This is a genomic window from Streptomyces sp. NRRL F-5630, from assembly GCF_000719475.1.
In the GTDB taxonomy this organism is placed as follows: Bacteria; Actinomycetota; Actinomycetes; order Streptomycetales; family Streptomycetaceae; genus Streptomyces.
Window position 1 is genome coordinate 1 of record NZ_JOGO01000025.1, and the last position, 56667, is coordinate 56667.

At 73.6% G+C, this 56667-nt stretch carries 49 protein-coding genes, 2 pseudogenes and 1 riboswitch; of the genes and pseudogenes, 30 read left to right on the top strand and 21 right to left on the bottom strand.

Annotated elements, in window-relative coordinates; translation table 11 throughout:
- Positions 1-489 precede the first annotated feature (489 nt).
- Positions 490-988 (top strand): annotated as a pseudogene (locus IF99_RS34910) (IS5/IS1182 family transposase); the annotation flags it as partial.
- A 191-nt stretch (positions 989-1179) separates the two neighbouring features.
- Here IF99_RS34910 and IF99_RS34915 read toward each other — a convergent pair.
- The 6 genes and pseudogenes from IF99_RS34915 to IF99_RS0114275 all read right to left on the bottom strand — a co-directional run bounded on the left by IF99_RS34915 (position 1180) and on the right by IF99_RS0114275 (position 7019).
- Positions 1180-1574: pseudogene (locus IF99_RS34915) on the bottom strand ((2Fe-2S) ferredoxin domain-containing protein).
- Positions 1555-2376, bottom strand: a complete 822-nt coding sequence (locus IF99_RS0114255; RefSeq protein WP_030996833.1) for an ABC transporter ATP-binding protein — start codon at positions 2374-2376, stop codon at positions 1555-1557. The pseudogene IF99_RS34915 and the gene IF99_RS0114255 overlap by 20 nt, the downstream one beginning before the upstream one ends.
- The gene (locus tag IF99_RS0114260; RefSeq protein ID WP_030996834.1) at positions 2373-3386 is read right to left on the bottom strand and encodes a FecCD family ABC transporter permease; all 1014 of its coding nucleotides are present in this window, start codon (positions 3384-3386) and stop codon (positions 2373-2375) included. Before IF99_RS0114260 ends, IF99_RS0114255 begins: the two co-directional genes overlap by 4 nt.
- The gene (locus IF99_RS0114265; RefSeq protein WP_030996835.1) at positions 3383-4432 is read right to left on the bottom strand and encodes an ABC transporter substrate-binding protein; all 1050 of its coding nucleotides are present in this window, start codon (positions 4430-4432) and stop codon (positions 3383-3385) included. The genes IF99_RS0114260 and IF99_RS0114265 overlap by 4 nt, the downstream gene beginning before the upstream one ends.
- 51 nt (positions 4433-4483) lie before the next feature.
- Positions 4484-4660: riboswitch (cobalamin riboswitch) on the bottom strand.
- 162 nt (positions 4661-4822) lie between these two features.
- Positions 4823-5722, bottom strand: a complete 900-nt coding sequence (locus tag IF99_RS0114270; protein ID WP_030996836.1) for an MBL fold metallo-hydrolase — start codon at positions 5720-5722, stop codon at positions 4823-4825.
- A gap of 22 nt (positions 5723-5744) precedes the next feature.
- Positions 5745-7019 carry an MFS transporter gene (locus tag IF99_RS0114275; protein ID WP_078655090.1) on the bottom strand — a complete coding sequence of 425 codons (1275 nt, stop codon included), beginning with the start codon at positions 7017-7019 and terminating at the stop codon, positions 5745-5747.
- Between the two features lie 125 nt (positions 7020-7144).
- Here IF99_RS0114275 and IF99_RS30790 point away from each other — a divergent pair, with 125 nt between their 5' ends.
- The 4 genes from IF99_RS30790 (at position 7145) to IF99_RS0114295 (ending at position 10147) form a co-directional block, all read left to right on the top strand.
- The gene (locus IF99_RS30790) at positions 7145-7405 is read left to right on the top strand and encodes a hypothetical protein (RefSeq protein ID WP_051703494.1); all 261 of its coding nucleotides are present in this window, start codon (positions 7145-7147) and stop codon (positions 7403-7405) included.
- On the top strand, positions 7392-8783 hold the full coding sequence (locus IF99_RS0114285; RefSeq protein WP_030996839.1) for an Asp-tRNA(Asn)/Glu-tRNA(Gln) amidotransferase GatCAB subunit A: 1392 nt from the start codon (positions 7392-7394) through the stop codon (positions 8781-8783). The genes IF99_RS30790 and IF99_RS0114285 overlap by 14 nt, the downstream gene beginning before the upstream one ends.
- 412 nt (positions 8784-9195) lie before the next feature.
- Positions 9196-9786, top strand: a complete 591-nt coding sequence (locus IF99_RS0114290) for a TetR/AcrR family transcriptional regulator (RefSeq protein ID WP_051703495.1) — start codon at positions 9196-9198, stop codon at positions 9784-9786.
- Positions 9787-9940: 154 nt separating this feature from the next.
- Entirely contained in the window at positions 9941-10147 is a 207-nt protein-coding gene (locus tag IF99_RS0114295; protein ID WP_030996841.1) for a hypothetical protein, read from the top strand.
- 346 nt (positions 10148-10493) lie between these two features.
- Here IF99_RS0114295 and IF99_RS0114305 read toward each other — a convergent pair whose 3' ends face one another.
- From IF99_RS0114305 to IF99_RS0114320, 4 genes are all read right to left on the bottom strand, one after another.
- Complete coding sequence (locus IF99_RS0114305; RefSeq protein ID WP_030996843.1) at positions 10494-11369, bottom strand: LysR family transcriptional regulator; 876 nt, start codon at positions 11367-11369, stop codon at positions 10494-10496.
- A 1-nt stretch (position 11370) separates the two neighbouring features.
- Positions 11371-12570, bottom strand: coding sequence for a low temperature requirement protein A (locus tag IF99_RS0114310; protein ID WP_037826924.1), 1200 nt, complete (start codon positions 12568-12570; stop codon positions 11371-11373).
- A gap of 264 nt (positions 12571-12834) precedes the next feature.
- Positions 12835-13149, bottom strand: a complete 315-nt coding sequence (locus tag IF99_RS0114315) for a nuclear transport factor 2 family protein (RefSeq protein ID WP_030996845.1) — start codon at positions 13147-13149, stop codon at positions 12835-12837.
- A gap of 91 nt (positions 13150-13240) precedes the next feature.
- Complete coding sequence (locus IF99_RS0114320) at positions 13241-13990, bottom strand: SDR family oxidoreductase (protein ID WP_030996846.1); 750 nt, start codon at positions 13988-13990, stop codon at positions 13241-13243.
- A 983-nt stretch (positions 13991-14973) separates the two neighbouring features.
- Between IF99_RS0114320 and IF99_RS0114325 the strand changes: the two genes are divergently transcribed.
- Together IF99_RS0114325 and IF99_RS0114330 are read left to right on the top strand one after the other, a co-directional pair.
- Positions 14974-16428: a glycoside hydrolase family 76 protein gene (locus tag IF99_RS0114325; RefSeq protein WP_030996847.1), complete on the top strand. Its 1455-nt coding sequence runs from the start codon at positions 14974-14976 to the stop codon at positions 16426-16428.
- A 125-nt stretch (positions 16429-16553) separates the two neighbouring features.
- Positions 16554-18611 carry a prolyl oligopeptidase family serine peptidase gene (locus IF99_RS0114330; RefSeq protein ID WP_030996848.1) on the top strand — a complete coding sequence of 686 codons (2058 nt, stop codon included), beginning with the start codon at positions 16554-16556 and terminating at the stop codon, positions 18609-18611.
- 211 nt (positions 18612-18822) lie between these two features.
- Here IF99_RS0114330 and yicI read toward each other — a convergent pair whose 3' ends face one another.
- The 6 genes from yicI to IF99_RS0114360 all read right to left on the bottom strand — a co-directional run bounded on the left by yicI (position 18823) and on the right by IF99_RS0114360 (position 27391).
- The gene (yicI, locus tag IF99_RS0114335) at positions 18823-21153 is read right to left on the bottom strand and encodes an alpha-xylosidase (protein WP_030996849.1); all 2331 of its coding nucleotides are present in this window, start codon (positions 21151-21153) and stop codon (positions 18823-18825) included.
- Positions 21150-22592 (bottom strand): GH1 family beta-glucosidase, encoded by a 1443-nt coding sequence (locus IF99_RS0114340; RefSeq protein ID WP_051703496.1) that lies wholly within the window; start codon positions 22590-22592, stop codon positions 21150-21152. Before IF99_RS0114340 ends, yicI begins: the two co-directional genes overlap by 4 nt.
- 106 nt (positions 22593-22698) lie before the next feature.
- Positions 22699-23610 carry a carbohydrate ABC transporter permease gene (locus IF99_RS0114345; protein ID WP_078655092.1) on the bottom strand — a complete coding sequence of 304 codons (912 nt, stop codon included), beginning with the start codon at positions 23608-23610 and terminating at the stop codon, positions 22699-22701.
- A 5-nt stretch (positions 23611-23615) separates the two neighbouring features.
- Positions 23616-24575, bottom strand: a complete 960-nt coding sequence (locus tag IF99_RS0114350; RefSeq protein ID WP_030996852.1) for a carbohydrate ABC transporter permease — start codon at positions 24573-24575, stop codon at positions 23616-23618.
- 7 nt (positions 24576-24582) lie between these two features.
- Positions 24583-25818 carry an extracellular solute-binding protein gene (locus IF99_RS0114355; RefSeq protein ID WP_030996853.1) on the bottom strand — a complete coding sequence of 412 codons (1236 nt, stop codon included), beginning with the start codon at positions 25816-25818 and terminating at the stop codon, positions 24583-24585.
- A gap of 559 nt (positions 25819-26377) precedes the next feature.
- Positions 26378-27391 carry a LacI family DNA-binding transcriptional regulator gene (locus IF99_RS0114360; RefSeq protein WP_030996854.1) on the bottom strand — a complete coding sequence of 338 codons (1014 nt, stop codon included), beginning with the start codon at positions 27389-27391 and terminating at the stop codon, positions 26378-26380.
- 186 nt (positions 27392-27577) lie between these two features.
- Between IF99_RS0114360 and IF99_RS0114365 the strand changes: the two genes are divergently transcribed.
- From IF99_RS0114365 to IF99_RS0114400, 7 genes are all read left to right on the top strand, one after another.
- Positions 27578-28885, top strand: coding sequence for an ATP-grasp domain-containing protein (locus tag IF99_RS0114365; protein ID WP_030996855.1), 1308 nt, complete (start codon positions 27578-27580; stop codon positions 28883-28885).
- A gap of 91 nt (positions 28886-28976) precedes the next feature.
- On the top strand, positions 28977-30998 hold the full coding sequence (locus tag IF99_RS0114370; RefSeq protein WP_030996856.1) for a CocE/NonD family hydrolase: 2022 nt from the start codon (positions 28977-28979) through the stop codon (positions 30996-30998).
- A 277-nt stretch (positions 30999-31275) separates the two neighbouring features.
- Positions 31276-32433: an FUSC family protein gene (locus IF99_RS0114375; RefSeq protein ID WP_030996857.1), complete on the top strand. Its 1158-nt coding sequence runs from the start codon at positions 31276-31278 to the stop codon at positions 32431-32433.
- Positions 32434-32640: 207 nt separating this feature from the next.
- On the top strand, positions 32641-33843 hold the full coding sequence (locus IF99_RS30795) for an acyl-CoA dehydrogenase (RefSeq protein WP_037826925.1): 1203 nt from the start codon (positions 32641-32643) through the stop codon (positions 33841-33843).
- Entirely contained in the window at positions 33840-34583 is a 744-nt protein-coding gene (locus IF99_RS0114390; RefSeq protein WP_030996858.1) for a PIG-L deacetylase family protein, read from the top strand. Before IF99_RS30795 ends, IF99_RS0114390 begins: the two co-directional genes overlap by 4 nt.
- Entirely contained in the window at positions 34580-35197 is a 618-nt protein-coding gene (locus IF99_RS0114395) for an SAM-dependent methyltransferase (RefSeq protein WP_030996859.1), read from the top strand. Before IF99_RS0114390 ends, IF99_RS0114395 begins: the two co-directional genes overlap by 4 nt.
- Positions 35194-36111, top strand: a complete 918-nt coding sequence (locus IF99_RS0114400) for a glycosyltransferase (protein ID WP_234340695.1) — start codon at positions 35194-35196, stop codon at positions 36109-36111. Before IF99_RS0114395 ends, IF99_RS0114400 begins: the two co-directional genes overlap by 4 nt.
- Before the next feature lie 18 nt (positions 36112-36129).
- On the opposite strand, the gene IF99_RS0114405 is transcribed toward IF99_RS0114400, so the two are convergent.
- Positions 36130-37605 (bottom strand): aminotransferase class I/II-fold pyridoxal phosphate-dependent enzyme, encoded by a 1476-nt coding sequence (locus IF99_RS0114405; RefSeq protein WP_030996861.1) that lies wholly within the window; start codon positions 37603-37605, stop codon positions 36130-36132.
- A 191-nt stretch (positions 37606-37796) separates the two neighbouring features.
- Between IF99_RS0114405 and IF99_RS0114410 the strand changes: the two genes are divergently transcribed.
- The 3 genes from IF99_RS0114410 (at position 37797) to IF99_RS0114420 (ending at position 39720) form a co-directional block, all read left to right on the top strand.
- Positions 37797-38438: a DUF6328 family protein gene (locus IF99_RS0114410; RefSeq protein ID WP_234340696.1), complete on the top strand. Its 642-nt coding sequence runs from the start codon at positions 37797-37799 to the stop codon at positions 38436-38438.
- A 90-nt stretch (positions 38439-38528) separates the two neighbouring features.
- On the top strand, positions 38529-39011 hold the full coding sequence (locus IF99_RS30800) for a hypothetical protein (protein ID WP_051703497.1): 483 nt from the start codon (positions 38529-38531) through the stop codon (positions 39009-39011).
- Positions 39012-39045: 34 nt separating this feature from the next.
- The gene (locus tag IF99_RS0114420) at positions 39046-39720 is read left to right on the top strand and encodes an HAD family hydrolase (protein WP_030996864.1); all 675 of its coding nucleotides are present in this window, start codon (positions 39046-39048) and stop codon (positions 39718-39720) included.
- 57 nt (positions 39721-39777) lie between these two features.
- On the opposite strand, the gene IF99_RS0114425 is transcribed toward IF99_RS0114420, so the two are convergent.
- Positions 39778-40404 (bottom strand): cupin domain-containing protein, encoded by a 627-nt coding sequence (locus tag IF99_RS0114425; protein WP_234340697.1) that lies wholly within the window; start codon positions 40402-40404, stop codon positions 39778-39780.
- A 138-nt stretch (positions 40405-40542) separates the two neighbouring features.
- On the opposite strand from IF99_RS0114425, the gene IF99_RS0114430 reads away from it, so the two are divergent.
- From IF99_RS0114430 to IF99_RS0114480, 11 genes are all read left to right on the top strand, one after another.
- Entirely contained in the window at positions 40543-40998 is a 456-nt protein-coding gene (locus IF99_RS0114430) for an RrF2 family transcriptional regulator (protein WP_030996866.1), read from the top strand.
- On the top strand, positions 40995-41699 hold the full coding sequence (locus IF99_RS0114435; protein ID WP_030996867.1) for a DsbA family protein: 705 nt from the start codon (positions 40995-40997) through the stop codon (positions 41697-41699). The genes IF99_RS0114430 and IF99_RS0114435 overlap by 4 nt, the downstream gene beginning before the upstream one ends.
- Positions 41700-42201: 502 nt before the next feature.
- Positions 42202-43767 carry an ABC transporter substrate-binding protein gene (locus IF99_RS0114440; RefSeq protein WP_030996868.1) on the top strand — a complete coding sequence of 522 codons (1566 nt, stop codon included), beginning with the start codon at positions 42202-42204 and terminating at the stop codon, positions 43765-43767.
- 28 nt (positions 43768-43795) lie between these two features.
- Positions 43796-44842 carry an ABC transporter permease gene (locus IF99_RS0114445; protein ID WP_030996869.1) on the top strand — a complete coding sequence of 349 codons (1047 nt, stop codon included), beginning with the start codon at positions 43796-43798 and terminating at the stop codon, positions 44840-44842.
- Between the two features lie 2 nt (positions 44843-44844).
- On the top strand, positions 44845-45708 hold the full coding sequence (locus tag IF99_RS0114450; RefSeq protein ID WP_037826956.1) for an ABC transporter permease: 864 nt from the start codon (positions 44845-44847) through the stop codon (positions 45706-45708).
- The gene (locus IF99_RS0114455; RefSeq protein ID WP_030996871.1) at positions 45705-46577 is read left to right on the top strand and encodes an ABC transporter ATP-binding protein; all 873 of its coding nucleotides are present in this window, start codon (positions 45705-45707) and stop codon (positions 46575-46577) included. Before IF99_RS0114450 ends, IF99_RS0114455 begins: the two co-directional genes overlap by 4 nt.
- Complete coding sequence (locus IF99_RS0114460; protein WP_030996872.1) at positions 46574-47401, top strand: ABC transporter ATP-binding protein; 828 nt, start codon at positions 46574-46576, stop codon at positions 47399-47401. The genes IF99_RS0114455 and IF99_RS0114460 overlap by 4 nt, the downstream gene beginning before the upstream one ends.
- 43 nt (positions 47402-47444) lie before the next feature.
- Positions 47445-48782, top strand: coding sequence for an LLM class flavin-dependent oxidoreductase (locus tag IF99_RS0114465; protein ID WP_030996873.1), 1338 nt, complete (start codon positions 47445-47447; stop codon positions 48780-48782).
- 22 nt (positions 48783-48804) lie between these two features.
- Positions 48805-49542, top strand: coding sequence for an alpha/beta hydrolase (locus IF99_RS0114470; protein ID WP_030996874.1), 738 nt, complete (start codon positions 48805-48807; stop codon positions 49540-49542).
- A gap of 31 nt (positions 49543-49573) precedes the next feature.
- Complete coding sequence (gene ssuE, locus IF99_RS0114475) at positions 49574-50131, top strand: NADPH-dependent FMN reductase (RefSeq protein WP_030996875.1); 558 nt, start codon at positions 49574-49576, stop codon at positions 50129-50131.
- 239 nt (positions 50132-50370) lie between these two features.
- A complete protein-coding gene (locus IF99_RS0114480; protein ID WP_234340698.1) occupies positions 50371-51375 on the top strand; it encodes a trypsin-like serine peptidase in 1005 nt (334 codons plus the stop codon).
- 263 nt (positions 51376-51638) lie between these two features.
- Here IF99_RS0114480 and pspAB read toward each other — a convergent pair whose 3' ends face one another.
- The 3 genes from pspAB to IF99_RS0114495 all read right to left on the bottom strand — a co-directional run bounded on the left by pspAB (position 51639) and on the right by IF99_RS0114495 (position 53610).
- On the bottom strand, positions 51639-52223 hold the full coding sequence (gene pspAB, locus IF99_RS0114485; protein ID WP_030996877.1) for a PspA-associated protein PspAB: 585 nt from the start codon (positions 52221-52223) through the stop codon (positions 51639-51641).
- Positions 52224-52257: 34 nt separating this feature from the next.
- Positions 52258-53166 (bottom strand): zinc metalloprotease HtpX, encoded by a 909-nt coding sequence (htpX, locus tag IF99_RS0114490; protein ID WP_030996878.1) that lies wholly within the window; start codon positions 53164-53166, stop codon positions 52258-52260.
- Positions 53167-53376: 210 nt separating this feature from the next.
- Entirely contained in the window at positions 53377-53610 is a 234-nt protein-coding gene (locus tag IF99_RS0114495; RefSeq protein WP_030996879.1) for a hypothetical protein, read from the bottom strand.
- Positions 53611-53958: 348 nt separating this feature from the next.
- Here IF99_RS0114495 and IF99_RS0114500 point away from each other — a divergent pair, with 348 nt between their 5' ends.
- On the top strand, positions 53959-55299 hold the full coding sequence (locus IF99_RS0114500; protein ID WP_030996880.1) for a ParB/Srx family N-terminal domain-containing protein: 1341 nt from the start codon (positions 53959-53961) through the stop codon (positions 55297-55299).
- Positions 55300-55594: 295 nt separating this feature from the next.
- Complete coding sequence (locus IF99_RS0114505; RefSeq protein ID WP_030996881.1) at positions 55595-56599, top strand: glycoside hydrolase family 64 protein; 1005 nt, start codon at positions 55595-55597, stop codon at positions 56597-56599.
- Positions 56600-56667: the final 68 nt, after the last annotated feature.

Genomic DNA, 56667 nt, shown 5'->3' on the forward strand with positions numbered 1-56667 from the left:
CACCGCAGCCCCATCGCCTACGAGAACGCCTTCCGAACGACATCAACTACGCTGACGCAAGCCGCATAACCCGTGTCCAGGAACCGGGGTCAAGGCCCGACGGGCTCTCGACGGGTGTCCTGGTCGATGGCAGCTTGGCTGGGGCCTGCAGTGCGTGCAGGTCCCAGAAACGTCCAGGCGCTGAAGAAAGACTGTCAGGTCTGGATCGCCGACTGGAACGACCAAGCCGTGGTCTTTTTCTGAACCGAAGACCGCCGACGAGGTATTCGAGGGCCTCGCCGGATATCTGGACCGAAGCAAAGACTCAGCACACTGGACGACGTCCACAGCCGTGTCGGTGTGCTCTTGAACGGCCCGAGCAAGCGCTTGGAGGCGCTGTCCGGAACCTCACCAACGACGACATGCCCGACGCGCCGGTGGGGAGCGCGGGCCCACTGCGCCGCCGCGAGACGGCTGGCCCTCTTCCTTCCGTCCCCGTTGCGGTGAGGGGGCAGGCCGTCGTCGACTCCAGGTGGGGACCATGCGGTCGAGACGCGTCGGGAGCGCCAACTGGCGCCGCTGCTCCGGGTATCCAAGTCCGCGGCCGACCGCATCATCGGCCACCTCGGACCGGCGCTCGCGCTCCAGCAGCACAAGTGGTACCGCAAGGACACCGTGCTCATCGGCGCAGGCACCCCGGTCCCGGCCCGCGACCACCAGGTGGCCGAGCAGTCCAAGCACTACCGGTACTCCACCGACGATCACATCGTCATCGACGCCGACCCCCGGCTCTCGCCGCCGTCGGGCGGTCACTGCCGAGCCACCGCGACGATCGCGGGGGATGGGAACCGTCCGGCGCGAAGAACACCGTCGGCCGGACCACGGAGATGGTGGACAGCCGCTACCGCGCACCGGCCTGGTCATCCCTCACCGCCGCGAACGCGGCCAGGCCGGTCTCCCGGACCGGAAAGAGGACCACAGCCGCTCGCGCCGCAAGGCCCGCGCGCGATGAGCGCGCCTTCGCCCGCGATCTGGTCAGCCGTCGGCGGAACACTTTCGGCGTCTCTCTTGGGACCTCGGAGCGTCAAAGTCGGGCAGCGGGGGTCGTCCAGAACAGCTCCGCAGCGGTCGGGCCCGTTGCGGTCGCGTCCAACACACCTCCCCCGCATCGCGGAATGGAAGCCGCCACCAGTCTGGCCTTCACCCTCCTTTCGTCCTGCGGGGCGGGGTGAAGGCATACAGGTCGAGGATGGCGGGGCAGGGGGCGGTGCCGGGGCCGCCGGCCGTACCCAGGCGATGACGTCCTCGGTGGCGTCGGGGTCGTTGACGAGGCCGAGCCAGACCGGTCGGGCGCCTTCGGCGCGGGCGGTGGCGGAGGGCTGGACGACGATGACGTTGGCGTGTTCGCACACGTCGAGGCAGTCGGACACGCGGACCGGGACCTGCTCGGTCAGGCGCGCCAGCTGCCGGTCGTGGTCCACGCCGGTGATTTTCGGGGTTCCGCAGCAGCAGTCCCGGCAGACGACGACGCGGCACGGTGCCGGTTCGGCGGAGGTGTGCTTCGTGCCGACCGCTTCAGTGCGCTGTCGGGGCATCGCTCGTCACGCTCCTTTCCGGGGGAGATTCGTCCCGGGCGGCCGGGCGCAGGAAGCGGATCACGGGGTGGCCGGGTGCGTGGGTGACCTCGGTAGGGACGCCGTAGACCTGCTCGATGAGGGCGGGGGCGAGGACCTCGGTGGGGGTGCCCTCGGTGATCGCGCGGCCGTCGCGGAGCACGAGCAGGCGGTCGCAGTACATCGCGGCGAGGTTGAGGTCGTGCAGGGCGATCACGGTGGTGACCGGCAGACTCGCCACGAGTTCCAGCAGGTCGAGCTGGTGCTGGATGTCGAGGTGGTTGGTGGGTTCGTCGAGGAGGAGTTCGCGGGGGCGCTGGGCGAGGGCGCGGGCGATCTGGGCGCGCTGGCGTTCGCCGCCGGAGAGGGTGTGCCAGGACTGGCCGGCCCGGTCGGTCAGCCCGGTGCGCCGCAGGGCCTCGGTGACGGCTGCCGCGTCGGCGGCCGTCGGGGGTGTCCAGGCGCGGCGGTGCGGGATGCGGCCGAGGGCGACGACGTCCCGGACGGTCAGTTCGGTCTGGGTGTGGGCGTGCTGCTCCACGGTGGCGATACGGCGGGCGGTGGCGCGGCGGCCGAGGTCCGGGAGGGGACGGCCGTCCAGGCTCACGACTCCGGCGCTGGGGGCGAGGGTCCCGGCCAGCAGCCTGAGCAGGGTGGACTTGCCGGAGCCGTTGGGGCCGAGCAGGCCGACGGTCTCGCCGGGGCGGAGGCTGAGGGTGACGTCGTCGACGACGACTTTGTCGCCGAGACGGCGTACGACGCGGTCTGCGCGCAGGCTGGTCATGCTCTTCCCCGTCCGCGGTAGAGGACGAGGACGAACGCGGGCACGCCGATGAGGGACGTCACGACGCCCACCGGGACCTCCTGGGGGTCGAGGACGGTACGGGCGAGGGTGTCCACCCAGACCAGGAAGACGGCCCCGGCCAGCGCGGTGACCGGCAGCAGACGGGCGTGCCCGGAGCCGGTGAGGGCACGGGTGGCGTGCGGCAGGACCAGGCCGACGAAGCCGATCGCGCCCGCGCTGCTGACCAGGGCGGCGGTGAGCAGCGCGGTCGCGCAGAGCAGGACCAGACGGGTGCGGGCGACCCGGACCCCGAGTCCGGCGGCGGCTTCGTCGCCGAAGGCGAAGGCGTCGAGGGTGCGGGCGTGCCCGAGGCAGACGACGAGCACCGTCGCCAGGACCACGGCGCAGAGCAGCACCTGTCCCCAGTCGGCGCCGGCGAGCGAGCCGAGCAGCCAGAACAGCACCCCCCGGGTGGTCTCGGCGTCCGCGGAGGTGAGCACGACGAAGGAGGTCAGCGCGGAGAACAACTGCATGGCCGCGACCCCGGACAGGACGACCCGGTCGGTGCCGGGGCCGAGGGTGTGGCTGAGCAGCAGCACCAGGGCGAAGGAGAACAGCGCGCCCAGGAAGGCACCGGCCGAGAGGGACACCGCTCCGCCGCCCACGCCGAGCACGACCACGGCGACCGCTCCGGTGGACGCGCCGGAGGAGACCCCGAGCACGAAGGGATCGGCGAGCGGGTTGCGCAGCAGCGACTGCATGACCGCGCCGCAGACGGCGAGTCCGGCACCGCAGACGGCGGCGAGCAGCGTGCGGGGCATACGCAGGTTCCAGACGATGCCGTCCCGCAAGGGCGCCAACGTGCTCTCGCCGAGGCCGAGGTGGGCCACGACGGAGGCCCAGACGTCGCCGGTGGAGATGTCGGCGGGGCCGATCGTCACGGCGACGGCGATCGACGCGAAGAGCGCGACCAGGCCGCCGCCCGTCAACAGCAAGGAGCGGAAGCTCACTTGGCGAACCCGAAGTCGCGCAGGCCGGCCGCGACCTTCTCGGTCCCCTCGATCGTGCGGAGGGACGGGTTCATCGCCTGCCCGCTCAGCAGGATGTAGCGCTTCTTCTTCACGGCGGTCAGGTTGCGGGTGGCGGGGTTGGTCTCCAGGAAGCGGATCTTGGCCGCCGCCGTCTCGGCGGTCTCCTGCTTGCGGGTCAGGTCGCCGATCACGAGGACGTCGGGGTCGCGGTCGGCGACGGTCTCCCAGTTGATCTGGGGCCATTCGTCGTGGGTGTCGGCGAAGGCGTTCTTCGCGCCGACCGCGCGGGTGATGGCGCCAGGGGCGCCGCAGCAGCCGGCGAGGTAGGGCGACTGGGAGTTGGCGAACCAGTACATGAGGGAGACGTCCGAGGCGTGCAGTCCGGCGGTGGCCGTGCTCACCCGCTTCTGCAGCGAGGCGACGAGCTTCTCACCGCGCTTCTCGACGCCGAACGCACGGGCGAGGTCGCGTATTTCGCCGTAGACGGCGTCGAGGGTGAGCGGTTCGGCGCGCGATCCGTCGCCGCCGCTGTCGTTGTCCTTGCCCGCGCAGTCGGAGGGGGAGACATAGGTGGGCACGCCCAGCTTCTCGAACTGCTCGCGCGTGGCGACCCCGCCTTTGCCCAGGGTGGAGACGAACGAGGCCGTGACGAAGTCGGGTTCGGCGTCCAGGACCTTCTCGAAGGACGGGTTGTTGTCGGCGAGACGCGGCACCGAGGCGTTGGCCTTCGCCAGGTCCTTCAGCACCGGATCGGTCCAGGTGGCCGTCCCGGCCATGCGGTCGGCGAGGCCGAGGGAGAGCAGGATCTCGGTGGTGCCCTGGTTGAGGGAGACGGCCCGCTTCGGGGCCGACGTCAGGGTGACCTTGTGGCCGCAGTTGTCGAGGGTCACCGGGTAACCAGCGGCCGAGGTCGCCTCCGGCTTCGCGTCACCCGCGTCGGAGGAGCCGCACGCGGTGAGCAGCAGGGCGGACGCGAGGAGCAGCGCCGGGGCAGGGAGGAGAGCGGGGGTGCGGAGCACGGGCATGCCTCTGGAGTCGGGGCTCGTTCGCGGAGCCGGCCTACGGACGTCCTCCGCGCCGGAGCGCGGAGTGCCAGCAGGTCTTCGGACTCGGGTTCGTCCGGACGGGGCGCCTTCCCGGTCTCCCAGTGGCGTCGTGCCTCGCCCGTCCCCCTCACCGCTGCGCGTCAGCTCCGGATTCGCACCGGATTCCCTCACCACGGATATGGCTTGACTGGCTTGCCGAGGCTATCAAGGTGGGGGAGGGGGCACGTCGTGTGCTCGGTCACGGGATGCCCCGCGCCCCCTCATGGCGCGACTGCTTCTCCCCGTTCCGGTCTGGGCGAAGGGGATGCGGAAGCCAGCCGGCCGCCGAGGTGTCGGCCCGCCACACCCGGCGGCGTCGGCTCGCAGGGGTCAGGTGGGCGGGACGGGCCGCAGCCGGTAGGTGTCGCCGTGTGCGACGACGTGGCCGGCTGTGGGCGGGGCGAAGTGGGTGCCCAGGAGGAGGGTGTCCGTGTCGGCGAGGGAAGCGAGCACTTCACCACGGGTGGTCGCGGACTGCTCGGGGTCGATGTCCACGCAGGCGCCGAGGGCGGGATGGGCGAGTTGGACCGGGTGGTGCACGCAGTCACCGGTGATGAGCGCCGTCTCGCCCTGACTGCTCAGTTCGACCGCCACATGGCCGGGGGTGTGGCCGGGGGTGGGAACCAGGCGCAGGCTCGGGGTGATCCGCGCGCCCTCGGCCGGGACGTCGACGAGATCGAGCAGACCGGCCCGCTCGACCGGGATCACCGAGTCGCGGAACATCTGGCGGCGCGCCTCCTCCATGTCGTACGAGGCCCAGAACTCCCTTTCGGCGCGTGCGGTGAGGTAGCGCGCCCCGGGGAACATGGGGACCCACTCGTCGTCCGCCTTCCGGGTGTTCCAGCCGACGTGGTCGGCGTGCAGGTGGGTGAGGACCACCAAGTCCACGGAATCGGGCGGGAATCCGGCGGCGGCCAGGCGCTCGGGGAAGTCGGTGCGCAGGTTGTGCCAGGCCGGGTTGGCGCGTTCCTTGCCGTTGCCGATACCGGTGTCGACGAGTACGCGCAGCCCGTCCACGGCGAACGCGAAGCTGTGGCTGTCGAGGTGGAGGATGCCGTCCTCGCCCGCGAAGTGGGGGCGCAGCCAGTCCTGTCCGGCCACCACCTGAGGAGTGGCGTCGGGCAGCAGCCAGGGCCCGGTCGAGGGCGGCAGCGGTGTTTCGTCGATGCGGTGGACGGTGATGCCGCCCACGGTCCAGGACGGGAGAGGGGGGTCCGAGGGGGTCCGCATGATCTGTCGTTTCCTTCGCTGTTCAGGGGAGTGGCTGGTGGTGCGGCGTGCGGTGGGGCCTTGACCGGGTGCGTCGTGAGACGGAGAGCGCCGCGAGGGCCGCCGCGGCGAGGAGTGCGGCGGTGACGGCGTAGGCGTGCGAGGTGGCCCCGAGCCCGTAGTACCGGGTGGCGGCCCCCGCGGCGATGGCGGGCAGGCTCATGGAGAGGTAGCTCAGCACGTAGTAGGCGGCCAGCGTCGCGGCGCGGTGCCGCCCGTCGAGCGAGGCGAGGAGCATGCGCAGCACCCCTTGGGAGACGGCGCCGAAGGCCACTCCGGCCAGCGCGGCGCCGCCGTAGACGGCCGGCAGTCCGAGGCCGTGCAGGCCGCTCAGGGTCAGGGCCGCGGCGGGCAGGACGGAGAGGCATCCGCCGATCGCGGTGGGGAGGGGGTCGGTGCGGCGCACCACCCACACGGTGAGTGCGGCCGTGGCGCTGAGGGTGAAGAAGACCATGCCGAGGGCCGCCTGCGGGGCGTGGGGTGCCACCAGGCGTACGAGGGCCGGCCCGAGGGAGGAGTAGAAGCCGCCCAGTGCCCAGACCGCGACGATCGCGGTGCCCGTGGTGAGCAGGGTGCGCCGCACAGCGGGCGGTACGCCGAGCCGCGGGCGCAGCGAACGGAGCGCGCCCGCCCGGCGGCCGACCGTCTCCGTGGTGAAGGGGACGGCGATCGCCTGGGCGGCGAACAGTGCTGCCAGCAGCGCGTAGACGGTGACCGTCGGGGCCGGGGCGAAGCGGGCGAGGAGGGTGGAGAGGAGAACGCCCGCCGCCATGCCGACGAGCGGGGCGATGGTGTTGGTCAGGGCGGACCGGCCGGGACGCCGCGGGTCTTCCAGGTCGAGGAGGGCCGCGCCCGCGGCGCTGGTGGCCACGCCGGTGGCCGCTCCTTGCAGGAGACGGGCCGCTGTCAGGGAGGCGACGCCGTCCGCTGAGGCGAGGAGGACCATGGCGACGGCCTGGACGCCGAGGGCGCCCGCCAGGACGGGACGCCGTCCCAGGCGGTCGGAGAGCGCTCCGGTGGTGAGAAGGGCCGACAGCAGCGCCAGGGCGTACGCGCTGAAGACCACCGTGACGGCGAGCGCGGAAAGGCCCCACTGGTCCTGGTAGAGGGGGTACAGCGGTGTCGGCGCACTGGACGCCGCCAGGAGGGCCACGAGTACGGACGCGTCCAGACCGAAAGAGGCGGCGCGGCTTTTCCCGCGTGCGCGACCGCCCCCGACAGGGCAGTGCGCGAGTGAGCCGGACACGGCGTCGGGCATGAGACTCCTCCCTAAAAGCAATGCGTTTGCCTTAAGGGACGATAGGGCCTACGGTCGAGCTAAAGCAAACCAATAGCTTTTGGCCGGAGTGTTTCGTCGCTCCAGGCCCGACCAGGGGAGGATTCATGTCCACCGCCGGACTCACACCGCCCGAGGCGGCCCGCTGGGCCGCCCGCGCCGGGCTTCCGCTGCCCGATGGCCGCCACTCCGTGGTGGCCGCCACCGCCGACCACATCCACTCCGTCGTCACGGTCCTGCGCGAGCTGGACTTCGGCGATACTCCGGCCGCCGGTGCGTTCCGCGTGGAACCGGCCGGTGTCTTCCGCGCGGAAGAGCTTGCCGGTGCCGACCGTGCGGGAGAGGAGGGGCGCGATGCAGCCGTATGAGTTGTCCCTCGCCGCCGCCGCGCAGGAGATCCGGGAGCGGCGGCTGTCCCCTGTCGAACTGGTCGACTCGGTCCTCGGCCGCATCGAGCAGGTGGAGCCGCACCTCGCGGCCTATGTCGCGGTTTCCGCTGACCAGGCCCGCCGGTCCGCCCGCGAGGCCGAGCGCGAGGCCGCACAGGGCTCCTGCCGAGGCCCCCTGCACGGAATCCCGGTGGGACTCAAGGACTTGATCGATGTCGCCGGTGAGCCCACCACGGCAAGCTCCAGGGCCCGGGCCGGTCACCGCGCGGCCTCCGACAGCACCGTCGCCGCGAGTCTGCGGGCGGCCGGCGCGGTCCTGGTCGGCAAGACGCACACCCACGAGTTCGCCTACGGGCTGACCACCCCGCAGACCCGCAACGCCTGGGATCGGGGCAGGGTCGCCGGTGGCTCCAGCGGCGGCTCCGCCGTCGCCGTCGCCGTCGGGGCGGCGACCTTCGCCCTCGGCACGGACACCGGTGGATCGATCCGGGTGCCCGCCACCCTGAACGGCGTGGTCGGGCTCAAGCCGACGTACGGACTCGTGCCCCGTCACGGCGTCACGTCGCTGTCCTGGTCGCTCGACCACGTCGGCCCGATCACCCGCACCGTCGACGACGCGGCCCTGGTGCTGGCCGCCATCGCCGGGCACGACCCCCGCGACCCGGCCTCGGTGGCCGTCCCCGGCGTCGACTGCCGCCCGTCCCCCGACCCCGACCTGACCGGCGTGCGCGTCGGCGTCCCGCGCACCTACTACTTCGACCACGTCGACGCCACGGTCGCGACCGCCGTCCACCGCGCCCTCGCGCAACTGGAGGCGCTCGGCGCCCGGCTCATCGATGTCGACATCCCGATGGCCCGCTACATCCAGGCCATCCAGTGGGGCCTGATGGTGCCGGAAGCCACCGCCTACCACGAGAGCACCCTGCGTACCGCTCCCGAGCTGTATCAGGCGGACGTCCGCATCCTCCTGGAGGCCGGTGAGCTGATGGGCGCGGGCGACTACCTGCGGGCGCAGCGCGCCCGGACGCTGATGCGCGACGCATGGGCCCGCGTCATGGAGAAGGTCGACGTGATCGCCGCCCCCGCGGTGCCGATGTCCGCGGTCCCGTCGGGACAGGAGACCGTCACGTGGCCGGACGGCACGGTCGAGGCCGTCTCCGACGCCTACGTGCGCCTCTCCTCGCCGGCCAACATCACCGGTGTGCCCGCACTCTCCGTCCCGGTCGGGCAGGACGCGGAGGGTATGCCGATCGGTATGCAGTTGCTCGGGCGGCCCTTCGACGAGCGGACGCTGCTGCTGGTGGGCCACGCGTACGAGCGGACGCGGCCCGCCCGGTCGCTCGCCCCTCTCACCTGAGAACGGCGTAGGGGCCGGGCCGGAAAGCACCGGTCCGGCCCACGCCACCGGGGCCGCCAGATGCTCGCGACGACGGGACCGCCGAGGACTCCGTCAGAGGCGTCGAGCAGGCGACCGCGAAGTGGTGCGGGCGACCCTCCGGGGCGCCGGGGGGCGCGGAAAGGCGAAACCGCAGCGGCCGAGCGAGTCCCCGGCCCGCGCGAAGACGTCCGGGCCCCACCGCGTGGGCGGCACGCTCCGTGCGGAGATGGGCGGGCGGGGTCGACAAGGCTGTGTCCGGAGTGGCCAGTCGACTTCAGCGTTCCGGGACACGTGAAAGGCCGCTTCTCGCGTCTTCGCCACGAGCATGGGGCGTCGATGGGCCCGGGTGGTGAGCCCGCTAAACGCAAGAACTGTGCTTTAAGCTGGTGCGATGAGCAGCAAGCAGAGGGCCCGACCCGGCGGACGGAGCGCGCGCGTCCAGGCGTCGGTGCACGCCGCTGTACGGGAACTGCTGGAGGAAAGGGGTCGCGAGGCACTGACCGTCCCACTGGTCGCCCAGCGCGCCGGAGTCACCCCGTCGACCGTCTACCGACGCTGGGGCAACCTCCAGGAACTGCTGTCGGACGTCGCGGTGGAGCGGCTGCGGCCCGACACCGAGCCGGAGGACCACGGCGACCTGCGGTCCGACCTCACCGCATGGGCCGAACAGTTCCTCGACGAGATGATGTCCGTCTCGGGCCGCGCCTACATCCGCGACGCCCTGCTCGGTGACCCGGACGGCAGCAACGCCGGTCAGTGCTCGGCCTACGCGGCGGAACAGCTCCGCGTCATCCTCGCCCGAGCGACCGACCGCGAGGAGAACGCTCCCGACGTCGAGACGGCCATGGACCACATCGTCGCCCCCATGATGTACCGCATCCTCTTCCGCCCGGCCGGGCTCGACGCCGCGTACGCCCGCCGGCTCGTGACCGAGCTTTTCGGCGCCGGGCTCGTCGGCGTACGCGGGGAGGGCGACCAGTGACCCGACGACCGCCTTCGTCGCTCGCGGCAGTGTCCGAGCGGCCCCCGTCCCGAGGGTGCTGGTGCTCCGGGACTTGACCCGTGCTCCGTGAGACGGGCGGGGGCCCGGTCACGCCGAACCTGCTGGACTGGACAGAGGCGAGCGGTCGGACGCCGTGACCAGCTTCCTCCTGCCCTGGCTGCGCGCACGCGGTCACGCGGTCCTGGCGTCCCTGATGGACGGCCACGACTACACCGACGATGTCGCCGACGACGACGTGACCTTCGGGCTCGACCGGATCCTGGACGGGATCGGCATGGTGGTCGCGGAGAAACGTGCCCCGGAGCGAGCTGCGCGGGGACGCCGAGGAGCCCGAGAATGAGCGCTTCGGTGGCGAAAAGCGTCACCACCCGCCCCCGGGGGCAGCGGAAACGGTGAGGACCGGGCCGCGACGGGCGGTCAGCACGCTCCCGGTGGCCTGCGCCACCGTCGCGCACGTCACACGTCCAGTGCGCGCGTCGTCCGTGTCCGCCCGGTTCTGGTTGCCCCGGGTGCCCGTCCCGTCCTCCGCCTCGGAACGACCGGCAGGGCTCGCGTGGTCGCCTCCCCGGGCCGCCGCCGAACGGCCGCCCGACGCCCTCGTGGTCGCGACCACCGATCGGCCCAGCCCGCTCCTGGAGGCTCCCCGCTTTCAGCCGGGCGCTCGTCGTGCGCCGCGAGTTGCCCGCTCAGAGCCGCACGTGCGTGAGGAAAGTGGTGCGGCTAGGGCAGGTGGTGTGGGGGAGGTAGAGGGCGTGGAGCGGCGCGTGGACGGGGGGTTCGAGGGCGAGGACCTGCGCTTTGCCGCCCGCCGCGGGGCCCGGTGGGGTGGTGACGAAGGCGAGGTGGCGGGTGCCGAGGACGGCGGTGATCGGGGGTGTGCCCTGGCGGGAGGTGCGCTCCGTCCTCGGTTCGAAACCGGCGTTGCGGCAGTGCTCGATGAGGAGGTCGGTGTAGCCGGAGCGGCCGGGGGACCCCCACACCAGGAAGGACTCGTGGGCGAGTTCGGGCAGCGCCACCGAGGCGCGGGTGGCCAGGGGGTGGTCGTGGGCGACGCCGATGTGCAGGCGCTGGTGGCCGAGGGTGGTGCGGGTCAGGCCGTGGGCGGGCGCCATTCCGCGGCACAGGCCGATGTCGAGGTCGCCGGCGAGTAGGGCGGCGGTCAGCTCCGAGGGGTAGCGCTGATGGATCTCGGGGGTGACGTCGGGCTGGGCTTCGGTCACCGGGGCGAGCAGGGTGACGAGTTCGTCGCCGGTGACGGCGGGGGTGTAGCCGATGCGGAGCGTCTGGGCCTCGCCGCGTCCGATCTGCCGGGCGCGGTGCAGGGCGGCGCGGGCCACGCCGTTGAGGACGCGGGCGTCGTCGATCAGGGCCGCTCCGGCGGGCAGCACGGTGACGCCCGCGCTGCCACGCTCCAGCAGCGGAACACCGACCTCGCGTTCGAGGACCCGGATGGAGGTGGACAGGGCCTGCTGGGACAGGTGGAGCCGGGTGGCGGCGCGGGTGAGGCTGCCTTCCTCGGCGACGGCGATCAGGTGGTCGAGTTTGTTCAGGTCCAGGCGCACCTCAACGCCCTCCGGCGCGGTGGCGGACGGTGAAGAGATTGGCCGCCAGCGTGGCGGACACCGCCAGGCCCATGCCCAGGACGGCGCCACCGATTCCCACGGTGGGCGCGCCGAAGCCCAGAGCCAGGACGACGAGGGCGCCGACGGCCACCAGGAGAGCGTGCCCCACCGCTCCGGTGCGGGTGGCCCGGTGCAGCGCCCCCAGCGTCAGCAGCACGATCACCACGGGGACGGCGACCGCCAGTCCGGCCCCCCGCGTGGAGAAGTGGCCGTGGTGTTCGGCGCCGTCCAGAGCCACCTCCAGACCCGCGCCGATCGCGGCCAGCGCGGCGAAGACCACGTAGTGGCCGTACCCCCAGACCAAGGCGGTGCGCAGTGTGGTCAGCCGGGCTTCGTTCCCCGTGAAGTAGATCCACCACAGGGCGAAGACGAGCAGCAGGCCGCCGATCGCGATCAGGAGAACCGGGGCGGAGACGCCGCGGTCGTCCACGGCCGAGCGGACGGCGGCGAGCGAGCCGAGGATCACCTCACCCAGGACGATGATGGTGAAGAGGCTGTAGCGCTCGGCGATGTGCCCGGGGTGCCAGCTGGTGGCGCGGCCCCGGTACTCGGCCCACGCCGGTACCGCCAGTTCGGCCGCGACCAGTACGAGGAAGGTGGGCCAGGCCCAGGCGCCGGATGCCCAGAGGCGGGCGATCCAGCAGAGCTGCACCACGCTGATACCGGCGGCGTAGCGCAGTGCGCTGCCGCGGCCCTCGGGGTACTCCTTGGCGGCGCGCAGCCACTGGGCGACCATCGCGGCCCGCATCACCACGTAGCCGACCACCACCACGGTGAAGTCGCCGTCCTCGAACACGGCGGTCACTCCCGATGCCAGTACGAGCACGCCGGCCATCTGGAGCAGGGTCAGCAGCCGGTAGGGCACATCGTCGGTGTCGTAGGCGGAGGCGAACCAGGAGAAGTTCATCCACGCCCACCAGATCGCGAAGAACACCGCCGCGTAGGCGGCCAGCCCGGAGCCGGGATGGTCTTCGGCGAGCGCGTGGTGAAGCCCGGACGCGGCCTGGGAGACGGCGACCACGAAGGTCAGGTCGAACAGCAGCTCCAGAGGCGTCGAGGCCCGGTGCCGCTCCCCGGGGTCCCGCCCGCGCATCACCCGCCGCAGCGGTCCGGTCGGGGTGGCCTCAGCCTGGCCGCTCATCGCGTCTTCCTTCCACGTTCACCCGGTGTCACTGACCTGCCCATCCTGCTCGCCCGGCCGGGACGCCACGGGCACGGGTGCCCGAGCGGGCCCGTCCGCCCAGCCCACGAGCGACGGCCTGGGCGGCATGGGTCGTGTGCCGCGCGTGTTCCCCGGTACCGCCCGCAGGGCCCGCCCACCGGCCGCGAGCCGGGCCGGTGGGCGGGCCCTGCGGGTGCTCCCACGGAAGCACCCGTCCCCCGGACGGGGGGCGGGAAGGCCGCTTCAGGCCTGGCCGGTTTCGAAGTGGCTGACGCGCCCGTCGGTGACGGTGAAGGCCCACCGCGTGCGCATACCGCCCCAGGTGTCGTTGGTGTACATGGCCGTCAGGGTCCGGCCGTCGGCCGAGACGTCCTCGACGTCCATGCGCCCGTTCGAGGAGAAGATCTCGCGTTCCGCCCACGCGGCGAGGTCACGGGCGGTGCCGTCGTCGGACATGGTGGCGTCCTCGGTCAGCGCGGCGAAGAAGGCGTCCTTGTCACCGGCGTTGACGGCGGCGACGAAGGCGGCCACCGCGGGGTCACTCGGATCTGTGGTCATCACGGTCTCCTGGTGTTGCGCGCGAGGCGCCGTCGCGGGTGAACCCGGCCGTGCCGGGGCCCGGACGGGACGCCCCGCCGGAGGGCACAGGTCAGCGGGTGGTGTAGCCGCCGTTGGGGAACATCGTCTGACCGGTGAACCACCAGCCTTCGGTGGCCAGGAACCGGATGACCGGGACGATGTCCTCGATCTGGGTGAGCTGGTTGCCCAACGCCTGCGACTTGTGGAACTCCACCCGCTCCGGGGTCTCCTGACCGTAGAAGAACGGCGTGTCCATCGGCCCCGGAGCCACCATGTTGACGGAGATCCCGCGGTCCGCGAACTCCTTGGCCGCCGCCCGGGTGAAGTGCTCCAGCGGCGCCTTGCCACCCGCGTAGGTGGAGTAGCCGTCGGTGAAGGCGGCGAGCAGGGACGTGCCGATGCTGATGATCTTGCCGTGGTCGTTCAGGCGGCGACCGGCCTCCTGGATGAAGAAGTACGCCGCCTTGGCGTTGATGCCGAACATGCGGTCGTACTCTTCCTCGGTGGTCTCCAGGATCGGCTTGCGCAGCACCATCCCGGTGGTGTTGACCGCGATGTCGGCGCCGCCGTAGGTGTCCACGGCCGTGTCGAAGAGCCGCCGTACGTCGGCGACCTTCGTCAGGTCGCCCTGGACGGAGACGGCCTGTCCTCCGGCGTCCTGGATCGCCTTGACCGTCTGCTCGGCGTCGTTCGCGGAGCTGTGGTAGTGCACGACCACCTTCGCTCCGGCCTCCGCGAACGTCCGGCTGAGCAGCCCGCCGAGGTTCTTCTCGCCGCCGCCGATGACGGCGACCTTGTCCCGCAGCGTGTTGTCCGTCATGTCCGCACTCCCTCACGGCCTTGTCGGCCATCGACTGGATGACGTTCACGGACGAGCCTAGGCGGGCATTCCGGGCATCGGGTAACAGAAGTTTCGGGTCGCCCCACAAGCATCATCGGTACCCCGGCTCGGCGGGTTGGTGCGCCGGGGAGCGGCCGGCTCCCTGCTTCCTCCCCGTTCCTCCGCGGCGCCGCCGCAAGCGCTCCCGGAGCCCGCACGGCCGCCACCTGCGGAAACGCCCCCTCGACGCCGGTATCCGCAGGGTGCCAGCGACCGCCTCTCCCCGCAGGGCGCGCGGAGCGGGGCGGACCGGGCCACTCTCGCCCGGGCGGACAGGTCAGGGCGGCTGTTCGTCTCGGGATCGGACCGGCCGTACGGGTTCACGTGGGGCCGGAACAAGCGGGGGAGGGGGCGCCGGACGGGTCGGTAAGGAGCGGGGGGCAGGGGCCGCTGGGCGGTGGGCCCCTTCTCGCCGCTCAAGACATTCTCCGCGCTCAGGACGTATCCCGAGGAGCGAGGCGGGGGCGCCAGCGCGCCCCGGAGCAGGTCCGAGGCGATCACGCACCCTCCCTGGGGCTCCTCGGGGGAGCCGTCGGTACGACGTGGAAGCGGCGTCGAGAGCACGGCAGGCCGTCCTGCGGAGCAGGGGCCGGAGGAGCCGGGGAGGCCGCGACCCTCGGACAACGTTGTCAGGTTGGAGGCGCGGTGACCGTATCCCGCTCGTGCCCAACGGGGGAGGGGGCCCTACGTGAATTCTCGGTGCCCCGCGCGGGAAGCCGCCGCGCCCGCCCCCCCCGCCCGGGGGGGTGCGCGCGCCTGGCCGGGGCCGCCCCCCGGGTGCTCCCCGCCGGACAGCCGGTATTCGGACACTGCGACGCCAACTCATCTGACAGTAAAGCGGATTGGCGCCTTGACAGGTTGCCGGGCGGCCCGTTCCCTGGCCCTGGGACGTATCCGCGGGCGGGAGGGAAGGTGTGGCGAGGATGAGAAGGTCCGTACGCTCCGCGAGGGCGGGTCTGCTCGGGTGTCTGCTTGTCGCGGCCGCGCTGACCGTGCCGGCCACCGCCGCGCACGCGGCGGGGCAGGTGTGCGACAAGTTCTGCGACGGGCGCGACCCGGCCGCCGCGAACGGGGAGCGCACCCCCGTCAGCGCCACGCTCTACGGGAGGACGCTCACCCTTCACCTGTCCGACAACGATGTCATGGGCTGGGGCTCCCTGGAGAACGGCAGCCCCGGCGACCAGGTGTGGCTCGACCGCTCCTTCGACGGCGGACGGAGCTGGTCCTCGGGCAGCAAGCTCGGCGTGACCACCGTCCCGGACGGCAGCAGGAGCTGGCGCACCCTCATGTACAACGTGGACGAGTGGAACACCGGCGCCATCGGCGCCCTGCGCGCCTGCGGCAAGGCCGGTGACCGCGCCGAGATCGCCTGCACCGGCTGGGCGCGCACGGACTGGAACGCCTGGAGCCGCAGCACGGCGGCGGCGACCGCGCTCATGGCCGGGTACGACCGGGACGACGGGAAGTTCGCCGGCTGGTGGACCTCCGCGACCGCGCTCACCTCCGTCATCGACAACATCCGCGTCAGCGGCATGTCCAGCTACGAGTACGCCATCTCCACCACCTGGGAGAAGCAACGCGGCGCCGAGGGCGGGGACTTCACCAACAGCTACCTGGACGACACCGGCTGGTGGGGCCTCGCCTGGGTCGCCGCCTACGACGTGACCCACGAGCAGCGCTACCTCGACACCGCTCGCAAGGACGCCGACCACATGGCCGCCTACTGGACCGGTACCTGCGGCGGAGGTGTCCAGTGGGCCACCGACAAGCCGTACAAGAACGCCATCACCAACGAGCTGTACCTCCACCTCAACGCGGCCCTGCACAACCGCATCGGCGGCGACACCACGTACCTGGAGCGCGCGCGGGCCGAGTGGTCCTGGTTCAAGGGGAGCGGCCTCATCAACTCCGGCCACACCATCAACGACGGCCTCGACGACTCCTGCGCCAACAACGGCGACACGACGTGGACCTACAACCAGGGGGTCGTCCTCGCCGGGCTCGCCGAACTCCACCGCGCGACCGGCGACGCGAGCCTGCTCGACAGCGCCCGTACCCTCGCGGACGCCTCCACCTCCTCCGGCTACCTCAACCCGGGCGGCACCCTCCACGAGCCCTACGAGCCGGACGGCACCGGGTGCACCTCCGACGGCGACTCCTTCAAGGGCGCCTACGCGCGCGGCCTCGGCATCCTCGACAAGGAGCTGCCCGACCACCCCTACCGCGCCTACCTCGACCGCCAGGCCGACACCGCCTACGCCAAGGACCGCGACAGCTTCGACCAGTACGGGCCGCACTGGGCGGGCCCGTTGACCGGCACGGGCAACGGCTGCCAGCACAGCGCACTCGACCTGCTGAACGCGGCGGAGGACGACTGAGCCCCGCCCCACCGCGCGGGCCGCCCCGTGGTCCTGCCCCTACCCCCGGGGTCACGCCGCGCTCGCCCGTCGTGCGGAGGTGGTTCCGGCCGCGGCGCTGTGGCCGGTGCCCGGCGCGCGGGAGAATGCGGACCGTGACTGATGACGACCCGAATCTGTGGCTGGAAGACATCGAGGGCGAGGCCGCCCTCGCGTGGGTGGGGGAGAGGAACGCCGAGGCGGAGGCCGAGCTGGCGGGGGACCCCGGCTTCGCCGCGCTCGAAGGGCGCCTGCGCGAGGTGCTCGACGCGAGCGACCGCATCCCCTACACGACACGACGAGGTGACCAGCGGTACAACTTCTGGCGGGACGCCGACCACGTGCGCGGGATGTGGCGGCGCACCACCACCGAGGAGTACCGCGAGGACGCCCCCGCCTGGGAGGTCCTGCTCGACGTCGACGCGCTCGCCGAGGCCGAGGGCGTCGACTGGGTGTGGAGCGGTGCCGTCGTGCGCGAGCCGGACCGGGAGCGGGCGCTCGTGCGGTTGTCGCGCGGTGGCGGCGACGCGGTCGAAATACGCGAATTCGACCTCGCACGAAGGGAGTTCGTCGGCGACGGCTTCCATGTCGCCGAGGCCAAGACCCGCATCGGGTGGGTCGACGAGGACACCGTCCTCATCGGCACCGGGCTCGCCGGCGGCTCGCTGACCGACTCCGGGTACGCGCGCACGGTACGACGGTGGCGGCGTGGGACGCCGCTCGACGAGGCCACCGTCGTGTACGAGGCGGAGCGCGGCGACATCGTGGCCTTCGGGTGGCACGACCGCACGCCGGGCTTCGAGCGGGACTTCGTCGGGCGGGCGCTCGACTTCTTCACCAGTGAGCTGTACCTCCTCGCCCCCGGTGACAGGCTCGTCAAAGTGGACGTGCCCGACGACGCCGAGGCGTACGCGCACCGCGAGCACCTGCTCGTGACGCTCAGGAGCGACTGGTTCGGCCACCCGGCGGGCGCGCTCCTCGCCTTCGGCTTCGACGCCTTCCTCGCGGGCGACCGCACAGCGCGCGTCCTCTTCGCGCCGGACGCCCGCACGGCCCTCGTCGGGCAGGCGTGGACCCGCCACCACCTGCTCCTGACGACGATGCGCGACGTCAGCACCCGTGTCGAGGTGCTCACGCCGACGCCCGAAGGCCCCTGGAAGCGCGCGCCGCTCACCGCCGTGCCGCCGCTCTCCGACGCCGCCGTCATGAACACGGACCCCGACACCGACGACGCCTACGATCTCGACGTGGAGGGCTTCCTCCAGCCGTCCACGCTCTTCCGGGGCCGTATCGGCACCCCCGCCGAGGTCCTCAGGCGGGCCCCCGCCCGCTTCGACGCCGAAGGACTCTCGGTACGGCAGTACTTCGCGACCTCGCGGGACGGCACGCGCGTGCCCTACTTCGTGACCGGCCCCGACCACGCGGAGCGCGGCCCCGGGCCGACGCTCCTGTACGGCTACGGCGGCTTCGAGGTCTCCCTCACCCCGGCGTACGGGGCCGTGAGCGGCCGGGCGTGGCTGGAGCGCGGCGGCACGCGCGTCGTCGCGAATATCCGGGGCGGCGGCGAGTACGGGCCCGGCTGGCACCGCGCCGCGCTGAAGGCCGAACGGCCGCGCGCCTACGAGGACTTCGCCGCCGTCGCCGCCGACCTCGTCGCACGCGGCATCACCACCCCCGCCCTGCTCGGCGCGTGGGGCGGCAGCAACGGCGGCCTCCTCATGGGCGCGATGCTCACCCGGTACCCCGAACTCTTCGGCGCGGTGGTCGCCGAGATCCCGCTGCTCGACATGCTCCGCTACCACCGGCTCCTCGCGGGGGCCTCCTGGACGGCGGAGTACGGGGACCCGGAGGACGAGGCGGACCGCCCGCACCTGCGCGCGCTCTCCCCGTACCACCGCCTCACCGCGGACCGCGCCTACCCGCCCCTCCTCCTGCGCACGTCCACCCGCGACGACCGCGTGCACCCGGGCCACGCCCGCAAGTTCGCCGCGCGGATGCGGGAACTCGGCCACTCCGTCCTGCTGTACGAGAGCCCGGGCGGCGGGCACGGCGGCGGGAGCGACAACGGGCAGGCCGCGTTCAACAGCGCGCTCGCGTACACCTTCCTGTGGCACCACCTGAACCCGCGGCGGTCCGGCGGATCGGCTCCTCCGGACCACGAGTGAGCGCGGCCGGTCCGGGCCCCCGGGGACGGACCGGCACGCCCTCGAAGGTCCGCCGCCCCGGCCGCGTAGGTCGCGGAGGCGGAGGCGGTAGAGGAGGTGCGGGGCGCCGTCCAACCCGCCCGCCTGAATGGCGAGTTCGGCGGGCGGGGCGGAGGGGCGGGCCTCCGCGCCGGGACGGGTCCGCACGGGACCCGTCCCGGCGCCAAGGTGTTCAGTCCTCCTCCGCCTCCACGAGCACCCGCGTCGTCCCTGCCGCGCAGCGCAGCGCGTCGTCGGCGGTCCGCGTGGCACCGGCCGTCTCGGTCCGTACGCGATGGCCCGGCACTTCGACACGCCACGGCAGCGCGCTGTCCGTGGTGATCTCCAGTCCGTCCGGCGTGCGGTGGACCGTGAAGGTCGCGGCGGTGCCCGTGCCGTCCGGGCGGGGGATCGGGGTGACTGTCCCCGCGGGCCCCGGGTGGACCCGCAGGGTCACCTCGTCGTCCCAGTCCGAGACCGGTCCCTCCTCGTGCGCGGCGAGCGGCAGGGCGGAACCGGGGCGGGCCAGGAGCGGAAGGGTGTCCAGCGGGTGGTGCTCGCGGCGCCAGCCCGGTCCCGTGACCCGCTCGCCGGTCAGGAGGTGCGTCCAGGTGCCCTCGGGGACGTAGTACTCCACCAGGCCGTCCGCGTCGAGGACGGGCGCGACGAGGAGGTCGTCGCCGAGCATGTACTGCCGGTCCAGGGTGCGGCAGGCGGGATCGTCGGGGAACTCCAGGAGCATCGCCCGCATGACGGGGACGCCCTCCTCGTGCGCCTGGAGCGCCGCGCGGTAGAGGTACGGCATGAGACGGTGCTTGAGCCGCGTGTACGCGCGGGTCACGTCGACCGCCTCCGTGCCGTAGTCCCACGGCACCCGGTACGACGTCGAGCCGTGCAACCGGCTGTGCGAGGACAGCAGGCCGAACTGCACCCAGCGGGTGAAGAGTTCAGGTGAGGGCCTGCCCTCGAAGCCGCCGATGTCGTGACTCCAGAAGCCGAAGCCCGACAGGCCGAGCGAGAGACCGCCACGCAGCGACTCCGCCATGGCCTCGAACGTCGACTCGCAGTCCCCGCCCCAGTGGACGGGCAGGCGCTGGCCGCCCGTGGTCGCCGAACGGGCGAAGAGCACGGCCTCGTGCTCGCCGCGCTCCTCGCGCAGGAGGTCGAAGACGGTCTCGTTGTAGAGCTGGGTGTACAGGTTGTGCGTCCGCGCCGGATCGCCGCCGTCGTGCCAGGCGACGCCCTCGGCCGGCACGCGCTCGCCGAAGTCCGTCTTGAAGCAGTCCACGCCCTGGTCGAGCAGCACCTTCAAGTGCCCCTGGTACCAGGCGCGTGCCTCGGGATTCGTGAAGTCCACGAGTCCCATCCCGGCCTGCCACTGGTCCCACTGCCACACGTCGCCGTCCGTCGTGCGCAGCAGGTAGCCGCGCTCCGCCCCCTCGGCGAAGAGCGGGGACTTCTGCGCGATGTACGGGTTGATCCACACGCATATCCGCAGCCCGTGCCGCTCCTTGAGCCGCCGCAGCATCGCCTCGGGTTCGGGGAAGACCGCCGGGTCCCACGTGAAGTCGCACCACTGGTAGCCGCGCATCCAGAAGCAGTCGAAGTGGAAGACCGAGAGCGGGATGCCCCGCTCGGCCATGCCCTCCACGAAGCGGGTCACGGTCTCCTCGTCGTACGAGGTCGTGAACGACGTCGAGAGCCACAGCCCGAACGACCAGGCGGGCGGCAGCGCGGGACGCCCGGTGAGCGCCGTGTAGCGGCCGAGGGCCCGCTTGGGCGTGGGACCGGCGAGCACGAAGAACTCCAGGCTCTGGTCCTCGACACTGAACTGCGTCTGTCCCACCGCCTCCGAGCCGATCTCGTACGAGACGAGCCCCGGGTGGTTGACGAAGACGCCGTAGCCCCTGCTGCTCAGGTGGAATGGGACGTTCTTGTACGCCTGTTCACTGCTCGTGCCGCCGTCCGCCTGCCACAGGTCCACGGTCTGGCCGTTGCGCGTGAAGGGGGTGAAGCGCTCGCCGAGCCCGTAGACCTGCTCGCCGACGCCGAGCGCGAGCCGGGCGAGCGTGAAGTGCCGGCCGTCCGCGTCCGTCGCGAAGCCGAGGCCGCGCGGGCCGAGCGAGGTGAGCGTCCTGCCCTCGTGGTCGAGGAACTCGATTCCCCACTCCGCTCCGGGAGCCGAGGAGAGCCGCGCGCTGAGGGGACCGGCGGCGAGGTGGGCGACGCCGTCCTCGTGGCACGTGCGGCCCGCCCCCGCGACCGGTTCGGCGAGGGCGAAGTCGGGGCCGCGGTGGCGGCGGCCCGCGTGGTGGGTCAGCCGCACCCCGATCACGCCCTCGGCGGGGGCCCACAACTCGACGGTCAGCAAAGGGCTGTTGAGCGTCGCGCCCCGCGTCGTCTCCCAGCGTACCGCCGCGTACGCGGTCAGCCGCTCGGGGCCCACCTCCACATCGGCGACGGTGGTGGCGTGCCGCAGGGTCACGCCGGGACGCAGCTGCCAGTAGCCATCGGTGAACTTCATGCGGGGCGCTCCTGGTCGGCCGGGGTGGCGGGGTTCGCGGGGGTGCTCATGGTGGTGGACCGGTGGTGGGCGAGCAGGCCCGCGTACCAGTGGTAGCTGTCCTTGGGCAGACGCTCGCCGCTCGCGTAGTCCACGCGGACGAGGCCGAAGCGCTGCTCGTAGCCGCGCGCCCACTCGAAGTTGTCGAGCAGCGACCAGGCGTAGTACGCGCGCACGTCCGCGCCCTCGGCGATCGCGTCCGCGAGCGCGGTCAGGTGCGTGTCGAGGTAGCGGACGCGGTCGGCGTCGTGGACCGCGCCGTCCGGCGCGACGGTGTCGGCCTCGGCCGAGCCGTTCTCGGTGATCCGGAGCGGCGGCAGCCCCGGGTGGCGCGCGGCCAGTTCGCGCAGCAGGGCGGGGAGCGCCTCGGGGACGACGGGCCAGCCCATCGTCGTGTGCCGGGTGCCGTACGGGTCCGTCTCCGCGACACCGATGTCGACGGCGGTGCGCAGGCGGGGCTCGCTCTCGTGGTGCGGGGCCGCGCGGACGGTGAGCGGGCGGTAGTAGTTGAGGCCGAGGAAGTCCAGCGGGGCGCCGATGACGCGGAGGTCGTCCTCGTGGCGGAGCCCGGCGAGGGCGTCGGCGAGCGGGCCCCAGGTCTCCTGCTCGCCCTCGGGGTAGTGCCCGGCGAAGAGCGGGTCCGTCCACACGTCGTTGTGCAGGGTGGTGGCGCGGCGCAGCGCGGCGAGGTCGTCGGGGTGCTCGCTCGCCGCCTCGATCCGGTCGAGGTTGAGGGTGATGCCGACCTCGCGCGCTCCGGCCGCGCGCAGCGCCTCGGTGCCGAGACCGTGGGCGAGGAGCAGGTGGTGGGCGGCGGCGAGCGCGCCGACGCCCTCGCGCGCTCCGGGGGCGTGGCGGCCCTCCGCGTAGCCGTTGAAGGCGGTGCAGTACGGCTCGTTGAGCGTGATCCAGCTTCCGACGCGGTCCCCGAGCCGCTCGGCCACGACGGCCGTGTACGCGGCGAAGTGCTCGGCGGTCGCGCGCTCGCGCCAGCCGCCCCGGTCCTCCAGGGCTTGCGGGAGGTCCCAGTGGTAGAGCGTCGCGGTCGGCGAGATCCCGGCGGCGAGCAGCGCGTCCGTCAGCCGGTCGTAGAAGTCGAGGCCCTTCGCGTTGACGGCCCCCGTGCCCTGCGGCAGGACGCGGGGCCACGCGATCGAGAAGCGGTAGGCGTCGACGCCGAGCCCGGCGAGCAGCGCGATGTCCTCGGGCCAGCGGTGGTAGTGGTCGCAGGCGACGTCACCGGTCGCCCCGTCCTGGGTGCGGCCCGGGGTGTGGCTGAACGTGTCCCAGATCGAGGGGCCGCGCCCGTCCTCGTCGTGGGCGCCCTCGATCTGGTAGGCGGCGGTGGCGGCGCCGAAGCGGAAGCCGGGGGGGAAGACGGGGTAGGGGGTGGTGCTCATGCGTGCCTTTCGGGGCGGTGGGGGTGGCGGGGGCGTGGACGGCCGGCGGGTGCGGGCGGCGGGGCGGGACCCGGGCGCGGCTGACCCTTCCGGGGTCTGGGCGGGGTCACTTCACCGAGCCGCCGGTGATCCCCGCCGCCACGTACTTCTGCGCGAGGACGAGGAGGACGGCGGCCGGTACGGCGGAGACGACGGCGGTCGCCATGACCGCGCCCCAGTCGCTGACGTGGGCGCCGATGTACTCGTACATGCTCAGCGTGATGGGCTTGACGGCGTCCGTCGTATTGAGCGTGAGCGCGAACATGAAGTCGGACCAGGCGAAGAGGAAGGTGAACAGACCGGCCGTGATGAGGGCGTTGCGGCTCATGGGCAGGACGACGCGGACGAAGGCCGTGAAGCGGTTCGCGCCGTCGACCATCGCCGCCTCGACGACCTCGCGCGGCACCGAGACCATGAAGGAGCGCAGGAGCACGATCGAGAAGGGCAGGCCGAGCGAGGCGTCCGCGAGGATCAGGCCGGGGAGGGAGTTGGTGAGGCCGAGGTCCACATAGGCGCTGTAGAGGGCGTTCGCGATGACGATGCCGGGCACCATCTGCGTGATGAGCGTGCCGAAGACGACGGTGCGGGCGCCGCGCAGGCCGAGCTGGGCGAGCCCGTACGCGGCGGGCGCGGCCAGGGCGAGGCAGACGACGACGGCGCCGAGGGCGACGAGGAGGCTCGTCACGAGCGAGTCGCCCTGACTGCTGAGCGCGCGGCTGAAGTTGCCCCAGCCGGGCGAGGTGGGCAGCCAGCTCGTCGAGGCGAGCCCCTCACCGGGCTGGAGGGCGATGTTGACCATCCAGTAGAGCGGGAAGAGCAGCACCACGAGGACGAGGAGCGCGACGACCGTGTTGCCCGCGCGGCGCAGGCGGCGGCTCGTGGGCTCGGCGGTGGTGAGGGGGCCGGGGGACTTCCGGGCACCGGCCGGGGCGGTCCGCGCGGCGGCGGGGACGCCCTGCGGAGTGGCGGGTGTGGTCATGCGGCTCACTTCCCCTGTCCGAAGTCGGAACGGTTGGCGCGCAGGTAGAGGACGGCGAAGACGGCGCTCACCAGGATGAGGACGTTGCCGACGACGGCTCCCTGCCCGAAGTCGAGTTGCTGGAAGGAGAGCTGGTACGTGACCGTGCCGAGGGTCTGCGTGGAGTCGGCCGGGCCGCCGCCGGTGAGGGCGAGGATCAGGTCGAGGATCTTGACCGTCGACATGAAACCGAGGACGAGGACGACGGTCACGACGGGCCGCAGCATCGGCAGCGTCACGGAGCGGAAGGTGCGCCAGGCGCCCGCGCCGTCGAGCGCGGCGGCCTCGTACAGCTCGCGCGGGATCTCCTGGAGCCCCCCGTAGAGGATCACCATGTTGAAGGGGATGCCGACCCAGATGTTCACGAGGACGGCGGAGGTGAGCGCGACGCCGGGACTGCTGAGCCAGTGCACGGGCGAGTCGACGAGGTGCAAATTCGTCAGGAGGCTGTTGACGACGCCGGTGTCCTGGTCGAGGAGTTTGCGCCACACAACGGCCGAGACGACCATCGGGACGAGCCACGGCAGGAGGAGCAGGGCGCGGACGGGGCCCGCGAGGCGGAAGCGGCGCGAGAAGAAGACCGCGAGCGCCAGGCCGAGGACGAACTGCCCGAGGAGCGAGCCGAGGACGAAGAGGAGCGTGTGGCCGAGCGAGTCGGTGAAGAGCGGGTTGTCGAAGACCTTGCGCCAGTTGTCGAGGCCGTTGAACGGGGCCTCGCCGGTGAAGAAGGTGCGCGGCGTGTAGTGCTGGAAGCTCATCACGACGTTGCGGACGAGCGGGTAGCCGAAGAAGGCCAGCATGTAGAGCACGGCGGGGAGGACGAAGCACCAGCGCAGCAGGGCCGCGCGAGCGCCGCCCCGGTGGCTGGGGCCGTGCGGGGCGGGGGCCCGCGTGCTGGAGGTGCCGGGGGCTGCGGTCAGGGCCATGGCGTGCTCACTTCCCCGACGTGGCCCGCGCCTGGGCCTGCTTGAGGGCGGCTGCCGGGCTGGACTTCCCGGTCAGTACGGACTGGAAGGCGCCGGAGAGCGCGTCCGAGACGACGGGCCAGGAGGCACCGACCCGGGCGGTGCGGGAGCGGGCGGTCGCCACCTCGTCGGCGAAGGCGGCGAGCTTCGGGTTCTGCTTCTTGTACCGCTCGGCGGCGGCGCGCATCGTCGGCACGTTGTTGACGGACTCGCCCCAGGCGATCTGATTGCGCTCCTCGTTCAGGCAGTTGAGGATCTTGGCGGCGGTGCGCTGCCGGTCCGTGTGCCCGGTCTTCGGGAGGGTCATGACGGTGCCTCCGATGGGCGGCTGCGCGGACTGCCCCGCCTCGGGCACGGGTATCTGGGCGACCGCCCAGTTCAGGTCCTTGTGCGCGTCGAGCACGGGCACCTGCCAGGGGCCGTTGATCATCATGGCGGCCCGGCCCGCGAGGAACTGGTCGTTGACGTCCTGCTGGTTCCAGGTGACGACGGCTCCTGAGGCGGACTTCGCGGTCACGAGGTCCTTCCAGAGCTGGAGCGCCGGGGCGCCCTCGCCGTCGTCGAGGTGGGCCTCGTTCCCGCCCGTGGTCCAGAAGAACGGCAGGAACTGGTAGACGCCGTCCGCGTCCGGGGTCGCGCTGAACGCCATGCCGTAGGTCTTGCCGCGGGTGAGCCGCTTCGCGGTCTCCTTCAGCTCGTCCCAGGTGCGGGGCGGCTCGACGCCGGCCTTCTCGAGGAGGTCCACGTTGTAGATCAGGGCGAGCGAGTTGACCGAGCGGGCGATGCCGTACTGCGTGCCCCGGAAGCTCCCCATCGTGACGGCCGACTTCGACAGCCCGTCCGTCGCGACCCCGGCCTCCCTCAGCGGCACCAGGCCGCCGGTGTCGGCGAACTGAGGCACCTCGGAACCGTCGAGTTCCAGGATGTCGGTGAGCGAGTGCGAGGAGGCCATGCGCAGCGCCTTGGAACTGACCTGGTCGGCGGGGACGCTGGTCTGCTGGACCTTGACGCCGAGCGGCTTGGCGCAACGGTCGAAGAAGCGCTGGTTCTGGGAGTGCTCGTGGCTGTCGGTCGCGGAGTTGAGCACGGTGAGGGTGTCGTCGTCCGGTCCGGTCGAGCATCCGGTGAGGGCGACAGTGGCGGCGAGCGCGGTCGCGAGGACCACGGCGGCGTCCCCCGGCCTGCTCCGGCGAAGGGGTGGCATGGTGGGCGGCTCCGTTCGGTCTACGGCGGTGTAGGGGCGGAGGGAGGGGTGTCGGCGGGATCGAGTTGTCGAATCGATTCGACTCTCGGGAAGGGAAGCGGGCTGGTGGTGCGGGCGGGGTGAGGTGGGGCGGCTCGTGGTGCGGTGTGCGCCGGGACGACCGGCACCTGTCGATCGTCGAATCGATTCGACGATGTGACGCGGCGATCGTAGGACGCGGAGGGTCTCCCGACAAGGGGTGGGACAGGTGCCTGTGGCCGGGTCGTGACCTGGCCGGTCTTTCTGGCGCCCGGGGCCGGGTGATCCACGGTCGCCGCCGAAGCCGTCGCCTGCCCGCCGCCGCGCCCGGTGGGGGGCGGGACGTGGGCGGTGCGGAGGGGGCTCCTTCTCGGGGCGGCGGAACGCCCGGCTCTTGACCCGACCGACGTGGGGAGGGAAGGCCGCTCCGCCGTCCCGCACCGGAGGCGGGCGCCCTGGCGGCGCGGGCGGAGGACACCGCCCGCGTTGGTCTCCGCCCGCGCCGCCCGCGTTGGTCTCCGCCTCCCCCCGCCGCGTTCGCTCAGGCGTCCCGCGGGCCCCGGAGTTGGTCCGCCCCGCTCAGCCGGGGTGCCACCAGGAGGTGGGGTGCCGGTGTGACGCGGGGGAGGGACGTGGCGTCGGCGGCGAGATGGGTGACCTCGGTGGCCAGGGTGTGGACCGGGAGGTCGACGCGGGGGAGGCGGCGGGCGGTGGGGTCGTCGGGGAGGGAGCCGAGGACGAGGACGGTGAGGTCCTCGGGGGTGCGCAGGCCGAGAGCCGTGAGGGCGCTCAGGGCGTGGTCGGCGGAGGGGTGCTGGACGATGAGGGCGGTGGCGCGGCCGGGGCCCGTGCCGATGGTCTCGCGCAGCCGGTGGGCCAGACGCGGGGCGTCGTCCGGTGTCTCCAGGACCCGTACCGGCAGCCCCGTCTCCTTCGCCGCCGCCCGGCCGCCCGCCCGCCCGCGCAGGGCGTAGCTGCGGCGCGCGGCGTACTCGTGTCGCGTGGGGCCGAGGTAGACGAGGGCGCGGTGTCCCGCGGCGGCGAGGGAGCGGACCGCGAGGGCGGCGGCGGCCTCCCAGTCCAGATCTGTCCACGGCAGCGCGGTCTCGTCGGCGGGGCGGCCGATGAGCGCGGCGGGGAAGCCGAGTTCGCGGACGACGTCGATGCGGCTGTCCTCCATGTCGACCGCCATGAGCACGGCCGCGTCCGCGAGCCCGCTGAGCGCGACGCGGCGCACGCCCTCCGCCTTGTCCTGCGAGGTGCTCAGGAGCAGGTCGTAGCCGAGCATGTTGGCCGCGTCGCTCACGTCGATCGCGAAGCGGCCGTCCACCGAGCGCTGGAGCCCCGCCGCGCGCGGCACGGCGAGCGCGATGACCCGTGTCCGCCCGGCACGCAGCGTTCGCGCCGAGGCGCGCGGGTGGTAGCCGAGCACGTCGATCGCCTCGCGCACGCGGGTCCTGGTCTCCTCGGAGATGGAGCGCGAGCCGCTCAGGACGTACGAGACGGTGCTCGGTGCCACCCCGGCGTACTGGGCCACATCCCTGATCGTTGCCACCGTCGAACCTCCCCGCCACCTGCGCGAACGGCGCGAGTCATGGTAACCGCCGCGACGGAGCGCGATCAGTCCGCGCGGCCCCCCGCCCCCGCGCGCCCCTCGCCCCGGCCTCGTTTGCCTCCCCGGGCCCCGGGTACTCGCGCCGAACCCCGGCAACCGATCCATACGATCCATACAGGAGAATTCATGAGCGAAACAGTAGAAACCCCTGCGAAGAAGCGACTCGACGTCTTCGTCGTCGGGCTCGACGACGACAACCTCGAAACACTCCGTGAGGTCCCCGGCGCCGACGGGCTGGCCTTCCATCCCCTCCTCTCGGTGGCCGAACTCCAGGAGGGCGAGATCGATTTCGACGGGCTGCTCGCCAAGGCGCGGGCCACGCTCGACGCGTTCGACGGGAGCGTGGACGCGGTCGTGGGGTACTGGGACTTCCCGGTGAGCGCGCTCGTGCCGCTGCTGTGCGCCGAGCGCGGCCTGCGGGCGACGAGTGTCGAGTCGATCGTGCGCTGCGAGCACAAGTACTGGAGCCGGCTCATCCAGCGCGAGGCCGCGCCGGAGGCCGTGCCCGGCTTCGGGCTCGTGGATCTCGACGAGACGGAGCCGCGCCCGCCCGAGGGCGTGTCCTTCCCGATGTGGCTCAAGCCCGTGAAGTCGTACTCGTCGGAACTGGCCTTCGGGGTCAAGGACGAGGCGGAGTTCCGCAAGGCCGTGGACGAGATACGGGCCGGGATCGGGCGCGTGGGAGGGCCGTTCACGCGGCTCATGGAGGGCATCGACCTGCCGCCGGAGATCGCCGAGGCGGGCGGAGCCGCGTGCCTCGCCGAGGAGACGCTGACCGGCGTGCAGTTCGCGGTCGAGGGCTACGTGCACGACGGCGAGGTCGTCGTCTACGGGGTGCTCGACTCGCACACGTACCCCAACAGCGCCTGCTTCCTGCGCCACCAGTACCCGGCGGACCTGCCCGAGGAGACGACGCGGCGCGTCGTGGACATCTCGCGGCGCGTCATGGAGCGGACCGGGCTCGACGCGGCGACGTTCAGCATCGAGTTCTTCTACGACCCCGAGACCGGCGACGTGAAGATCCTGGAGATCAACCCGCGCCACTCGCAGTCGCACGCCGAGATGTTCGCGCACGTCGACGGCGTCCCCAACCACCACCGGATGCTGAGTCTCGCGCTCGGCCGCGACCCGCGCGTGCGGCAGGGGCACGGGCGGTACGAATACGGCGCGAAGTGGTACTACCGCCGGTTCCGCGACGGCGTCGTGCACCGCGTGCCGACCGCCGAGGAGATCGCGGAGATCGAGCGCGAGGTGCCGGGCGTCAAGGTGGTGATCGTTCCCGAGGAGGGCGTACGGCTCTCCGAGATGCCGGGCCAGGACAGCTACTCGGCCGAGCTCGCGCACCTGTACGTCGGGGCCGACAGCGACAAGGAGCTGGAGGCCAAGTACGACCGCGCGGTGCGGGGGCTGCGCTTCGAGATCGAGGACGTCTGAGGCGGCCCCGCCCCCGCGAGGAGACCGAAGAGGCGGTCCCGCCCCGCGAAGAGACCGAAGAGATCGAAGAGGCCCGTACCGGAAAGGACTTATGCGTTACGTCAGCCAACTCCCGCACCCCGTGAAGGAAGAGGAGCACGTCCTCATCCCGATGCCGGACGGCGTCCGGCTCTCGGCGCACGTCTGGCGGCCCGTCTCGTCCGACACGGAGCCCGTGCCCGCCGTCCTGGAGGCGATCCCGTACCGCAAGAGGGACTTGAGCTCCGTACGCGACTCGATGCACCACCCCTACCTCGCCGGGCACGGCTACGCCTGCGTGCGGCTCGACCTGCGCGGTACGGGGGATTCGGAGGGCGTGCTCCTCGACGAGTACCTGGAGCAGGAGCAGCGCGACGCCGAGGAGGTGCTCGCCTGGCTCGCCGAGCAGCCGTGGTGCGACGGCGCGACGGGCATGATGGGCATCTCCTGGGGCGCCTTCGCCGCGCTCCAGACCGCCGCGCGCCGCCCGCCGAGCCTGCGGGCCGTCGTCCTCGCCTCCTTCACCGACGACCGCTACGACGACGACATGCACTACATGGGCGGCGCGATGCTCTCGGACAACCTCGCCGAGGCGGGCACGATGTTCGCCTACGCGACGTGCCCGCCCGACCCGGCGGTCGTGGGGGAGCGGTGGCGCGACATGTGGCACGAGCGCCTCGCGGCGAGCGGCCCGTGGGTCGTCGAGTGGCTGCGCCACCAGCGCCGCGACGCCTACTGGCGGCACGCCTCGGTGTGCGAGGACTACGGCGCCGTGCAGGTGCCCGTGCTCGCGTCGAGCGGCTGGGCCGACGGCTACTCGAACGCCGTCACCAGGCTCCTCGAAAACCTCGACGTGCCCCGCAAGGGCCTCATCGGGCCGTGGTCGCACAAGTTCCCGCACCTCGGCGAGCCGGGCCCGGCGATCGGCTACCTCCAGGAGGTGGTGCGCTGGTGGGACCACTGGCTCAAGGGCGAGGAGAACGGCGTCATGGACGGGCCGATGCTGAAGTCCTGGATGCAGGAGAGCGTCCCGCCGTCGACGGCGTACGAGCAGCGTCCGGGCCGCTGGGTCGGCGAGCCGAGCCTGCCGTCACCCCGGGTGGAACCGCGCACGCACCCGCTGACGGCGCACCGCATCGAGGAGCCGGGCGCTCCCGACGGGGCTCCCGGCGAGTGGCTCACCGTGTCCTCGCCGCTCTCGGTCGGCCAGTACGCGGGCAAATGGGCCTCGTACAACGCCCCGCCCGACCTCCCCTACGACCAGCGCGAGGAGGACGGCGGTTCGCTCGTCTTCGACAGCGGCGTCCTCGCCGAGCGCCTGGAGATCCTGGGCGCGCCGACCGTCGAGCTGGAGTTCACCGTGGACCGGCCCGTCGCGCAGGTGGCGGCGCGGCTCTCGGACGTGGCCCCGGGCGGCGCGTCGACGCGGGTCTCGTACGGCGTCCTCAACCTCACTCACCGCGGGGGCGGCGATCCCGAGCCGCTGGAGCCCGGGCGCACCTACCGTGCCACGGTCCGGCTCAACGGCATCGCCCAGGCGTTCCCGGCGGGCCACCGCCTGCGCCTGTCCCTCTCCACCTCCTACTGGCCCCTCGCCTGGCCGCCGCCCGAGCCCGTCATGCTCGCGGTGAAGGCGCGCGCGAGCACCCTCACCCTCCCGGTGCGCCCGGTCCCGTCCCAGGACGAGGGCATCGCCTTCGGCGAGCCGGAGGCGGCACCGCCCCTCGCGACGGAACAGCGCGTCCCGCCCGAGCAGTCCTGGCGCGTCTCGCGCGACCTCGTCGACTACCACGCGACGCTCGACATCGTGAAGGACAGCGGTACGACGCACTACACGGACATCGACCTCGACGTCGGGCGCCGGGCCGTCGAGCGCTACGACTGGACCGCCGACGACTTCACCTCGCCGCGCGGCCACTCCGCCTGGACGATGAGCTTCTCGCGCGGCGACTGGGACACCCGCACCGAGACCACCACCACCCTCACGTGCGACGCGGAAAACTTCCACGTCCACGCGACGCTCGACGCCTACGAGGGCGGGGAGCGGGTGTTCTCGCGGAACTGGAAGGAGACGGTGCGGCGGGACCTGGTGTGAGGCGGAGGGCGCGACCCTCGGCCCACCCCGCCTGCCCCCGGCCCGGTCGGGGGCGGGCACGCGGGGCCTCCTCCGACCACCCCGCCTGCCCCCGGCCCGGTCGGGGGCGGGCACGCGGGGCCTCCTCCGACGTGCGGCGCGGCTCGTCGTCGGGACGAGCGGAAGCGAGCGGGGAGAGGTGCGCCACCTCTCCCCGGTATCTCCGCCGCGCGACTTCCGAGTGTTCTTCCTGCGAGGGGGTACCCACGGGCCCACCGCACACGAGGAGGAGACGCAGGTGGGACCGAGGGAAACGGGGCGCTGGGCCCGCGAGGAGACGGCGGCGGTCGTCGCGACCGTACGGACCGTGTTCCGGCAGCCGGGCCCGGAGCGTGACTCCGTCGTGCAGTCGCTCAAGGCGGCGGGCGCCGCGATCGCCGCCTGGGCGCTCGCCGGCTGGTGGCTGCAGGCCCCGATGGCGCTGCTCGCCCCCTGGACGGCGCTCGCGCTCGTCGACGTGACCGTCTACCGCTCGCTGCGCGCCGGACTCCAGCAACTCGCCGTCATCTTCATCGGCACCCTGACCGCTACCGCCGCGCTCGGTCTCACGGGCGACGACACGCTCGGCGCCATGGCACTCGCGCTGCCGCCCCTCCTCCTCATCGGCACCTACCGCCGCTTCGGAACGCAGGGGATCTACGGGGCGACGACCGCGCTCTTCGTCATCACCGCGACCACGGCGAGCGCAGGCGAGATCGGCCACCGCCTCCTGGAGACCGTCATCGGCGCCGTCATCGGCATCACCGTCAACGCCTTCGTGCTGCCGCCCGTGCACCTGCGCAACGCGGGCGACCAGCTCCTGCGGCTGCCCCGGGACACCGGACGACTCCTGCGCGACCTCGCGCAGGGCGTGGGGGGCGAGTGGGAGGCGGAGCAGGCACTGGCCTGGCACGACGCGTCGCGCCGCCTTGAGGAGACCCTGCGGTACGTGCGGGAGGCCAGGCGGAGCGGCGAGGAGAGCTCCCGGCTCAACCCGGGCCTGCGGCTGCGCCGCGCCCCGTCCGCCCAGCCGCCGGCCGCGCTCGACGCCCGCTGGGCCACCGTCATCGACCACCTGCGCGCGATCACCCGCACCCTCGCGACCCTCGCCCAGGGCGACAACCCGCTGCGCTCCCCCGGCAACGACTTCTTCGCCGACTGGGCCCGCCTCGCCGAGACGCTCGCGGTGCTGTGCGAGCGGGAGTACGAGGCACTCGCGCGCCGGGAGCCGAGCGCGCCCTACCGCCTGGAGCAACGGGCGGTCCCGGAGGACGTCCGCGAGGCGTACGAGGCGCTGGACGCCTCCTTCCACGCGCTCTCGGGCACGGGGGCCGTCCCGGCCGGTGAACTGCTCGCCGAGACGTGGCAGGTGCTGCGGGCCCTGGTGAGCGACATGCCGCGGGAGGTCGGGAGGTGAGCGCGCGAGCCCTCGGCGGGGCCGCTCCGGGCGCCTTCGCGGCGCGCGACGGCGGGCGCGGAACGGCGCGGGGCCGCCGCCGCGTACCCGGGCGGGCACCTCCCGGGTGCGCGGGCGTCGTCTCGCCCGCCCCAGGTATGAAACGCCGCCGCAGGGGCACCCATGGTGTCCGGGCCCCGCACCGCCCCCCACCGACAGGACTTCTCCATGACCCACCGTCCCCCGTCCGCTTTCGAGCCCCAGGAAGGCGATGGTGTCCTTCCGCCGGGTGACGCGGGCGCCCCCCAGCCGGGCGATTTCGGCGCCGCCTCCGCCCGCGCCGCGACCGCCGCCCGCTTCGCCGTCGCCGCGCGGCAGATCGAGGAGGGCAAGCTCCGCTTCCCGCTGCCCGGCAGCTGGGCGACCGGTCTGCGCTTCGCCGCGCTGCGCGGCGTCGCCGAGGAGGACCTCGCCGTGGCCCGCCTCGTCGAGGGCCACACCGACGCCCTCGCGATCCTCGCCGAGCTGGGCGGTCCCCCGCCCGCGCCCGGCCAGCGCTGGGGGGTGTGGGCGGCGGAACCGCCCGGCGAGGGAGTGCGGGCCCACCACGACGCGAGGGCGGACACCTGGACGCTCAGCGGCCTCAAGCAGTACGCCTCCGGGGCGCACTCGTGCACCCACGCCCTCGTCACCGCCCGCACCGAGGACGGGCCACGGCTTTTCGCGGTCCGCCTCGACCGCGGCACCACGCCCGAGGAGAGCGGCACGCCGGAGAAGCCCGGCACGTTCGACGAGCCGGGCACGCCCGGGGAGCCCGGCACTTTCGAGGAGAGCGGCGCGCGGTCGGACCTCCGCCCGGACACCGGCCCCGGCACGTACGAGCCCGTCCCCGGCACCTGGCCCGCGCTCGGCATGGCGGGCTCCGACACGCCCGACGTGCGCTTCGACGGCGCGCCCGCGCTCCCCGTCGGCGGGGTGGACGCCTATGTGCGCAGGCCCGGCTTCGCCCACGGCGGGGTCGGAGTGGCCGCGTGCTGGCTCGGCGGCGCCCACGCGGTGACGGGCGCGCTGCGCCGTGCCGCCGCGCGCCGGGGGAGCCCCTTCACCGACGCCCATCTCGGCGCGGTGGACGTCGAGTTGTACGCGGCCGGGCTCGTCCTGGAGCGCGCTGCCGCCGAGATCGACGCCGACCCGGAGGACGCGGCGGGCGGCGCCGAGCAGCGCGCCCTGCGCGTCCGCGCGCTCGTCGCCGCCTGCTGCGAACGCGTCCTCACCCACGTGGGCCGCGCGACCGGCGCGGGACCCCTGTGCCACGACGCCCGGCACGCCCGCGCCGTCGCCGACCTCACCGTCTACGTGCGCCAGCACCACGCCGAACGCGACCTCGCCGTCCTCGGCGCGCACGTCGCGGGCCGGGCGGAGGAAGCATGAGCAGACCCGACCCCATCCAGGCTCCGGGCACCGACGAGGCACTGTGGCGGGCCTGGGAGGGGTGGGCGGAACTGCCGCAGGCCGTGCTGCCGCAAGGGCCCGTCGTGGTGGTCGCCGCGCACCCCGACGACGAGGTGCTCGGCGCGGGCGGCGCGCTCGCGATGCTCGCCGCCGCCGGGCGGCCGCTCACCGTCGTCACCGTCACCGACGGGGAGGGCTCGCACCCGCGCACCCGCGTGCTGCGGCCACCGGCCCTCGCCGCCCGCCGCGCGGGGGAACTGCGCGCGGCGCTCGCCCGGCTCGGCGCCTCGTCGGCCCGCACCGTCCGCCTGCGGGTGCCCGACACGGCCGTCGCCGCGCACGAGGAGGAGGTGCGCCGGGCGCTCGTCCCGCTCACGGAGGGCGCCGCGCTCGTCCTCGCGCCGTGGACCGGCGACGTCCACGCCGACCACGAGGCGACCGGCCGCGCCGCGCGCGCCGCCGCGCGCGAGACGGGCGCCCCCTCCGCCGCCTACCCGGTCTGGATGTGGCACTGGGCCCGCCCCGGCGATCCCCGCGTGCCCTGGCACCGCGCCAGGCGCCTGGACCTGCCCGCCGACGTCCGCGCGCGCAAGCGCGAGGCCGTGGCCTGCTTCCGGAGCCAGATCGCCCCGCTCGGCCCGGCCCCCGAGGACGCCGCGATCCTGCCGCCGGAGGAACTCGCCCATCACGTACGCGACTTCGAAGTGTGGTTCGCATGAGCACTCCCGCCGGTTACTTCACCGCCATGTACGACGGCGCCGAGGACCCCTGGGGCCTGCGCAGCCGCTGGTACGAGGAGCGCAAGTACGCCCTCACGCTCGCGGCCCTGCCCCGGCCCCGTTTCCGCCGGGCCTTCGAACCGGGCTGCTCGGTGGGCGAGCTGACCCGGCGGCTCGCGGGCCGCTGCGAGCGGCTGCTCGCCACCGACCGCGTCCCGGAGGCCGTCGAGCGGGCCCGCGAGGCCACGCGAGGGCTCGACCACGTCGAGGTCGCCCGGCTCACCGTGCCCGAGGAGTGGCCGGAGGGCGCGTTCGACCTCGTCGTCCTCTCCGAACTCCTCTACTACTTCGACGCCCCGGCCCTCGACCTCCTCCTGAGCCGCACGGTGGACTCCCTCACCCCCGGTGGCACCCTCGTCACCGTCCACTGGGACCACCCCGTGCCGGAACACCGCCTGACCGGGACGGAACTGACCGACCGCCTCGCCCGCGAGGAGGGGCTCGCCCTCCGGCTCGACCACCGCGAGGAGGACTTCGTGCTCCAGACCTTCACCCGCCGGGTCCCGGGCGAGCCGCTGCCGCCGTCCCCCGCCGCGTACGAAGGACTCGTGTGAGCGTCCGGCCGCCGGAGGGCGGGCCGCCGGTGACCCCCGGGCGGTACGGGCCGCACGAAGCCCCCACCTCGCACGGCACCCCCGCGCCGCACGGAGCCCCCGTACCGTACGGAACCCCCGCGCCGTGCCGAGGTGCCTCCCCGTACGCCCCCCGTGCCGCGCGCGACCTCGCGGCCCTCGCCGTCGTCGTCCCCGCCCACGACGAGGAGGCGCTGCTCCCGCACGCCCTCGCCGCCCTGCGCCGCGCCGCCCGGCACCCGGCCCTGCCCGTCCGGGCGCGGGTGCGGGTCGTGGTCGTCGCCGACGCCTGCGCCGACGCGACGGCGGAACTCGCCCACGCGGCCGGCGCCCATGTCGTCCGGATCGACGCCCGCAACCCGGGGCGGGCACGCGCCGCCGGGGCCGCCGCCGCGCTCGGCCTGTTCGGCGAGTCCCCGGCACGCGTGTGGCTCTCCTCGACCGACGCCGACAGCCGCGTCCCCGCGGACTGGCTCGCCAGGCAATGGCGTTGGGGAGCGCGCGGCTGGGAGGCCGTCGTCGGCACCGTCCAGCCGCTGGGCGGTGATCCCGCCCTCGCCGGGCTGCTCCACCGCGAGGCGGTCCGGTACCGCGAGGCGGGAGGCGCGCGGCACCCGCACGTCCACGGCGCCAACCTCGGGGTACGCGCCGACGCCTACCTCGGCGTCGGCGGCTTCCCGCCGCTCGCGACGGGCGAGGACCACGCCCTCGTCCGCGCCCTGGAGGCGGGCGGCCACCGCGTCCTGCGCACCCGGCGCTCCCCCGTGGCCACCTCGGCCCGCCTGCGTCCGCGCGCGAGCGGCGGTTACGGCGCACGGCTGGCCCGGCTCGCCGCAGTGGAGGGCGCGAAGCCGCCGCGGGGAGCGGCGCCCGTACCGGGGGCGGAGCCCGCGTAGGCCGTACGGACGCGGTGGCTACTCCGCCACCACCCGTACCGTCCTCAGCGAGGTGTCCACCGCGTCCGGGAGGTTCATCCCCGCCGCGATGCCCGTGCGCAGGTAGTGCGGGAGCGGCGCGGTGAGACGTTCGCCGGGGAGCGCCGCGGGGATGCCGGGCGGGTACGGCGTGAGCATCTCGGCGGTGACGCGGCCCGCCGCCTCCGCCACGGGAACGTCCTCGACAGGACCGAAGTAGGCGTCCCTCGGCAGCATCACCTGTTCCAGGCGGAGTTGCTCCGGGGCCGGGACGGCGACCTCCGGGCCGGAGCCGAGCGTCGGCGCCTCCGCGGCGAGGGCGCGCAGGGCGGTAAGGAGCGGCTGTGTCGTGGACGCGTCGTCGGCATGGGTGAGCTGCGTGCTGATACGGCGGTGGTCGGCCAGGTGCGCGTCGACTCCGTACCGTTCGCGCAGCCGGTCGGCGGCGCGGTAGCCGCTCGTGCCGAGCCCCGAGACGTCGATGACGACCGGGAGCGGGTCGAAGTCGTGGCCGAGCCCCGGGCCGCGGAAGTCGGCACGCCCGTGCACGTGCAGCCCGTCGATCGCGTCGATCGCGGCCCGCACCTCCGCCGCCCTGTCGAGCGCCGCGCCCAGCAACGCCCTTCCGTGCAGCTTCATTTGACGGCGCCACCCGTCCATCCCCGCGTACAGCAGGACGGACGGGCTCGTCGTGCCGAGCAGATCGGCCCGCGAGGCGAGGACCGCCGGGTCGACGAGATCGCCGCCGAGGTGGAAGACGGAGCCCTGTTCGAGGCCGCTGCCCATCTTGTGGATGCTCGTCACGCACACGTCCGCGCCCGCGTCCATCGCCCAGCCGGGCAGGTCCGGGTGGAAGGGCAGGTGGGCGCCCCACGCCTCGTCCACGACGAGCGGCTTGCCACGCGCGTGGCAGATCTCCGCGAGCGCGCGCAGGTCCGCCGTCGCGCCGTACGGCGTCGGGCTCGTGACGAGCGCGCCCCTCGCGTCGGGGTGCGCGGCGAACGCGGCCTCGTACGCGGCGGGCGCGGGCGGGTGCGCGAGGTGACGCTCGCGGTCCCACTGCGGCTCGACCCACACCGGCCGCACCACCGAGACGATGAGCCCCGAGACCACCGACTTGTGCGCGTCGCGTCCGATGAGGAGCTTCTCGTGCGGACCGGCGACGGACAGGATCGCCGCCTTGACCGAGAGGGAACTCCCGCACGTGGAGAAGAACGTGTGCGCGGCGTGCACCGCGTCCGCCATCAGCGCCTCGGCCCGTTCCAGGACCCGCCCCCGGGTGCGCCGGTCGTCGAGCCCTCCCGAGGCGAGGACATCGCTGTGGAACACGGCGTCGCCGAGCAGCCGCCGCACCTCCGGGTCGGTGCCTCTGGCCTGCTTGTGCCCCGGTGGGGTGAAGGACAGCTCACCCCGCTGGTGGTACGCGGCCAGTGCTTCGAGGACGGGTGCCTGCCGGTGATCGGGTCGCTGGGACATGTGCCTCCTGTTCCCCGGGCCCGTCGCGGGGAAGCAGCCGATGAGCCGAGCGGCGGACAGGGCCGCCCCGCACGGTCCCCGGTTCGCCGGTACGTCCGCCGCGCCTTCCGGCGCGCCACCGCACGCGGCCCCCTCCCGCCCCCGAACCTGGGCGGGCCCCCGAGGAGCCGCCCGAGGAGAGGACGACCGCCATGACCCCGCCCCCAGCAGCACCCCACGGGCCCGAGGAGTCGCACACCCCCGGCCGCACGGACGCGGCCCCCGGCGACCCTGGCTCTTCGCGCCGCCCCGGCGCCTCCAGCGCCCCGGGCAGCTCCGGCACCCCCGGCCGCAGCGAGACCCGGGAGGAACGGGCCGACCGCAAGTGGGCCGACCTGCTCCAGGAGCTGCGCGTCGCGCAGACGGGCGTGCAGATCCTCTTCGGCTTCCTCCTCACCGTCGTCTTCCAGCAGCGGTTCCCCACGCTCTCGCACACCGACCGCACGATCTACGTCGTGACCGTCGTGCTCGGGGCCGCGACCACCGGCGCGCTCGTCGCCCCCGTCTCCTTCCACCGCCTGCTCTCCGGGCAACGACTCAAGCCGGAGATGGTCCGCTGGGCGGGGCGGCTCACGCTCGTGGGGCTCGTCCTGCTCCTCGCGACCATGGCCTCCTCGATGCTGCTCATCCTGCGGGTCGTCGTCTCGCCCCACGACACCGCGCTGTGGCTCGTCGCGGGGATCGCCGCGTGGTTCGCGCTGTGCTGGTTCGCCTTGCCCGCCTGGGCGCGGCACGTGGCGCGGCGCGAGCGGGGCGTCGCGAAAGGTGACGAGGATGGCGCTGAGGGGGAATGAGGCTCCCGTGGGGCGCCGCGAACGGCCCCCGCATCCTTTGCACACATCCCGTGCGCCGGGGCACACTCCGAAGTGAGGTCAGGAGGTTTTGTGAGCTGTACCGACACGCCCGGCGCACCACCCGGGAGGACCGCGCCGCCGCCCGCCGCGCTCCTCGTCGCGCCCTTCGACGCGCTGGCCGACCCCGACAACGAGGCGGCCGCCGAGGCGGCCCTGCGCGAGGCCGTCGAACGCCGCCCGGCCCGGACCGTCGTGGTGCGGGTGCGGTCCCGTGTGGTGACCCCGCAGGCGCTGCGCATCCTGCTGCGCGCCGGGAACCGTACGGCGCCGGGCGGCGTGCTGCGCGTCGCCGCCGAGTACCCGGCCGCGCGGCGCGTCTTCCACCTCACGGGCTTCGTGCGCGCCCTGCACGTGGCCGCCACCGTGCCCGGCGCCGTACGGAGGGGGCGCGGCGGCCCCGTGGTACACCCGTCGCGAGCGCGGCCCCGGGTGCCCGCGCGGCGCCCACGGCGCCCGCCCGCCCCGGCCTCGGCACCACTGACCGGCCCGCCCCGAACGTTCCTCCCGCACTGACCGTCCTGCCCCGTCCCCCCGCCTTGGAGGCCCCGTGAACACGCCCGCCGCAGTCTTCGACGTGGACGGCACCCTCGTCGACACCAACCACCTCCACGCCGTCTGCTGGTGGGAGGCGCTGCGCCAGGCCGGGCACCGGGTGCCGTTCACCGCGATCCTCAGGGCGATCGGGCTCGGCTCGGCCGACCTCCTCACGCACGTGCTCGGCGAGGACCACGACCGGGACGGCGACGCGGACATCAGCGCCGGGCACAAGGCGCTCTACGGCACGTACTACGACCGTCTCGCGCCCTTCGACCGCGCCGCCGACCTCCTGCGTCAACTCCACGTCGAAGGCTGGCCGGTCGTCCTCGCGACCTCGGCGGGCGGCCCCGAACTCGCCGCCCTGCGCGCCGCGATCGACGCGGACGACGCGATCGACGCGACCTCGAGCGCCGACGACGTGGCGGCGGGCAAACCGGCCCCCGACCCCGTGCTCCACGCCCTCGAACAGGTCGACGCGGACCCGGCGGGTTCCGTCTTCGTCGGCGACTCGGTGTGGGACATGCGCGCGGCGGCGTCCGCGGGGCTTCACCCCATCGGGGTCCTCAGCGGCGGGGTGCCCCGCGCGGACCTCGTCGCGGCGGGCGCGCGCGAGGTGTACGAGGACGTCGCCGAGCTCTTCGCGAAGCTCGGCGACAGCGCGTTCGGGCGGCGCGCGGCGGCCTGACCCCCGGGCGGGCGCGCTTGCCCGCGCGCCCGCCCGGTGCCCGGCGTGCGGGGCGGCCTACTCCGGTGTCGCGGGGAGCGCGTACAGGCCGGGCAGGTTGACGACGACCGCCTCCTGCGTGCTGCGCGCGATGACAACGACGGCCTCCCCCTCGGGATCGGGGTTCTCCTCGCGGTGGGGCACGTAGGGCGGCACGAAGACGTAGTCGCCGGGGGAGGTGCGCAGCCGCACCTCCTCCGGGGCCGCGCCGGAGTCGTCGAGGAACACGAACTCCGGGTGCCCGGACACCACGTAGATCGCGGTCTCCGAGGCGCCGTGGTGGTGGTCGGAACTCGCGGTCGAGGGGGCCACGTGCGTCTGGCCCATCCACAGCTTCTCGGAGCCGACGGCCCTGCCGCTCACCGCCGCGAACCGCCGCATCCCCCCGGTCTGCGCGGTGTCACCGTCGAGCGCGTCGGCGCGGATGTGGTGCAGCCGGGTGCGCAACGGGGCGACGGGGCCCGGCGGTCGCTCGTGCAGATGCGGGTGGAAGCCCTCGCCCGCGACCGTCTCGCCGGAGCTGGCCCCGCCCGCGATGGTCCCGCCCGGGCTCGTCCCGCCCGGGCTCGTCTCGCACGGGGTGGTCCCGCCCCGTGGTGTCTCGCCGGAAAAGGTCTCGCCGGGGCTGGTCGGCTGCTCGCTCATGGCCCGGAAGCTAGAGCCGCGCGAGAAAGGATGTCAAGAGGTGTCCAATGCTGTTCACCTGCGGCAACAATCGCCAGCAGGGCGGAATGGCCGTCCCGTCCGGGACCGGTAGGCATCGCGGCCGTGCATGATGGGGTCATGCATATCTCCGCGAAGGCGGACTACGCCGCGCGAGCCCTCGTCGAACTCGCCTCCCACCCCGAACACCCGCTGACCTGCGAGGCGATGGCCTCCTCGCAGGGCATCCCGTTCCGCTTCCTCAAGTCGGTCGTCGCGGAGTTGCGCCGGGCCGGGCTCGTCCGCAGCCAGCGCGGCTGCGAGGGCGGCTACTGGCTCGGCAGACCCGCCGAGGAGATAAGCCTCCTCGACGTGGTGCGCGCCGTGGACGGGGAGGTCCTGACCGTGCGCGGCGCCGCGCCCGCCCACCTCGCCTACCCGGGACCCGCCGCCGGTCTCCCCGGACTGTGGCGCACGCTGGAGGAGCGGACCCGCGACCTCCTCGGCGGCGTGAGCCTCGCCTCGCTCGCCGCCGGGGCACCGCGGGAGCGCCCCCTCGCCGCCGTCCCCGGGCTCGCGGAGGGGAGCACCGTGTGAACGCCGCCCCGCCCCCACAGGTCGAAGTCACCGAGTACACCGACCCGTTGTGCCCCTGGGCCTGGGGCGCGGCGCCGCTCTTCGCCCGGCTGCGCACCGCCTGGAGCGGCGGGGCGCGCTGGCGACGGGTGTACGCGATCCTCTTCGACGAGGACGAGGAGCCCGCCCCGGACCCGGCGGCGGAGACCGCCTGGTACGCGCGGTACGTGGCCGAGGTGTGCGCGGTCACGGGCGCCTCGCACGCGCCCCGCCTCGCCCGGGTCGCGGCCACCTCCTGGCCCGCCTCCCGCGTCGCGAAGGCCGCCGAACGGCAGGGCCCGGACGTCGCGGAGGAGGTGCTGCGCCGCCTGCGCGCCTCGATGTTCGTACGGGGCGAGCCGGCCGACACCCTGCCTCTCGCCCTCGCGGCGGCGCGGGACGCGCCGGGCCTGGACGCCGCGCGGCTCGCCTCCGACGCGGCCTCGGCGGCCGTGCGCGCCGCGGTCGCCGCCGACCGCGCGGAGGCGCGCCGTCCCGTGGCGGCGGCCTTCGCGGTCGCGGACGGCGGGCCGCACCCGGGCCGCCCGAAGGAGACCCCGGCGGGGGAGTGGCGCTACGCGCTCCCGACCCTGCGCCTGCGCGGGCCGGGCGGCGACGTGCTCGTCCCCGGCTGGCGGCCGGAGGAGGCGTACGAGACGGCCCTGCGGACCGTACGAGGCTGACCGCACCGGAACAACGGGGAGTGCCCTCAGTGCGCGCCCCCGACCGGCCTGCCCCTCGCCCGCGCGCCGCCGGTCCTCCCGCTCTCCGCCGCCCACCCGTGAGCCGCCCGAACTCCCGGCCCCGTCCCGCCCGATGAGACACCTCAAGGTGTCCATTGACAGCCCGGGCGCGGCGCCCGCAGGATGTGGGGCATGCACACGACTCACCCCGGTGTGGTGTGCCGCTACGTGGACCTGCGGCGCACTTCCAGCGCCCTCTGTCGCTGATCCACCCCGCCTTCCCGGCCCGGCGGCTCTCCCCGTGCCGCCCCGTGCTCCGGTCGCTCCCCAGCGGAGCCCGCCCTCCCTTCACTTCTCCGCCCGGCCCCACCGTGCCCGGACGGCCCCGTCCCGTGCGCCGGTGCCGTCGTCCGCCCGCACGGCGGTGAGCGCCGCGCGGCGACGCCCCGCCCCGTAGCGCGTACCCCCGTGCGCCCTGCCGGGCCGTCACAGAGAGACCGCCATGCCTGGACGCCCCCTGCCCTCCGCCCCGGCCCCCCGCGCCCGCCGCCTGCCCCGTACCGCCACCGCCCTCGGTACCGCGCTCGCCGCCCTGCTCGTCCCCGCGCTGAGCGCCTGCGGGAGTGCGGACTCCGGCGCGAGCGGCACGGCGGCGACACTCAAGTGGGCCACCTCCTACTTCCCCGCGCACTGGGACCCCGTGGTCTCCGGGAGTGGTGCGCAGTTCCGTGAACTCGCCCTCACCTACGCCTCGTTGACCAAGGTGGACGAGAAGGGGAACGCCGTCCCCGACCTCGCGAAGAGCTGGGAGTACAACGCCAAGGGCGACGAGGTGACCTTCCACCTGCGCCCGGGGCTGAAGTTCAGCGACGGCGAACCGGTCGACGCGCGTGCCGTCAAGGCCGCGATCGAGCGCGCCAAGAAACAGAAGAACTCCGCCCTCTTCGGCGATCTCACCTCGATCAGGTCCGTCACCGCGCGCGGGCTCGACGCCGTGGTCCACCTCACCCAGGTGGATCACCAGATACCGCAGCTCCTCGGCGAGCGCGTCCTCCAGATCGCGAGTCCGAAGGCCGCGGCGGACCCGGCGAAGCTCGACCAGCACCCCGTCGGCGCGGGCCCCTTCCTCGTCAAGCAGCTCATCCCCGGCACCAAGGCCGTCCTCGCGAGGAACCCGGACTACTGGGACGCGAAGCACATCCACATCGACACCGTCGAACTCGTCTCCGCGCCCGACCCCGCCACCGTCGTCTCCGGACTGCGCACCGGCGTCTACAACTTCGCCGACATCGAACCGAGCCAGGCCAAGGCCGCCGAGCAGGCCGGGCTCGACGTCTTCGTCCAGCCCGGCTTCAACGCCTCGAACATCAGCCTCAACATCAACAAGGCGCCGTTCAAGGACCCGAAGGTCGTCGACGCGATCCGCTACGCCGTGGACCGCCAGGAGTTCGTGGACAAGCTCACCTTCGGCTACGGCGAGACCACCGACCAGCCCTTCCCCCGCGGGTACGTGGCCTACGACCCCGCCTCCGCGAACGCCTGGCCGTACGACCCGGCGAAGGCGAGAAAGCTCCTCCGCCAGGCCGGTCACCGGGCCGGGAAGCTCACGCTCGACCTCGTCATCCCCACCGAGGACCCGCAGGCCGAGATCGTGCAGTCGCAGCTCGCCAAGGTCGGCATCACGGTCCGCATCAAGATCGACAAGAACTGGGCGACGCCGTTCTTCGCCAAGGACCTCGCCTTCTCCCTCTACAGCACCACGGGCCGCGACTCCGCCCTCCAGACCCTCACCGCCCACTTCGGCCCGAACGGTCCGCTCAACCTCAGCGGCCCCTACGAGCCGGAGGGCTTCGAGAAGGCCGCGGCGAAGGTCCGCGAGACCCCCATCGACGCGCCCGGCTACCCCGAGGTGCTGCGCGCCGCGACCCGCGCGGGGCTGGAGAGCCGCGCGCTCGTCTTCACCTACTCCGCGCCCAACCTCCTCGCCAAGAGCCCCACCGTCTCCGCCCTCCCGAAGAACCCGGCCCACCTCAACTGGACCGGCGTCACCATCGGCACCGCCAAGTGAACCCCTACCACCCGGAGAGGAGGACCCGTTGACCGCCCTCACCGCACCGCCCCCGCCCACCGGCCCCCCGGGCGCCGCTCCCGGCATCCCGACCGGCGCCCCCCGGCCCCGCCGTCGCGCGGGCCGCCCCCTCGCCGTACTCGCCCGCACCGTCGCCGTCTTCGTCCCGGTCTTCCTCGTCGCCACCTTCGTCACCTTCGCGCTGCGCGCGCTCAGCGGCCTCAGCCCCGCCCGCCTCCAACTCGGCGAGCAGGCGAGCCCCGAGGCGATCGCCCGCGTCGAGGCGCAGTGGGGACTCGACCGGCCCTTCCTCGTCCAGTACGCCGACTGGTTCGGCGACGTCCTCCACGGGCAGCTCGGCACGAGCTGGACCAACGGCACGAGCGTCTCGACCCTCATCGGCCTCGGACTCGGCGTGAGCCTCTCGGTCGCCGGGCTCGCCCTCCTCATCGGCGTCGTCGTGGGCCTCGCCCTCGGCACCCTCGCCGCCCTGCGGCGCGGCGGACCGCTCGACCGGGCCGTCACCGGCTTCGTCACCGTCATCTCGGTCATGCCCGCCTTCGTCGTCGGCATCGTCCTCGTCACGGTCCTCGCCGTCGGCCTCGGCCTCTTCCCCTCCGCCGGCTACGTACCGCCCGCACAGGGACTCGGCCCCTGGCTCGCCCACATCACGCTCCCGGCCCTCGCGCTGAGCTGCGACGTCATCGCCGACGTGGCCCGCCAGCTGCGCGGCGGCCTCGTCGCCGCGTACCGCGAGAACTACGTGCTCGGCGCGGTCGTCCGCGGCCTGAGCCCCCGCCGGATCTTCTTCCGCCACGTCCTGCGCAACGGCGTCGGGCCCGCCCTCGCCACCCTCGGCCTCAAGTTCCCCGCCCTCGTGGGTGCCTCCGTCGTCACCGAGTGGATCTTCGGCCTCCAGGGCTTCGGCCGCTTCGCCAACGACTCCGCGCAGGCGGGCGACGTCCCCGCCGTCCAGGGCGTCCTCGTCGTCTCGATCGTCCTCGTCGTCGGCTTCAACCTGCTCGTCAACCTCGTGCTCGGCCGTCTCGTCCCTGCCGCCGGACGGGGGGTGTGACCGTGGTACGCCGCCTGCTCCGCCTCCGTACCGGCCGCCTGGCCCTCACCCTCCTCGCCGTGGTCGCCCTCCTCGCCGTCCTCGGCCCCGTACTCGCCCCGCGCGACCCGCTCGCGACGAGCCCGGACGTGCTCGCCGGCCTCTCCGGCGCGCACCCGCTCGGCACCGACAACCTCGGCCGCGACGTGCTCAGCCGCCTCCTCGACGGCTCCCGGGTCAGCGTCGTCGGCGCCCTGGAGGTCGCGCTCACCGCGCTCGTCGTCGGCGCCGTGCCGGGGCTGCTCTCGGTCCACCTCGGCCGCGCCTTCGAGTGGCTCACGCTGCGCCTCGCCGACACACTCGTCGCGCTGCCCTTCCTGCTCTTCGCCGTCGCCGTCATCGCCCTGCTCGGCAACGGCCTCACGCAGGCGATGCTCGTCACCGGCGTCCTCGTCTCGCCGCTCTTCTACCGCGTCGCCCGCGCCGCCACCCTCGGCATCGCCCGCTCCCCGTACGTCGAGGCCGCCCAGCTCGCGGGCGCCTCCACCGGCTGGATCGTGCGCCGCCACGTCCTCGCCAAGGCGCTCCCGCCGCTCGCCGTCGCCCTCGCGCAGACGGTCGGCACGGGCTTCGTCATCGTCTCCAGCCTCACCTTCCTCGGCATCGGCGTCGAACCCCCGCAGCCCACCTGGGGCGGCCTCCTCGCCACCGACCTCGGCTTCCTCGCCCAGCGCCCCTGGGCGCCCCTCGTACCGGCCCTCCTCATCACCCTCACCGTGTGGGCCTGCAACCTCCTCGCCGACGCCGCACGCGACGTCTCCGGCGCCCCCGCCCCCGAAGCGCCCCGCCCCCGTGGCGCCAAAGCCCCCGCAGGAGGAATGCCTTGAGCGCCCCGTCCCCCTCCCTGGCCCCCACGGCGCCCCGCACGCCGCCCGCCCCGCCCGTGCTCGCGCTCCACGACGTGCGCGTCGGGCGGCCCGGCGGCGACGACCTCGTCCACGGGGTGAGCCTCGCCCTCGCGCCCGGGGCGACCCTCGGCGTCGTCGGCGAGTCCGGCAGCGGCAAGACCCTCACCTGCCGCGCGGCCCTCGGCGTCCTGCCCGCGCCCCTCGCCCTCACCGGTGGACGCGTCGAGATCGACGGGACCGACACCGCGCGCCTCACCCCGCGCGCGTGGACCGCGCTGCGCGGCTCCACGCTCGGCGCGGTCTTCCAGGACCCCGCCTCTTACCTCAACCCCTCCCTCACCGTGGGCAGTCAGCTCACCGAGGTGCTGCGCGTCAAGAAGGGCCTCGGCCGCCGCGCCGCCCGCGAGCGCGCCACCGAACTCCTCGCCCAGGTCCACCTGCGCGAGCCCGCCCGGGTGCGCTCCCAGTACCCCCACGAGCTGTCCGGCGGGATGCTCCAGCGCGTCCTGATCGCCCTCGCGCTCGCCGCGGGGCCCCGGGTGCTGATCGCCGACGAGGCGACGACCGCGCTCGACGTCACCGTGCAGGCCGAGATCCTCGACCTCCTCGCCGACCTCCGCGAGGAGACAGGGCTCGCCCTCCTCGTCGTCTCGCACGACCTCGCCGTCGTCGCCCAGGTCTGCGCGGAGGTACTCGTCATGCGCGACGGCGAAGTCGTCGAACAGGGCCCCACCGCCGAGGTGCTGCACCACCCCCGCCACCCGTACACCCGCCTCCTCGTCGAGGAGCACGAGCAGTACGGACTCGACAAGTTCCTGAGCGACGAGACCTCCCGGGAGGACGCGTGAGCGCCGAACCCGTCCTGCGCCTGCGCGGACTCGACGTCCACTACGGCCGCGGGCGCGCCCGCCGTGCCGCGCTGCGCGGCGTCGATCTCACTCTCGCGCCCGGCGAGACGGTCGGCCTCATCGGCGAGACGGGCTCCGGCAAGTCCACCCTCGCCCGCACCGTCCTCGGCCTCGTCCGCCCCACATCCGGCGCCCTCTCCGTCGCGGGCGAGGACGTCACCGCCCACGGCCCCCGCCAGTGGCGCGCGCTGCGCCGGCGCGGCCTCGTCTCGTACGTCTTCCAGGACCCCCTGCGCAGCCTGGACCCCGACCTGACCCTCGGCGACTCGCTCGCCGAACCCCTGCTCCTCCAGGGCCTCCCGGGCAAGGAAGCGGCGGCGAGAGCACGGGAGTTCGCGCCCCGCGTGCACCTCGACCCGGACCTGCTCGACCGGCTGCCCGGCGAGGTGTCCGGAGGACAGCGCCAGCGCGCCGTCCTCGCCCGCGCCCTCGTGACCGGGCCACGCCTCGTCCTCCTGGACGAACCCGTGAGCGCACTCGACGCCGCGCACCGCGTGAAGATCCTCGGCATCCTCAAGGACCTGCGCGCGCAAGGCGTCGCGCTCCTCTTCATCTCGCACGACCTCGGCTCCGTGGCCGGCGTCGCCGACCGCGTCGCCGTCCTCCACCGCGGCTCGCTCGTCGAGGACGGGCCCGCCCGCGAGGTCGTCACCCGGCCCCGGCACCCGTACACCAAGCTGCTGCTCGCCTCCGCGCCCACCCTGCGCGGCGCGGGCGGCGACCGCGCGACCCGCGCCCGCCTGCGCGCGGCCCTCACCCCCTGACCCGAGCGCTCCCGAAGTCCCGCCCCGCACCGAGGAGTTCCCCATGACCACCGCCCCCCGCCGCCTCCACCTCGCCCTGCACCCCTACGGCGTCGGCGGCCCCGGCCAGCACGGCCTGTGGAAGGACCCGCGCGTCGCCAAGAACGCCAGTATCGACATCGGCTACTACATACGTCAGGCCCAGGCGGCCGAACACGCCCTCTTCGACGCCCTGTTCATCGTGGACAGCCAGTTCATCAACGCGAGCTACCCCGCCCACTACCTCAACCGCCTCGAACCCCTCACGCTCCTCTCCGCCGTCGCCACGCACACCTCCCGCGTCGGTCTCGTCGGCACCGCGAGCAGCACCTACAACTCGCCCTTCAACCTCGCCCGCCGCTTCGCCTCCCTCGACCACATCAGCGGCGGACGCGCCGGCTGGAACGTCGTCACGAGCTTCGACACCGGCACCTCCCGCAACTTCGGCCTCGACGAACACCTCGACTACGCGACCCGCTACGGCCGGGCCCGCGAGTTCGTCGAGGTCGCCCGCGGGCTGTGGGACTCCTACGAGGACGACGCCTTCCCCGCCGACGTCGCACGCGGCGTCTTCCTCGACCCCGCCAAGCTCCACACGCTCGACCACGAGGGCGAGCACTTCAGGATCGCCGGGCCGCTCAACCTCTCGCGCTCCCCGCAGGGCCAGCCCGTCATCTTCCAGGCAGGCGTCTCCGAGGAGGGCCGCGACCTCGCCGCCCGCGTCGCCGAGGGCATCTACGCGCCCGGCGGCACCCTCGTCCAGGCCCAGGAGTACTACGCCGACATCAAGCACCGCACCGCTGCCTACGGCCGCGACCCCGAGCACATCAAGATCTTCATCCACGGTTCGCCCGTCGTCGCCGCCACCGACGAGGCGGCCCGCCGCCGGGAGCGCGAGATCCACGAGGAGGACAAGGACCTCGGCCGCAGCCTCGGCCTCCTCGGCCGCTCCTTCGGCGCGCACGACTTCTCGCGCTACGACCTCGACGCGCCCTTCCCCGACGTGGCCCACCTCGCCGAGAAGGGCGGACGCACCACCGCCGCGAAGATCATCGAGCGCGCCCGCACGGAGAACCTCACCCTCCGCCAGGTCGCCGAGGGCCTCAACGCCTACAAGGAGGGCCCCTTCACCGGCGCCCCCGAGACCGTCGCGGACGCCCTCCAGCACTGGTTCGAGGCCGGGGCCCTCGACGGCGTCAACCTCGCCTTCCGGACCGAGGAGGAACTGGACCTCTTCGTCGACGGCGTCGTCCCGCTCCTCCAGAAGCGCGGCCTCTTCCGCACCGCCTACGAGGCCGAGACCCTGCGCGGACACCTCGGCCTCCCCGTCCCCGACAACCGCTACACCGCCGCCCGCGGCTGACCACCCCCACGGGAGTACGCACATGAGTGACCCGCTCGACTTCCACGCCCCCGATGGCCTGCTCACGCGGGGCACCGTCCTCGTCGTCCCGGGCCGGGGCGAGACACCGGAGACGTACACGCGCCTGGGCACGAGGCTCGCCTTCGACGCCTACCGTGTCCGCGTCATCGAGGCGCCCGCCACGCTCACCTCCGCGCACCTCGCCGCCGCCCTCGCGGAGACCGCCCCCGGCGACGCCACCCCCGCCGCCCCCGTCGTCCTGCTCGGCGCCGACGCGGGCGCGGCGGCGCTCGCGGCCCTGTACGCCCACGGGGACGCCCCCGCTGCGGATGCCCTGATCCTCGCCGGGCTCCCCGGCCCCGCCCCGGTCCGGGCCGAGGCGGCGACCTGGGACGACGAACTCGGCGTCCGCACGGCCTGCCCCACGCACCGGGGCCGGCTCACCGAGGACGCCGGGGTGCGGCGCGGCGCACTCGCCGAACCCGTACCGTCCGCGCTCCTCGCCGCCGCCCACGCGGCCCGTCCCCCCGTCCCGACCCTCCTCCTGAGCGGTGAGCAGGACCCCCTCGCCGACCACGCCGCGCTCGCCGCGTTCGCGAAGTCCCTGGACCGTGCGCGCCTCGCCCTCGTGCGCGGTGCGCACCACGACGTTCTCAACGACCTCCAGCACCGCTCCGTGGCCGCCGAAGTCGTCGGCTTCCTGGAGACCCTGCGTGAACAGCTCGTTCCGCGTGTCGCCGTGCGCTCCAGCACGTGGTGACCCGCGCGTCCTCTCTACGGAAGGCACCGTCATGGCCCGTATCCTCTCCGTCTCCGGCAGCCCCTCCGCCACGTCCCGCACGGCCCGACTCCTGCGCCACCTGGACGCACGGTTGCGGGCACAGGGCCACGAGGTGACAGCCCTGGACGTCCGTACCCTGCCCGCCGGTCCGCTTCTGGCGGCGGAGTTCGGGCATCCGGACATCGTCCGGGCCACGCGCGCCTTCGCCGAGGCGGACGGTGTCGTGATCGGCACGCCCGTCTACAAGGCCGCGTACTCGGGCCTGTTGAAGACCCTCCTGGACGTGCTGCCGCAGTACGCGCTGGCGGGGAAGACGGTCCTCCCCCTCGCCACGGGCGGTTCCACAGCCCATGTCCTGGCCCTCGACTACGCGTTGCGTCCCGTCCTCACCTCGATGGGCGCGGCCCACGTCGTCCCCGGCTGGTTCGTCGTCGACAAGGAGCTTTCGGTCGACCCGGAGGGCACCCTGACGATCGCGCCCGGCACGGCGGAGGCGCTCACCCAGGTCACGGACACCTTCGCTCGCGCCCTGCACACGGCGTTCCCCGCGCCGGTCCCAGTGGGCTGAGCACTCGCGGACGACGGCCCGCCCGGGAACCCTGGGCGGGCCGGCCCCTGCGGTAACCGGAGACAGCCCGCTTTTTGGCTTGTTGGGAGCCTGTACAGCCGCGTCCCGAACGCCCACGCTGAACTGCGCCGTACCTGACGACCCCCTCGGACAACGTTGTCAGGCCGGTGACTCCGCCGCTCGCCGCAGCAGACGGGTGGCGGCCCCCGCAGTCACGCAGGCGAGAAGGGAACAACCGAATGAGAGCGAGAGCAGGCGGTATCGCCGCACTGGTCCTGGGAGCGGCCCTCTGGTCCGCCGCCCCGGTGAGCGCCGCCCCCACCGAGGGCGCGCACCGCACGACGATCACCGCTTCCGAGCGCGCGACGGCGCTGCGGTTCTGGACGGACGCCCGCGTGCGGTCCGCGCGGGACCTCGACGCCCCGGCGGCGGCCTCCGCCCCGTCCGCCGCTCCCGGCGCCGCCGGAGGGCAGGCCGCCCCGGGGAGCGGCGAGGAGGTCCGGGTGGCGCCCCTGCCCGCCCCGCGTTCCGCCGCGCAGGCCCCCGCCCTCGCGGCATCGGACCCCGCCCCGTGGACCGGTGGCGGCCTCATCTCCACGACGGCCGGGAAGGTCTTCTTCCAGAACGCGGGCGGCGGCACCTTCGCCTGCTCGGCGACCGTCGCCAACGCGGACAACAAGTCGCTCGTCCTCACGGCCGGTCACTGCGTCGTGGACGCGGGCACGGGCGAGGTCTACCGCAACTGGGTCTTCATCCCCGGCTACGCGAACGGCAACCGCCCCTACGGCACCTTCACCGCCTCGTCCCTCTTCCACCTCGACCAGTACGTGTCGACGGCGGGGAACGCCAACTACGACCTCGCCTTCGCGCGCCTCGCCCCGCTGAACGGCCGCAGTCTCGCCGACACGGTCGGCGCGCAGGGCATCGCCTTCAACTCGGCGACGGGCCGCGAGGTCCACTCCTTCGGTTACGGCGGCTCGGCGGCCGAGGGCAACGGCGAACGGCTCAACCACTGCGCGGGCGTCGAGTACCGGGACACGGGCCGCGAGGGCTCCACGATGTGGGGCATCGACTGTGTGCAGAACGGTGGTTCGAGCGGCGGCGGCTTCCTCGCCGACTTCGACGCCGGTTCCGGCGGGGGCTACCTCGTCGGCAACATCAGCGTGAGCGCGGGTAGCAGCGAGTACCACCCCGTGCTCGGCAACGAGGCCCTGGACCTGTACCGCCGGGCCGGAGCCGTCTGACCCCTCACGGGACCACCGGCCGCGCTTCGCGTCGTTCCGCGGGCCCGGCCGGTGTCCCGCGACGAGGGGTGCCCCTCCGCTCCGGCTTCCGCGCTCCCGCGCCTCGCGTCCGCGCGGGACCGACGGCACCTCGCGGCGGGGGTCTCGCGCGCCGCGAGGACGTCGCAGCCCCCAGGTGGGGGCTGTGGCGTGACGGGGCCCGTACGGAGGGTTTCCGCCCGCTTCGGCCGGGCGTCGCCGCGTGCGCCGCCCCCGTACCGCGCTCACAGGCCCGGCGCCCCCCACACCGGGAACCACCGGCTCAGGTCCTCCTCCACCCGCAGGTCCGTGCCGAGGGCCGCGCGGACCTCCAGCTCCAGCTGGTTGTCCCGTTTCTCCCGCTCTCCCGGGAGCGGCGCGAAGGGGTAGAAGCTGCCCCGCTTGTAGAGGTAGACGAGGCCCAGCGAGCGGCCGTGCTCGTCCTGGAAGGCGAGGAGCGAGCACAGGAGCTGGGGGCCGAAACCGCCCTCCTCCAGCAGCGTGTTCACCGCGTGCAGGTCCGTGACGAGGCCGCTCAGCTCCTCCGGCGGCTGGGTGGAGAGCAGCCACGTGTACCCGTACGGGTCGCGGCTGAACTCGACGGGGACGCCGCCCCGCTCCGTGTCCGCGTCGAGCAGCGCCCGTACGTCGTCCCGTACCCGCGCGAAGGAGGCCCCCTCGGCCGCGGCGAAGCACACCGAGCCGCGTCCCGTCGGCCGGAAACCGGTCGCCGCCTGGAGCGTGAGCGCCGCCGAGGGGACGGCGAAGAGCTGGTCGAGATCGGGGCGGACCGGCTTCGAGCGGCCGAGCAGCGCGTCGAGGAAACCCACGCGACCTCCAGTCGGGAACGGTGGCGGGCGGCGGTCAGCGGGAGAGCTGGGCCGAGATGCGGGAGAGCTGGTCCAGGCGCTGCTGGAGCGTCGGGTGCGAGGAGAGCAGACGGCTGAGGCTCTCCTTCGAGGAGAAGGCCGGTACGAAGAAGAAAGCGTTGTACGGCTCCGCCTGGCGCAGGTCCCGTGTCGGGATGCGGGACATCTGCCCGCTCACCTTCGTCAGCGCCGAGGCGAGCGCCGAAGGCCGCCCGGTGAGAAGCGCCGCCGCGCGGTCGGCGGACAGCTCGCGGTACCGCGACAGAAGGCGGGTGAGGAGGAAGCCGATCGTGTAGACGGCGGCGCTGACCAGCGGGATCAGGAGCAGGGCCACGCCCACGGGGTCGTTCCTGTTCCCGCCGCGGGTGAGGCCGCTCCACAGGGCCATCCGGGTGATGAGCCCGGCGAGCACGCCGAGGAAGGAGGCGATCGTCATGACGAAGACGTCACGGTGCGCCACGTGCGACATCTCGTGCGCGAGCACGCCCTCCCGTTCCTCCGGTTCCAGGCGCCTGAGCAGCCCCGTCGTCACGCACACGAGCGCCGAGCGTTCGTTGCGCCCGGTCGCGAAGGCGTTGGGGACGTCGCTGTCCGCGATCGCGACGCGTGGTTTGCGCAGATCGGCCAGGGCGCAGATCCGGTCGACGACTCCGTGCAGTTCCGGGGCCTGCTCCGGGCTCACTTCGCGCGCGCCCATGCCGAAGGCGGCGATGCGGTCGCTGAACCAGAACTGTGCGACGAAGAGCGCGCCCACCGCGATCAGGATGATCGGCCAGGCCCCGTGCAGCACCGCGAGCAGGACGCCCACGAGGACGACGTAGAGCAGACCGATGAGGAACATCGTGATCACCATGCGGACGGTGAGCCCCTGATCGGGTGCGTAGCGTGAACGACTGCGGGCCATTCCCGCCTCCCCTCATTGCCTTCCACCGGCGTGGCTGCCGCTGTCCTGCCGCCGCCTCCGGCTACCTCTTACTCCATAGTGCCCTTTTCTGTGTCGAATGGGCGTAAACGGATGTGCGAAAAGAGTGTCCGCCGCCGCGCATGCCGCGGCCCCGGCACCCTCCGGGGAGGAGTGCCGGGGCCGCGCACGGGGCCGGGCCGGGGCCCTGGACTAGCGGGCCGCCACGAAGCCCAGCTCGCCGTTGGTGTACGAGCCGTCGAGGTGACCCTGCGTGATGCCGTACGGGCCACCGATGTTCAGGTAGTCGCCGTTGAGGTGCGCGTGGGTGTACTCGGCTTCGCCGCCCACGAAGGACGGGCCCTCGTGGGCGGAGGCCAGGCTCGCGCCACCCAGGACGGTGGCGGCGGCGAGAGCGGTGGCGGCGAAGGCGGTGCGAAGGCGCATGCAAACTCCTCGGTGAGTCGGGTTGTTCGCAGCCAGACTTACCCTGATGAATCGTCATAACCCCACCCGCAACTCCGATTCCATCGAATGGGTCAACGCCCGAACTGTTGACAGGCGCATCACGCGATTGAAAACTTTTCGTGCGGGAACGCAGCAGGGTGACGGTTCACTCGGAAACCCCGCAAGTCCACTGCAAAAAGACGGCGTCCAGTCGCGCTCGGTGGTGAGTTCCGGCGCGTCGGCGCGGGGGTTCCCGCGCGTTCACCCCGTCTTCGGCCCGTCGTCACCGCGGGGCCGCCTCCGCGTGCGTGGATGCTTCCGTCCACCCCGCCCGCACCGGGAGCCCTCGTGTCCACCGTCACCCCGCTTCGTCCCCTCCGGGCCGCCCGCCGTCTCGGCGCGAGCCTCGCCGCCACCGCCGCGCTCCTCGCCGCCGCGCCGCAGGCGGGCGCCGCGACGCCGACGCCCGCCGCGCGCCCCGGCGACCTCCTCGCCGTCCGCCTCGACCAGTTGCACCCCACCCAGCCGTCCGTCGGCAAGGACCAGATCTTCTACAAGCTCGGCCGGTACGGGAGCCCGAAGGACGAGCAGGCCGGGGACGTCAACAAGCGCTTCGACGACTGGTGCGAGACCAACGGCCAGGGCGGGGCGAAGAAGGTCCCCCCGGGTGCGAGGCTCGCCGATCCCGCGAGCTTCACGTGCGCGATCCCGCTCGGCCAGGAGACCGACGAGAGCCGTGCCGCGATGAAGACCGCCGTCGTCGGGCCCGGCGGGCGCCTCTACCTCACGGACGGCCACCACAGCCTGACCTCCTTCTGGGAGGCGGCGGACGGCGGTCCCGGGACCTCCCTCAGGCTGCGCGTCCAGGCCGACTTCAGCGACCTGAGCCAGAGCGCCTTCTGGGACGAGATGCGCGCCCGCCACTGGGTCTGGCTGCGCGACGAGCACGGCGCCCCCGTCACCACGGACCAACTCCCCACCCGCCTCGGCCTCTCCCGCTTCCACGACGACCCCTACCGCTCCCTCGTCTACTTCACGCGCGACCTCGGCTACACCGCGCCGGAGGACGCCGCCGAGTACCTGGAGTTCCTGTGGGGCGACTGGCTGCGCGAGCGGCTCGACCTCGGCGCCTACGACCTCGACGACCCGGCCTCCTACCTCCAGGCGGTGCGTGACGCCTCCGAGTTGATGGTCGCCGCCGACCCCGACGAGGTCATCGCGGACGGCCGCACGGCCGCCGAACTCGGTCGCCTCGACGAGTGGAACGACGGGAAGAAGCCCGGGAAGGGCGAGTTCGGCAAGCTCTCGCAGCCGCTCACCGCCGAGAAGCCCGGCAAGCTCGCCTTCGCGCTCGCCTACCGCTCCCGCGTCGTCGCCCCGTCCCGCTGCACCACCACGCTGCGCGGCCCCCGCACGGGCCCCCTCGTCGTCGCCTCCGGCGTCACCTGCCTCGACAACACCCGCCAGACCGGACCCGTCGTCGTGCGCGCCGGAGCCTCGCTCGTCGCGCTCGGTGCCGAAGTCACCGGCCCGGTACAGGCGGTGGGCGCGCGGGACGTGTACCTGTGCGGCACGACGGTCGACGGGCCGCTCTCCGTGACCGGATCGCGGCTTCGCACCGAGGGCCCCGGCTGCTCGGCCAACTCCTTCGGCGGGCCCGTCCAGTTGGTGGCGAACACGCGGGGCTGACTTGCCCCGTACCGCCGCAATCCTCCCTGTTGCTCCTTCAACAGACGGACGACGGGCGGGGGTTGGCGGGCCGCGCGCGTAAAGAATCCGTAGCAAAGGTTCGTACCTTCGCATTGACATCGCGCGCGGCCCGGCCGAACCTCGAAGGCAGCGCAGGTCCCCTCGCACCCCACCGGCCCCCCACGGGCCGCGCGGCGGGACCGTGCCTGTCCGGGTGGCCCCACGCCCCCGGCGGCGTGGCCGCGCACCTGGCGGGCGGCCCGTCGTGTCCCCCACCCGCCAGGGAGGTGCCGTCATGCCCGCAGCAGCCCGTACCCGTACCCCCGGCACTCCGCCGGCCTCCCGTGCTCCGCGTCGCGGCGCGGGACGCCCGCTCGCCGCGGGGGCCGCGCTCCTCGCCGCCGCCTTCTGCGGCCTCGCGACCGCCCCGCAGGCGGGCGCCGCTCCCGCACCCGCCCCCGTCGCCGCGCCGGGCGAGGCCCCGCCCGACTCCTTCTGGGGCGACACCTCCGCCATCCCCGCGCCGAACAACGTGGTCACGGTCGCGGTCCTCAACCGCACCAACGGCCAGTACCCCGACGACGAGGTCTACTGGAGCTTCAACGGCGAGACCCACTCCATCGCCGAACAGCCCTACGTCGACATGCCGGCGAACTCGGCGGGTCGCATGTACTTCTACCTCGGCTCGCCCGACAGCAAGTACCAGGACTTCATCGAGTTCACCGTCGGCGACAACGTCTTCAACGGCAACACGACCCGCGTCGACGCCTTCGGCCTCAAGCTTGCGATGCGCCTGCACGCCGCGGACGGCTACGACGTCCAGGTCGGCGAGGACTACGACACCTTCCAGCAGTCCCGCGAGGAGACCTTCCAGGAGTTCAAGAACGAGGTCCCCGCCGAGTTCAAGGGTCTCGCCGACGACCCCACCCGCATCCCGGCCCCCGGCAACTCGCCCGACTTCCGCGAGGGCGGCAAGTACGCGGACTACTTCACCGCCTACGCCCAGTCGCAGGGCGTCAACGCGTCCACCTCGGAGATCACCGGCTGCGCCGGTGTGCTCGCCAACGAGGCGGGCAAGTGCTCGGCGCTCAACCGCCACGTCGCCCAGCTCCCCGAGGACCAGTGGTCCTCGCCGGACCTCTACTACAAGGACAGCCCGGCGAACTACTACGCCAAGTTCTGGCACGACCACGGCATCAACAACCTCGCCTACGGCTTCCCGTACGACGACTTCGCGGGCCAGTCGTCCTTCGTCTCGCACCAGGACCCGCAGTGGCTCGCGGTGGCCGTGGGCTGGTGACCTCCCGGCCGGGGCGGTGACGCCCCCCGGGCGGAATGTCCCCTGGGTGGTGACGTTCCGCCCGTGCG

Excerpts from the sequence above, each read along its gene's own strand:
- IF99_RS0114350 (WP_030996852.1), bottom strand. The coding sequence starts at position 24,575 with ATGGCCCTGACCGCAGCCCCCGGCACCTCCAGCACGCGGGCCCCCGCC.
- IF99_RS0114290 (WP_051703495.1), top strand. The coding sequence starts at position 9,196 with ATGAGCAGCAAGCAGAGGGCCCGACCCGGCGGACGGAGCGCGCGCGTC.
- IF99_RS0114265 (WP_030996835.1), bottom strand. The coding sequence starts at position 4,432 with ATGCCCGTGCTCCGCACCCCCGCTCTCCTCCCTGCCCCGGCGCTGCTC.
- IF99_RS0114505 (WP_030996881.1), top strand. The coding sequence starts at position 55,595 with ATGCCCGCAGCAGCCCGTACCCGTACCCCCGGCACTCCGCCGGCCTCC.
- IF99_RS0114325 (WP_030996847.1), top strand. The coding sequence starts at position 14,974 with ATGAGAAGGTCCGTACGCTCCGCGAGGGCGGGTCTGCTCGGGTGTCTG.
- IF99_RS0114390 (WP_030996858.1), top strand. The coding sequence starts at position 33,840 with ATGAGCAGACCCGACCCCATCCAGGCTCCGGGCACCGACGAGGCACTG.
- ssuE (WP_030996875.1), top strand. The coding sequence starts at position 49,574 with ATGGCCCGTATCCTCTCCGTCTCCGGCAGCCCCTCCGCCACGTCCCGC.
- IF99_RS30795 (WP_037826925.1), top strand. The coding sequence starts at position 32,641 with ATGACCCACCGTCCCCCGTCCGCTTTCGAGCCCCAGGAAGGCGATGGT.
- IF99_RS0114355 (WP_030996853.1), bottom strand. The coding sequence starts at position 25,818 with ATGCCACCCCTTCGCCGGAGCAGGCCGGGGGACGCCGCCGTGGTCCTC.
- IF99_RS0114345 (WP_078655092.1), bottom strand. The coding sequence starts at position 23,610 with ATGACCACACCCGCCACTCCGCAGGGCGTCCCCGCCGCCGCGCGGACC.
- IF99_RS0114255 (WP_030996833.1), bottom strand. The coding sequence starts at position 2,376 with ATGACCAGCCTGCGCGCAGACCGCGTCGTACGCCGTCTCGGCGACAAA.
- IF99_RS0114495 (WP_030996879.1), bottom strand. The coding sequence starts at position 53,610 with ATGCGCCTTCGCACCGCCTTCGCCGCCACCGCTCTCGCCGCCGCCACC.
- IF99_RS0114405 (WP_030996861.1), bottom strand. The coding sequence starts at position 37,605 with ATGTCCCAGCGACCCGATCACCGGCAGGCACCCGTCCTCGAAGCACTG.
- IF99_RS30790 (WP_051703494.1), top strand. The coding sequence starts at position 7,145 with ATGTCCACCGCCGGACTCACACCGCCCGAGGCGGCCCGCTGGGCCGCC.
- IF99_RS0114440 (WP_030996868.1), top strand. The coding sequence starts at position 42,202 with ATGCCTGGACGCCCCCTGCCCTCCGCCCCGGCCCCCCGCGCCCGCCGC.
- IF99_RS0114285 (WP_030996839.1), top strand. The coding sequence starts at position 7,392 with ATGCAGCCGTATGAGTTGTCCCTCGCCGCCGCCGCGCAGGAGATCCGG.
- IF99_RS0114480 (WP_234340698.1), top strand. The coding sequence starts at position 50,371 with ATGAGAGCGAGAGCAGGCGGTATCGCCGCACTGGTCCTGGGAGCGGCC.
- IF99_RS0114395 (WP_030996859.1), top strand. The coding sequence starts at position 34,580 with ATGAGCACTCCCGCCGGTTACTTCACCGCCATGTACGACGGCGCCGAG.
- yicI (WP_030996849.1), bottom strand. The coding sequence starts at position 21,153 with ATGAAGTTCACCGATGGCTACTGGCAGCTGCGTCCCGGCGTGACCCTG.
- IF99_RS0114310 (WP_037826924.1), bottom strand. The coding sequence starts at position 12,570 with ATGAGCGGCCAGGCTGAGGCCACCCCGACCGGACCGCTGCGGCGGGTG.
- IF99_RS0114470 (WP_030996874.1), top strand. The coding sequence starts at position 48,805 with ATGAGTGACCCGCTCGACTTCCACGCCCCCGATGGCCTGCTCACGCGG.
- htpX (WP_030996878.1), bottom strand. The coding sequence starts at position 53,166 with ATGGCCCGCAGTCGTTCACGCTACGCACCCGATCAGGGGCTCACCGTC.
- IF99_RS0114340 (WP_051703496.1), bottom strand. The coding sequence starts at position 22,592 with ATGAGCACCACCCCCTACCCCGTCTTCCCCCCCGGCTTCCGCTTCGGC.
- IF99_RS0114410 (WP_234340696.1), top strand. The coding sequence starts at position 37,797 with ATGACCCCGCCCCCAGCAGCACCCCACGGGCCCGAGGAGTCGCACACC.
- IF99_RS0114330 (WP_030996848.1), top strand. The coding sequence starts at position 16,554 with ATGCGGACCGTGACTGATGACGACCCGAATCTGTGGCTGGAAGACATC.
- IF99_RS0114365 (WP_030996855.1), top strand. The coding sequence starts at position 27,578 with ATGAGCGAAACAGTAGAAACCCCTGCGAAGAAGCGACTCGACGTCTTC.
- IF99_RS0114315 (WP_030996845.1), bottom strand. The coding sequence starts at position 13,149 with ATGACCACAGATCCGAGTGACCCCGCGGTGGCCGCCTTCGTCGCCGCC.
- IF99_RS0114275 (WP_078655090.1), bottom strand. The coding sequence starts at position 7,019 with ATGCCCGACGCCGTGTCCGGCTCACTCGCGCACTGCCCTGTCGGGGGC.
- IF99_RS0114425 (WP_234340697.1), bottom strand. The coding sequence starts at position 40,404 with ATGAGCGAGCAGCCGACCAGCCCCGGCGAGACCTTTTCCGGCGAGACA.
- IF99_RS0114370 (WP_030996856.1), top strand. The coding sequence starts at position 28,977 with ATGCGTTACGTCAGCCAACTCCCGCACCCCGTGAAGGAAGAGGAGCAC.
- IF99_RS0114465 (WP_030996873.1), top strand. The coding sequence starts at position 47,445 with ATGACCACCGCCCCCCGCCGCCTCCACCTCGCCCTGCACCCCTACGGC.
- IF99_RS0114320 (WP_030996846.1), bottom strand. The coding sequence starts at position 13,990 with ATGACGGACAACACGCTGCGGGACAAGGTCGCCGTCATCGGCGGCGGC.
- IF99_RS0114270 (WP_030996836.1), bottom strand. The coding sequence starts at position 5,722 with ATGCGGACCCCCTCGGACCCCCCTCTCCCGTCCTGGACCGTGGGCGGC.
- IF99_RS0114430 (WP_030996866.1), top strand. The coding sequence starts at position 40,543 with ATGCATATCTCCGCGAAGGCGGACTACGCCGCGCGAGCCCTCGTCGAA.